The following is a 57,671-nucleotide window of genomic DNA, read 5'->3' on the forward strand; positions in this document are numbered from 1 at the left end:
CCGAAGGGAGTCAATAGAAGCAGTCTAATTATAAAACTTTCTCAAGTGAAAGAGAGACGCGTGAGTTTGAGGGAAGCCAAGGTGATTTTTAATAGCAGTGACATAAGGGTTGGTAATCTAATAAGGTGAAGAGGCAGCTGGAATTAGAATGGGGGGTGGGGTTGGTAGGGTAGGGGTTGTGTGAAGAGGGTTATACATGGGTATGGTTAATTCCCATTATGGTCATAGTAAATGCAAACTGGGGTCAGAGATAGAAAAACTGTTATAGCGAAATTAGGTGTAATAGGTTAGTGCGATTTGTTTCACACAGTGGTTGGTGTTGGCCTGTAACTCTCTCGACTCTATCCCTGCTGGACTCGTGTAATAACAAACTAGGTACTTGTCATTTTCTGCTCCTTGTACCTGAACTACACTCTGTACTACCTTTGAGTAAGATTCTACCTGATTGATGATCTCTCCTAACTCTATACGGTATCCTCGAATTTTAACCTGCGTGTCTTTTCTGCCTATAAATTCTATTGTACCATCTGACAACCATCTCGCTAAATCTCCGGTACGATACATCGTTTCCCCTGCTCTGAACGGGTTCTTTATAAAACGTTCAGCAGTTAGCTCTGGCCTGTTTAAATATCCTTTAGCAACCCCTAAGCCCCCTATATAAAGTTCTCCTATTGAACCTTTAGGTACTAAATTCCCACTAGTATCTAATATGTAAATATGGGTATTGGATAAGGGGTACCCAATTGGAACATTACTTTTTTGATTTAAATTATAGTCATTTAAAAGTAAGCACGTAGAATCTATCGTTGCCTCCGTAACTCCATAACTATTATAAATCTTAATTTTATTTCCATACTTTTCTTGCAGACCTTTTGCATCATTCAAGCTTAAAATATCAGAACCAATAATTACCGTCTCTAAGCTTGAAATGTTTAATTTGTTTCTATCAGCAAACTCTAAAAAGGGAACTAAAACCCCTGGTGTAAACTCTACAATATTGATGTTAAACTTCTTAATTTGTTCATTAAGTCGTTCTGGTATAAAATCTTCCACTTTGCACAATACCATTTGTCCTCCAAAAAGTAATGCTCTACAAAAATCTCCTATGAATACATCAAATGAGAAATTTGCCATTTGTAACAGCTTTGTATTTTCATCTACTTTATACAACTCCTTCCACATATATGCTTTTTCACAAAGTGCTCCATGAGTTACTTTTACTCCTTTCGATTTTCCTGTAGTCCCGGACGTATAAATGATATATGCTAAATCATCTTTGGCAACTTCTTCTAGTCTTTCTGTTACTTCAAGTTTCTTGTTAACATGTTTCTCAAAGTCCTCATCAATGACAAATGCTTGAAAACTTTCTGGTAGTTGATTTACACAGTCTTTAGTCGACAATACCCAAGGCGCTTTTAACTCCTCTAAAATCGCTTCTATTCTTTCACTTGGAAGCATTTTATTAATAGGAGCAAAAACTCCACCTGCTTTCAATATTCCAAGCATATATATCAACGCTTGAGGGCTTTTCTCTACATAAACGGGTAAAATAGTTCCTTTTTCTACACCTTTCTGTTTAAGGTATAATGCTAAAACACTAGATTTCCTCCCTAATTCTTTATAACTTAAAACCTCTTCTTCACAGATTACAGCTATGTTATCTGGGTGTTGCTTTTCTTGTTTTTTAAATAATTCTAATACGGAAGCTTCTTCATACACAATAGTACTAACTCCTTCTCCCAAGTCTTTTATTAACTCGTTCTTTTCCTCTTTTGTAACAATATTTAACTCCCCTATTGACTTATTAGGGGCTGATAAAATTGATTTTGTTAGTTCTTTAAAATGTTCTCCAAACCTTATAATAGTTGCTTTATCAAACAAGTCGGTTGAAAAAGTAATATTAAACAAGAGTCCTTTATCCCATTTTAATGCTGTTAAATCTAAATCATACAAAAGAGAAGCAAATTGGTTGTTATAACCAAGCACCTTATCGCTTTCCATACCTACTTCACTCTCAAAATCACTTTCTTCTTCTTCTTGAAGTGTTAACATAACTTGAAACAATGAAGTACGACTTTGATCTCTTTCTTTTTCTACACGCTGAACTACTTTTTCAAAAGGTACATCTTGGTACTTAAACGATGTAAGAACTTGACTTGTTAGTTTTTTTAGGTAATCTTCATATGTAGTGTTTTCATCAATATCACTTTTTAAAGCAATACTATTTACAAAAAAGCCTATTAAATCTGCTATTTCTTCTTGAGAACGATTGGCAACCGGAGTACCTACACATATACTTTTTTGTCCTGTATAACGATGCAATAATATTTTATAGATTGATAATAAAATAATGAAAAGTGTTCCTCCATGCTGTTTAGACAATGCTACTAGCTTTTCAGTAGTTTCCTTATCTAATTGAAATTTATGATGATCTCCTCTCGTACTTTGTATTAAGGGTCTTGGAAAATCGGTAGGAAGCGATAATGGTTCTAAGTTAGACAAGCTTCTTTCCCAAAACTTTAATCTTTCCTCCAATATATCATCTTTCAAATAATTTCTCTGCCAAATAGCATAGTCTGCATATTGAATAGGAAGCTCTTTAAACTTAAAAGAAACACCTTCTGTATACTCTTTATAAAAAGCTTGCATTTCATTAGCTAGTACTACCATTGACCAACCATCAGATGCTATATGGTGCATGATTAAAACCAACATGTAGTCTTTTTGATCAATGTGAAGGACATTGGCTCTTAACATGTAGTCTGAATCTAGTTGAAATGGCTTTTTCATCAAGTCTTTAATCAAACTTTCAAGCTGAACTTCTTGAGTACTTACATATGAAATCTCAAAATCATCTGCTCCCATTACTTCCTGATAACCAACACCTTCTTCTTCTTTAAGAACTGTTCTCAATATTTCATGTCTATTTATCAGTTTTTTGAAAGCATACTCAATACCTTCTACATTTATTTCTTCTTTAAAACGTAGAATGATAGGCATATGATAATTCAATGTTCCTTGGAGCTTATCAATAAACCAAAGTCGTTCTTGAGAAAAAGATAATGGAATTTTGCTAGGACGAGTTCCTACTTTTATGGCATGATTCTGATCTTGTTTTATTTCAGAGATATCATCCATAAAAAATTGAATAATATTTTCTTTATTAGACCGTATATCATTCAATATTGATGCAGGGATTGTTGTATCTTTCTTTTTACGAAACTTTAATTCTCCATTATCTACAAAGAGTTTTATTCCATTCTCTTTAGCTTTATGAATAATATCAAGAACTATATTGCTTTCCATAGTGATAATTAGTGTTAATAGTTAAATACACTCTTATTTAGAATAAGAGTGTATTCTATTCAATTGTTTGAAGGTCTTACAGTACTCCTTCTTCAAAATTTTCAGTTAGAGAGAAATCTTCCATATCATCCTCATTGTCTTTTTCTTCTATGGCTAGATTTAAAACTTTAGCAAGCTCATTTATTGTTCCATATTTAAAGACTGTATTAAAAGGAACATCTAAATCTAAAACTCTACGAATTCTTGCTATAAATTTCATTATACGAAGTGAGTTAGCTCCTAGTTTAAAAACATCATCATGAATACCTATCTTTTCAACACCAAGTATTTCTTCCCAAATTTGAACAAGTTCTTTTTCTAAATCTGTTTGAGGTGGTGAATATGTATTAGTTAATTGAGCATTTGGTTCTGGCAGAGATTTTTTATCAATTTTACCACTAACTGTTATTGGAAATTCTTCTAAAACTACAAATGATTCTGGAATCATATAATCAGGAAGCTTCATTGTAAGGTTATTTTTAACCTTATCAACATCTATTAAATTTCCTTTTATATAAGCTATCAATTGTTCATCTCCGTTTTGTTTCTTAACCAAAACTAATGATTGTCTTACTTCAGGAAAAGTATTTAACGTTGCTTCAATTTCTCCCAGCTCTACTCTATTCCCTCGTATCTTAACCTGATCATCAATTCTTCCTAGAAACTTTATATTTCCATCTTGTTGCCATAAAACAAGATCGCCTGTTTTATACATTTGCCCTCCATTTATAAAAGGGTTTTCTACAAAACGTTCTTTCGTTAAATCTTTTCTATTTAGGTATCCTAAGGCCAATCCTTTTCCTGAAATACAAAGCTCTCCAGGGGTACCTATTGGTTGAATAGCATTTTGTTTATCTAATACATAAACATTTACATTAAACAATGGGGTTCCTATAGACACGGAGGTACTTCCTTCTTTCATATCTGCAGTAGAATACCACGTACTATATATGGTTCCTTCAGTTGGACCATATATGTTTTCTAAAGCTATCTCAGTGTTCAAACTATTAAACCTTTCTACTAAATTTACGGGAAGAGCCTCTCCTGCTAAGAAAATATATTTAAGACTTTTAATATTTTCTATTCCTATATTTTCTACCTCATCTAAGAATACCGAAAACAATGAAGGTCCAAAGTTTATGTGAGTAACTTTATGTTCGGCTATAATTTTAATAATTTTTGCTGGTTCTTTACTCTCTGCCCTTGGAAGTATTGTTAATGAACCTCCTTCTTTATACCATCCAAATATTTCCGAAATAGATACATCAAAAGAATAATTCGTTTGTAATAAATAAGAATCTTCCTCTGTAATTGGATACTTATGGTTCATTGCCGAAAGTAAATTCACCACAGATTGATGGGATATCATTACTCCCTTTGGTTTTCCTGTTGACCCGGATGTATAAATAATATAAGACATCCCTTCTGGAACAGACTGATCCTCAAAGCTATTGTCTTGCTCATAAATCGTTTGTAAATCCTTCTCTAAGCTTACCATATTTATGCTAGGTTCACTTATGTCTTTTACATACTCATTTCTTGTAATGATAAGGTTAAGTCCTGAATCTTCAATAATAGAAACTATTCGTTCATTAGGGTGTTTTATATCTAGCGGTAAATAAGCTGCCCCAGTTTTTAATATCCCATAAAGTATTGGAATTAAATCTAATTCTCTATCAAGATATATCCCTATTACATCTCCTCTTTTTACTCCTTTCTCTTGAGTTAAATATACCGCTACTTGATTAGCTTTTTGATTTAATTCTTTATAAGTAAGCGTTTCTTCTTTATAACGAATTGCTTCTTTATTAGGCGTTTTTAATACTTGATCTTCAAATAAAGACATTAATGTTGCTTCATTATCAATCGCAAGTTTTGTATCATTAAACGCAGTAAGTAATTGTTCTTTTTCTTTTTTACAAACAATACTATTATTAGACATTGGAGCATTAATATTACTTATAAACATTTGTAATACATTCGTAAAATGTGTTCGTAATTGCTCTAATAAATAGGTATCTACAATACTCGTTGAATAGGTCAACACCAATTTAAACCCTTGATTATGAGCAAACATAGAGAAATTCAACAATGTATTCTCATTCATATAGTTATCAAAACCTAATTCTACATCTTCTTTTCCTTTGCTTTCTTCATCTTCAATCATATCATTAAAGACTCTAAAATCAATATAGTTGAATGATGTATCATATATAGAATTGTTTTCTTGACTATGCTCACCAATTGTATCCAAAATCTTATAAAAAGGCATACGTTCATGGTGCTTTAACACTCTTAATTTTTGTTCAATAAAGTTGATATAGTCTTTCCAAGTCATTTCTTCTTTGAACTGTGCTCTGAAAGGAACCGTATTTAAAAAACACCCTAATAATTCTTCACCATCAGGAACAAGAGGTCTATTATTTGTTATAATTCCTACAGTAATATCGTTGCTATAACTCAACATTTTCATTGTGTAAACATAAGCGGCAAAACACAAATGTTTAAAACTTGTATTGTGTTCTTTTGCTACTTCTTCCAATTGTTGTCTTAGAGCAACTCCCATATCATACTTGTTATGCTTGTATTCATGAGGTAATCCTGTAGGTTCAAATTGTAAGCGAGTATAATCTTCAAGTTCTTCTTTCCAATAGTGCTGACTAGCTGTACTCTCTATTGCTACCATTTCTCCTAAAATTTGATCTTTGTATGTACTTTTTAAATTTTCAGGAACAAATGTTGGGTCTTTTAACAATTGAAAATATGTATTGTTAAGCTCAGTCATGAAGGAAGATAAACTCCATCCATCAAATAAAGAATGGTGCAAATCAAAAAGTAAGAATTGGAAATCATCTTTTATCTTTATGATATTCATTCTCCACAAAACAGAAAAAGATAATTTTGTTGCTTTTACTCTTTCTTCCTGCATCTTATTATGAATATAATTTTCCTGTTCTTCTGTTGATAGCTCTCTAATATCTACAAAATTAACCTCAGGAGTAATCTCTTTCTTCACAATATGAGCAAAGTACTCTAAATCAAATACTTTTCTTAGAGTATCATGCTTTTTTATTAAAAGATTAAGTGCTTGTTTAAAAACTTCAAAGTTGAAGTCTTTGAAAGGAAAAGGATAAATATTTTGTTCATGATAAAGAATTTCATGAATATCGTCAGAGTTTCGCTTTAGAGAATGAAACACCATTCCTTTTTCTATTCCATTCATTGGATACACCTCTTCATACGATTCTAAAAATGTATTACGAGATTTATAATCTTCTTGAAACGAATCTAATTCTTCTATTGCTAATTTCAATGCTTCTTCTTGTTCTTTATGGTCTACTTCTAATACCGCTTTTGATAATTCTAAAACCGTTTGATGAGTATATAAATCAGCAATATTTAAAGAAGACTGTAATAACTTATTAATTTCAAAAATTAATCCTATTGCTTTTAAAGAATCACCACCTAGACTAAAGTAATTATCATTAACCCCTACTTTTTCCACAGCTAATATTTGCTGCCAAACTTCTACAATTATTCTTTCAACATTATTAGAAGGAGCTTTATAACTAGCTTGTAATGAAATCTTTGGTTCTGGCAATTTTCTTACATCTATTTTATTATTATGTGTTTGTGGAATCTCATCAATCTGCATAAAATAAGAAGGCACCATGTATCCAGGAACTCGTTGGTTAAGGTATTGTCTGAGCTTCTCTACATCTATTTGTTTTTTTGCAAGAAAGTAAGCACATAAAAACGTATCTCCTTGTGTTTCTTTCATAATTACAAATGCATCTGTTATTTCCTCATGTTCTGTCAATTGATACTCTATTTCACTGAGCTCAATTCTATGTCCTTTTAACTGTACTTGATGGTCTGTTCTTCCGATATATGATAACTCTCCATTTTCCTCTAATCGTGCCAAATCACCAGAACGATATAATGTATCATTAGCTTTATAAGGATTTTTTATAAAACGCTCATTGGTCAATTCTTTTTTATTCATATAACCTCTAGCAACTCCTAAACCTCCCACATAAATTTCACCTGTTACCCCTTGAGGTACCAAGTTTTGATCACTATCAAACAAGTACATGAGTGTTGTTGGTATGGATTGTCCTATATTACTTGTTCTTTTAAGCATCTCAGCCTCTTTAATTTCTTTGAATGATGCATGAACAGTAACTTCTGTTATACCATACATGTTAATAAGTCTTGTAGCTGGATGTGTTGTATTCCAAGAACTCAATTTTGAAGGAGTTAATGCTTCTCCTCCAAAAACAACATAACGAAGGCTTAATGCCACTTTTTTTGACGATTCACAAGCTTTTATAAAACTATAAAAAGCAGTAGGTGTTTGACTTAAAACGGTTACTTTATGCGCTAAAACTTTTTCCAAACAAATAGTCGGATCCTTTGTTTCTTGTGAAGAAAGTACGATTAGTTTTCCTCCGTACAATAATGCTCCATACATTTCCCAAACACTAAAATCAAAACAGTGATTATGAAACATAGTCCATACATCTTCCTTGCTAAACTCGAACTGTAACTTATTATTTATCAACAGCCTTATTACATTTTTATGCTCTAACATTACTCCTTTAGGTTTTCCTGTAGTACCCGATGTATAAAGGGTGTAACAAAGATCATCTGGAGAATTAACATGCTTAGGATTAGCAACTGGCTCACTAAAATTTATTATGGTATCCCATACAACAACGTCACACTTTTCTGCAATTACCGAGGCATGTTCTAATTTTGTAACTACTAAGTTTAGTTCGCTATCCTCTAAAATATAGCTAGTACGATTTAAAGGGTAATTTACATCTATAGGTATATAACAGCCTCCTGCTTTTAAAATTCCTAATATTGTAATGATTGCATGATGGCTTTTCTCCATATATAAACCAACCTTATCACCTCTCACAACTCCTTTTTCTAATAATGAATATGCTACTTTATTAGCTAACATATTTACCTCTTCGTATGACAGAGCTTCATCTTCAAAAACTATGGCTGTATTTTTTGGATGTAAAGAAACTTGCTCTTCAAAAATAGACACAAGTGTCTTTTCCTTAGGGTATTCAATATCACTATCTACATAATCATTAACAGATAATAAGTATTCTTTTTCTTCTTTAGGTAGAATCGTATTTTTATCAATTAGGTCATCTGCATGAGAAATAAATTGGTGCAATATGTTTTTATAATATAAAAATAAGCGTTCTGAAAGAAGTTCATCTAGTACTGTTGTAGAGTAACAAATAGTTAATAGAAACCCTTTTGATTCTGCATTAATATTAAAATCGAAAAGCGTATTATTATTCATAAAACTTTCGAAAACATACCCTAATTTTTCAGTATGTTCTACTTCATCATCATTCATTAACCCTTCTAAAACTCTAAAATCTGTGAAGTTAAATGATGTATCAAAAATAGGATTACTTTCTTGACTTTCTTCCCCAACAGCTTCTAAAACCTTATAAAAAGGCATTTTCTCATGATATTTTAATTCTCTTAGCTTTTGTTCTACAAGCATTATATATTCACTCCAAGTACAGTTTGAAGGCACTTTAGCTCGAAAAGGAATTGTATTTACAAAACATCCTAGTAACTGCTCTCCATCTATGGTTAAAGGACGGTTATTAGTAACAATACCTACAGTAATATCATTAGCGTAGGTTAGCATACGCATTGTATAAATATAAGCGGCAAACGTGAGATGTTTGAAACTTGTTCCATATTTAACGGCTATGCGTTCTAATGAACTCCTCATTTCTGTACCCAAATCGAATTGATTCATTTTGTATTCATGTTTCAATCCTGTACTTGGAAATTCTAAACGTTGGTAACCCGCTAGTTCTTGCTTCCAGTAAGATACACTCGATGCTTTACTTACAGCAGAAAGTTCTTCTATAATATGATCTTTGTAGCTACTTTGTAATTTTCTAGGAATGTAGTTTTTATCTTCAACCAAACTAAAATACACACTATAAAGCTCTGATATGAAAGATGATAAACTCCACCCATCAAACAAAGAGTGATGGGAATTAAACATAAGTAAATGAAAACCTTCTTTTACTTTTATAATGTTTATACGCCATAGAAGTGACATGGAAAGAACAATTTCCTTGTAACGCTCTTCATACATCTTCTCTTCTACAATCTTGTACTTTTCCTTGTAAGATAATTTCTCGTTTGAAATATCCATATAGTTTATTTCTGGAGATACTTCTTTTAAAACAATATGGGCAAAATTTTTAAGGTCGTAAATTTTACGTAGTGCATCGTGCTTTTCTAAAACCAGTTTTACCGTTTTTTTAAAAGTATTTAAATCAAAATTCTCATACGGTATAGGATATACTTTTTGAATGTGATAGACGTGTCTATCAACATCTTTCATTGAATAAAAAACCATTCCCTTTTCTACCCCATTCATAGGAAATACTTCCTCATAGTTGTCTAAAAAACGGTTGTGCTGTTTGTATTCTTGCTGAAAAGTTGATAGTTCTAATTCTGCTTGTGCTAGAAACTTTCTGTTCTTTTCATCCTCTTTCTTGTCTAAAAGTAAACTTAGCTCTTTAATTGTTTGATGAGAATGCAAATCTGCAACTGTTAGCGAACACTTAAATTTTTTATTAATTTTTGAAATAATTCCTATTGCTCGTATAGAATCTCCTCCCAACCCAAAAAAATTATCATTCGTTCCTATTTTGGATTGTGATAATACATCTGACCAAATATTTACCATAATTTCCTCTTGATAATTTTCTGGAGCCATATAACTTTCTCCGATCATTTTTATCGGGTCAGGAAGCTTACCATAATCAACCTTATCATTTGAAGTTAAAGGAATAGCATCTACTTGAACAAAAAGAGTTGGCACCATATATCTTGGTAGCTTCTCTGATAAAAATTCTCTTAACTCTTCTGCTGATATTTGAGTTTTTGCAACATAATAAGCACATAAATTTTGATCAGTTTCTTTATTACTTCCTCTAACCATAAGAGCAACTTGGTCTATAAAGTTATGCTCCATTATTTGGAATTCTATTTCTCCTAATTCTATTCTAAAACCTCTAATTTTTACCTGATCATCAATACGTCCTTTAAATATCATTTCTCCATCTCTTGACCACATTGCTAAGTCTCCTGATTTATACATGTAAGTTCCTTCTGAAACGGTACTTGGAATAAACCTTTGTGCAGAAAGTTCCTTTTTATTTAAATATCCGAGTCCTACTCCTTTTCCCGATATGTAAAGTTCACCAACAACTCCTTTAGGAACAGGTTTCAAATTGCTATCCAACACATAAGTACTCATGTTAGCAATAGCTTTACCTATAGGAACTGAAACAGATTTTTTATCTGCATTAAACTCATAAACCATACAGCCAACAGTTGTCTCAGTTGGTCCATATTCATTATAAATTTTCACACTACCTCCAAATTTACTATCGATATCTTTTGCCAATTGATATGTAAGTTCCTCTCCTCCAACAATAAGTCTTTTTATGTTACTGGTTGCTAAGCTTTTTGATAGTTTATCACTTATATTTATAATTTTTAAATGAGACGGTGTTAACTTGATAGTATCAACTTTATTATCAAGAATAATTGACTCTATGGTTGCCTCCTCTTCGACATCTTTATAAATTAACACCTTTCCTCCTGTAACAAGAGGAATAAAAATTGACGTTACAGTAAGATCGAAAGAAAAAGAAGTATATAGAGGGAATGTTGTAGGTTCTCCATGTACATAATGTTCAGATGCCCATCCAATATAATTTAATAATGAGCTATGGTTAATCATTACTCCCTTTGGTTTTCCTGTTGAACCAGATGTATAAATCACATAACAAAGGTCAGATAACGCTTCTTCTCTTTTAGGTAACTCTTTAGACCAATCACTTTCTTTGAATTCGTCTATGAATAAAACTGTTTTAGGTTGCGCTATCTCAGTAGTATTGGTACTAGTGGTTATTACTACTTTTATATTACTGTCTTTTATAATATATTTTATTCTATCCTCTGGATAATCTACATCTATTGGTAAGTAAGCTCCTCCTGCCTTTAATACTGCCAAAAGACTTATAACAGCCTCTATACTTTTATCTAGTAAAAGTCCTACTAAAACACCTTTACCTACTCCTAATGCTTGTAGTTTATGTGCTAATTGATTAGAACGTTCATTTAACTCTTTGTAGGTTAAAGTTTCCGTACCTGATGCCAAAGCTGTAGCTTCTGGAAATTTTAAAGCTTGGTTTTCAAATAGTGAGATAATTGTTTTTTCATCAAAAAAATGTTTCGATTCTCCAGTACTTTCTTTTATAAGTTCAATACTTTCTGTCCCTGATAGTAAGGCTACCTCAGATACTTTAATTGAAGTATTAGTCGTTACTTGATTAATGATCTTTTTAAAGTACTGAGAAAATTCTTTTATTGTTTGCTCTGTAAATAAATCTAAAGCATATTCAAATTTAAATAATAGTCCTTCATCTCCTTCAAAAGCAAATAAACTAAGATCTACTTTTGAGGTATTATAATGCTTGTGCTCATATAATTTTATTTGTAATGAATCTATTTCCGAAGTGTCTTTTTCTATATTCTGAAGAATAAATAATGTATCAAATAACGGGTTATGGGCAGGGTTTCTTTCTAACCCTAAATCATCAACCAAACGTTCATAAGGATAAGACTGGTTATCAAAACAACGTATTGTTTTGTTAGATACTTCACTAAGATAATCTTTAAAGCTTTTTTCTTGTTGAGGAAACAAACGTAATGCTAAGGTATTAACAAACACACCTATTATTTTTTGCAAATCTGCATGTGTTCTTCCAGCAACTGGAGTTCCTATAATAATATCTTCTTGATTACTCAATTTAGATAATAAGATACTATAAGCTGATAATAGCACTGAAAATAATGAAGTATTATACTGCTTGGCAAGCCCTTTTAATGAGGCTGCTTCTTCTTTTGATATTTTAAAATAATAGGTTCCTCCTCTATACGTCTTTTCTGTTGGTCTAGTAAGATCTGTAGGAAGGTTAAGCAAGGGCAGAGTACCTGAAAAATCATTTCTCCAAAAATCTCGTTGAGAGGCTATTGACTGTTGATTCTCTTCACTTAAATACCAATTGAGGTAATCTCTGTATCTGATAGCTACCTTTGGAAGATTATCCCCTTTATATAACTGTATGAAATCATGAATTAGAACCTCTTGCGAAGTACCATCTGAAATAATATGATGTAAGTCTACCAACAATATATGTAGGTTTGAATTAATTGTAATTAAACCTACACGCAATAGGGGTCCTTCTGAAAGGTCAAAAGATCTTACAAATTTTTCTATTATACCTCCTACTTCTGCTAAAGAAGCTTCGTAATATTCTACCTCAAAATTAACTGTTTCTAAAATTTCTTGCTGAGGGTTGTGTGCTGAATCTAAACTAAAAACAGTTCTTAAACTTTCATGGCGATTAATTAAGTTTTTAAATGCTGTTGATAACTTCAATTTATCGAACTCTCCATGAATTTCATAAGCTTGTGGTAAATTATATACCAATGAATCTCCAGTTAGATCATCTGAAATAAACATACGCATTTGAGCAGAAGTAAGGTTAAATATCTTTTCTTCTGTACCCTTGGGAATACTAAATACCTCTGCTTTTTTCTCTTGAATACTATTTACATAGGCCATTAACTCAGCTTTATTAGCCTTTATTTCTTCTATTAAAGAATTATTAGAAAAAGTTTTCGGTACACTTATTTTTAAGTTATCGTTAACAACACGTATATCTATGTTTTCTTGTTTTAGTTTTAAAATCAGTTCTTCCATAATAATTAGGTAAAGTGTTTATTTGGTATTTTAATAGGTAGTTTAATTGGAGTAAAAAGCTATATATCAATTTCAAGTTTTGACTCTTCTGACATAGTTGATGAGCTTTCTTTAAGCCATTGTTTAGCCTCTATAAATTTTGCTTGTTGTTGTATAGTTGCCTGTTGAAATATTTCAACCAACGTAATTGGTACTTCAAAGTTTTTTTTGATATTATTGGCTATTTGTATTGCCATTAGAGAATGGCCTCCTAAAGTAAGAAAGGAAGCATCTGTACTAATTTTTTCTTTCTCTAGACTTAGAATTTCTGACCAGATAGTTAGCAACTTCTCTTCTGTCTTATTTTCTGGAAGCTTATGCTCTTCAGTTACATTTATCTCTGGGTCTGGAAGTATTTTTTTATTTAATTTACCACTGGTTGTCAATGGCAATTCTTTCAATTCAACATAATAAGAAGGAATCATATACTCTGGTAACTTGTTTGATAAAAAATCTCTTATATTACGCATATTATTATTTTCCTTTAAAACATAATACGCTACCAAACAAGGTTCGTTTTTATATTCTCTAAGATCAACAACTACTTCTTTTACCGCATGAAAACTTAAAATGCTATTTTCTATATCCCCAAACTCTATTCTATAACCTCTAAGTTTTATTTGATTATCCTTTCTTCCTACGAATTTAAGATTACCATTTGGTAACCACATACCTAGATCTCCTGTTTTATATACTTTTTCTTCTCCTCTAATCCAATTTTTTCTAAACTTTTCTCCCGTAAGTTTTTCTTCTTTGAGATATCCATGTGCTACACCATCTCCGGCAATTATAAGCTCTCCTATAATTCCAATTGGCATTAAATTTCCATATGTATCAGTAACATATACGCGTTCATTAGGTAATGGTTTTCCTATAGGAATAAATGATTGTTTTTCTATATCTTTTTTAGTTAATGGATAATACGTAGAATCAACACAAGTTTCTGTTGGACCGTACATATTAAAAATTTGCATTTCTCCATTTACTTTTTTGAAAAAGTGTGCTATTACTTTTTTAGGAAGCTCTTCTCCTGCTAATATCCAAACTTTAAAATCTTTGAATTGATAGCCTTCCTCTAATTCTCTAACTAATAACCTAAAGTGTGTTGGAGTTCCGTCGGAAAGTTGAATTTTATTTTTCTCGTAAAAGTTTAATAAGTTATTCCCCGCAGAACACTCTTCTTGGCTTGCTATATATAAACTATGCCCTTGTAATAATGCTCCAAATATTTGCTGAATAGATGCATCAAAAACATGAGAAGCTAGCATTGCAACTCTTAAGTGGTTTGTTAAATTATGATATACTTTTTCTTTAAGTCCATTAACTAGGTTAATAACGCTCTTATGAGATACCATTACCCCTTTAGGAGTTCCTGTAGACCCTGAAGTAAAAATACAATACGCTATCTCTTCTACCGATGCATTCGAATCTATATTATTTAGTGACTCCTTTGTTATTTCTGGCGTATTTATATCCAATACTTTTCCACGAAAACTAAACGAAGTTTTTAAAAGCTCTTGATGAGTTAATAATATTTTAACTCCTGCTTTCTGTAGTATATAATCAACTCTTTCTTTTGGAAACTGGGGAGACATTGGAAGATATGTACCTCCTGCTTTTAAAATTCCTAATAGTCCTATCATTGTCTCTATAGACCGATCTAAGTATACCCCTACCATTTCATTGGTGCGAAGTCCTTGTTTTAATAAGTAATTTGCTAATTGATTTGCCTTAACATTTAATTCTTCATAGGTTAACTCACTTTCCTTATATTTTATCGCTAAAGCCTCAGGCGACTTGGAAACCTGTTCTTCAAATAATTTATTTAATTTTTTGGTATAGGTTTGCTCTTCAGGCTGCTCATTAAACAATTTTAATTCTTGTAACTCCTCCTCTGTGGTAAGCAAACAATCTTTTAATTGTTTATCCTTTTCTACTAATATTGTCTTTAATAATATAAAATAACGCTTGGCTATTTCTCTTATATAATTAAAATTATAATAATCAGAATTACACTTAATTTCTAAAGAGAGTTTGTTGTCTGCACTAAAAATAAATTGCAAATCTGGATAATTCGATTGACTAAAATTATCCACTTGTATTTGCTTTAAGTACATACCGATTTTTGTAGCATTCAACTTTTTATTCCAAACATCATCTGTTAAAGAGTTTTCATTCTCAAAATCGGCCTTTAAACAACTTGTTAGTTGTATTAGCAAATCTTTCAATGTTAATTTGTTTGTGTTTGAAATTCTAACTGGAATAGTTTTCTTAAATACCATACTTTCTTCCTTTAAAGAAAAGAAAGGAGTACAAATAAGAGCTTCATTTTTACTTGTTATTTTTTGAATAAGTACTCCCAGAACTGATAGTAAAACCATGTATTTTGCTTTATCAGAAGGAGCTATATCATCTAGTAATTTTAACAGTTCTTCTGCTGCAAAAATCTTATCTTCTTTATACGTTATTGCTTCTGAAAATTCTTCCTTGTTTTCTTCATTGAAATACGCTTCCAACTCAAAACCTTTTAATCGTTTCTCCCAGTAATTATTTGTATTCATTGTAGTAATTATTCCTTAAAGGTTTTAGAAATAAAATATAGTTTTCTACGCTAACAATGAAAATTCATTGTTAGCGTACTTTTATTTTACTTAAATATTTTGTTTTTAAAAGTTGAACGAGATTTCGTCCATTATTTGACTTAACTCAAGCTCTTTCTTTGTATAAGTATGGATTTCTCCATTTGGATTGTTTCCTAATTGTAGCAGTATAGATTTAAATTCTTTTACCAATGCTAAAGCATCTTTTTTATCTAAATAGCTCTTTGCATACTTGAATTTAAAGCTTAAAGTTTCAGGCATTTCAAAGACTTTTATTTCTAAAGGGTAGTTAGAAATTTTTGTATTTATTTCATAAAAATTTATAGGATATTCTTCAGAAGATGTGTTAACTTTTGTCATATCTTGATAATTAAATAAAACATCAAACATTCTATTATTATGTACTTGTTTTTGTTTATTTAATTCTGCCTTGATATCAATTAAACTATATTGTTGTTTACTAGTTGCTTCTATAAAAAACTCTTTTAATTTCAAAGCATAATTTATAAAAGGAGAATCCTCTAAAACGAAATGTCTAATAGGTAGCATATTTACAAAAGTCCCCACTATATTTTCAGTTTCTTCTTGAACCCTTCCTGAGGAAGTTATTCCTATTACCATGTCTTTTTGACCTGTAGCTTTTAATAATAATAATTGTAACGCTCCGAATATCCCTGTAAAAATTGTGATATTTTCATTAAACAACGCTTCTATAAAACGTTGAATTGCTTTCTTATCAATATTGAATTCTATATGCTCTCCTGCTTTGTCAGCTTCTTTCTCTGGTACTAAAGTTGAAAATAGATTTAACTTAGGAACTTCATCCTCAAATTTATGTAACCAAAAATCTTTTAATGCTTCAAAATCTTTTTGACTTCTAAATTCGTTTTCCCATTCAGCGTAGTCTTTATATGTATAATTTAATGGTGCTAGCTCTCCATTCATATATAAAGTCATAAACTCTTTGTGAAGTACCTGTTGAGAAACCCCATCTGAGGCAATATGATGCAGGTCTACAATAAGGTAAAAACTATCTTCTGTTTTAAACAAACCTGCTCGTAACAATGGTGGGTTACTAAGGTTAAATGGCTTAATAAAAGCCTCAATTTCTTTATCTAGGTTTGCCTTTTTAATTTCCTTCTGTTCTAAATGAAAAGCTATTTCTTCATGTATTTTTTGCCCAAATGTATGTCCATTTATTGCGAATGAAGTTCGCAAACTTTCATGTCTTAAAATTATCTTCTGTATGGTTTCTTCTACTTTCTTTGCCTCAATATCCCACAGTATTTCCCAAACCATAGGCATATTGTAATCAATTCCTTGTTTGTTCAATTCATAGTTATAATAAATTGTTTTCTGCGAAGAAGATAAGTTATAGTAATCTTTATGTTCTGCTTTATTTATTGAGTAAACACTTTCTGTACCTTTACTTAGGGTAGAAATTAAAAGAGCTTGCTTTTGAATAGTTAAATTTTTAAATAAGTCTTTTAATGTAATACGAACACCAAATTCAGAATATAATTTCCCTATAAGTCGCATTAAAGTTAATGAACTTCCTCCTGCACTTTGAAAGTTTTCATCTACAGAAATAGTTTTATCTCCTAAAATGGTTTTCCAAACCTTCAGTATTCTTAATTCATAGTCATTTTTAGGGGCGACAGTCACTTTCTCTTCTTCATTCAAAATCAATGTTTTAAAATCTATTTTTCCATTAGGAAGTAACGGAAACTCATTAACTTCAATAAGTGATGAAGGAATCATATAATTTGGCAGGTGATTTTTCACATAGTCATAAATCTCATCTTTAACATCTTTTTCTTTAAAAAGCTTTTCCTTAATATAATATGCTATCAATTGCTCATCGTTTGCTGTATCTTTTGTTACCACAACATTTTCTACCAGTGGACTTTCAACTAAGACATTTTCTATTTCATCAATTTCAATACGAATTCCTCGTATTTTAATTTGTCTATCCGTTCTACCTAATAGTTCTATTGTGTTATTTATAAGCCTTCTTGCGAGATCTCCTGTTTTAAATGCTATTTTTTCTGCTAATGTTCCTTCATTTAAAACAATAAATTTTTCTTTATTAAGTACTTCGTCTTTCAAATACCCTTTAGTGATATAAGGTGAACTAATATAAAGATGCCCTGATACTAAAGAACCACAAGGCATAAGGTTATTATCTAAAATTAACACTTCAGTATCATCTATAGGACTTCCAATAGGTACTTTTCCTTTAGACACATCTGAAGGCTGTATCTCATAACAACAACGAATCATGGTTGTTTCGGTTGTTCCATAAAGGTTTACTAATTTAATTCTATCTTCAAATACCTCATACCATTTGTTCAACTCGTATGGAATGATCTTTTCACCAGACATAAGTACATATCTGAGTTTTGCATAATTTTCAGAAGAAAGATTATTAGAATTAAATATCCTATAAATACTAGGTACACAATGTATAATTGAAATTTCTTGTGAATCTATCCATTTTACCATTTTTTCTGTAGTGAAAAAATCTTCTTCTTTAGGAGGTACACAAATCGTTGCTCCATTCAATAAAGGAGTAAAAGCATCTCTTAAAAAAGCATCGAAATATGGACTTATAAATTGACTAAATCTATCAGATTTTTTTATTGTGAATTTTTTTGTTTCCCATCGTAGGAATTGAAGTAAACTTTTATTCTTACCTATAATTCCTTTAGGCTCCCCAGTAGAACCTGAAGTAAAATAAACATACAATGCGTCTTCTGCATCGTATTGAGGTGTTGTTATCTCATACGTTTTTGTATAAACTGTATTAAAGTCTATTTTAGGAACTGTTTCGTATACCCTTGATAGGGTCGTTATATCATTTGTTACTAGATAAGACAATTCTAATTTTGATACCATGCCTGCCAATCGTTTCTCTGGTAATTCTGCATTCATAGGTACAAATACACAGCGAGCATTCATTATTCCTAGCATTGCACTAACCATATTGGTTACTGTTGTTGCTTGAATTCCGATATAGGCACCTTCTGGTACATTTTTATGTTGTAAATATCCAGTAATTTTATTGGCCTTATCTAATAATTCAGCATAAGTAATGGTACTTCTATTTTCTTCAATAGCTATTTGTTGGCTATTCGTTAATAAGCTCTTACACAGTGCTTCTTGAATAATCATAAGTTATAGTTTAGGTTGTTATAGTTTAGGTTGAAAAGAATTCTAATTCTCAATAAAATTATCGAGAAACATTCCAAAAGTGGTAACGATAAGAAGTAAGTCCATTTCAAAAGGCACATTAACAGTAAAACCTTTTTGACTATATATTTTTTTCAATCGTTCAATTTCATCAGGATTAAAAAACCCTTGTCTTTTAATTCTATCATAAGAAAGAATATCTGATACATACTCTTTGTTGTGTTGTAGCAAATAGGGGCTTCCTGGGGCTACAAAACCAAACTTCTCTCTTTCACACACAGCTTTTGGAACAAATTTAGCTGCCATTTTTTTGAGAATATATTTCTCAATAAAATCTTCACTCAATTTTAAAGTATCAGGGACCTTAGTTGAAAACTCAACGATGTTCTTATCTAAAAAAGGAAATCGAACTTCTATAGAGTTTGCCATTGCCATCCTATCTCCATGATCAGATATTAAATGATCCGTTAATCGTAGTTTGTAATCTATATAAGCCCTTTTATTTAGAAGGCTTCTATTTGCAATGCGATCTGGGTTAATTATAGGATGATTTAAACAGTTTACTTCTTCATAAGCTATATTTAGTGAGGATGAGTAAAGTTGTTTTTTAACTTCATTATGCTTCATAAAATCCAACTCATAATAAAATGATTCATCTCCCCATAATTTTTTTCGTATTGCTTTTTCTTCTCTACTAGTATCATTTACCAGCATACTCATTTCTCGCATTTTATCAAACCTAAACCCTACATAACCTGCAAAAAACTCATCTGCTCCTTCTCCTGAAAGAATTACTTTAATTTTCTCATCACGTACTTTGCCAGATAAATATAGGGAGGCTGTATTATACGTTTCTTTAACAGGACATTCGCTATGGTAAACAGATTTTTTCAATCTACTAGCAATATCATTAAAGTAAAACGTTTTTTTATTTAAGTTAGAATTTCCTGCATTGGCAACTATGTTTTGGTAAAATGATTCTGAAATTTTGGCATCAGGAAAATCAATAGAAAATGCTTCTTTTCGAATATTTGGAAATAATTGATTTATTTTCATTCCTATCATTGAAGAGTCCAATCCTCCACTTAAATAATACCCCGTAGGTACATCTGACCGTAAACGTAAGCCTACCGCTGTTTCAAACAATTCTTCTAACTCTTCTAGGTATGAAGCTTCTGAACGCCCATTCATTTTTACTTCTCCTTCAGGATAAATAAGATCCCAATATTCTATATTTTTAATCTGCCCATCTTTGGTAACTTCTAAATAATGACCATTCTCTAAGCTTTTAATTCCCTTAAACATTGTTCTTGGACTTATAAGTCCAGCAAAAGTCATTACCTGATCTAACCCAACTGGATCAACTGAAGCTTTTACCTTTGGATACTCTAAAATTGCTTTTACTTCCGATGCAAATACAAATGTATCATCAACAAAAGTGTAGAAAAATGGTAAGATTCCTAAATGGTCTCTTACACAAAACATCGATTCTTTTTTAGTATCATATAAAGCAAAGGCAAATTGCCCATTTAGTTTATCTAACAGCTTCATTCCATACTCTTCATAAAGATGAACTATTACCTCTATATCTGTATTTGTGCTAAAATGATGCCCTTTACTTCTAAGTTCTTCTCGCAACTCTACATAATTAAAAATTTCTCCATTACAAATAAGGATTAAAGATTTATCTTCATTAAATACAGGTTGCATTCCGTTGTCTAACCCAATTATACTTAATCGGTTAAACCCAAAGGCTACATTTTTATAAAGTAATGTATTTTGCGCATCGGGTCCTCGATGAAATATTTTTTTATTCATCCGTTCAGCAACATACTTATCTTCCTGATTTAGCGCTCTCGTAAAGTTTATGAATCCGTTAATTCCACACATAAAAGGTGCTTTAAATTATATTTTATTTTAGGTCTAGGTTAAATTGATGTGGTTGTGACATTGCTGTAAGAATAGTACGCTTTCCATCATAAGGACGCCTACTATGAGCAAACATCATATTGTCTAACAATAAAAAATCATTCTTTTGCCAAGGAAAACTTATGGCATGCTCTTTATAAAAATCTTTGAATTCTTGGATTACCTCATCACTAATTTCGCTTCCATCTCCAAAATAAGTAACAAATGGTAAATCTTTTTCTTCGAAAAACTCCAACACCATTGGATCGTATAAAGATTTATGACCAAAGTACATATGATTAAACCAAACTTCTTCATTAGTTATCGGGTGTTTTTGAATAGCAGGAAGTACCCATTGAATTCTTAAATGATCATCTCCTACCCATTCATATCCTATCCCATTATCATCTAAATACTTATTAACTTGATTTTTATCTTCTGTTTGATAAATTGTTCTCCAATCTAAACCTACTCCTGGAATAGTATTCCTAACATATTTTACACCTTTTTTTCGAAAGGCCTCTAGAGTTTCTTTTTGTAGGTAATTAAATAATTTACGTTCATCTGCAATAGGGGTTTCTCCTTCTACATCTGGTGGTACTAAACAAAAAAATGCAATTAGCCTATTGAATGTTTTTGAATATGAATTCTCTGTATGCATATGAATCTCTTGATCTTTAGGATGACTTGTAGAGGTATATACATTTTCATAAACTTGATCTCTTGGAGATGTTCTATTTTTGTACTCTAAAGGGTCTCCTGCAAATACTTTAAACATTGTATTAAAATCTGCTGCTCCTTCTATAGTAAAACCTCTTAACAATACTGCCCCGTTTTTTAACAGTAGTTCATTAACACTCTCCTTCGTTTTTTTTGCCCACTCAATACCATTTTCATTATTCTTTGCGGTTATTGTAACAGGACAAACTCCTATCTCAGAACTTATTTTCACCTCTGCTCCTAATGCAGTTGATAGGTCTTCTGTTGACATAATGGTTACTTTCTCCATAATATTATTGACTTTTAGTAATTAATTTGTTCTTTAATAAAGTTTTCAGACTGTTCTAGTTTAATATCTTCAATTGCTTGCTGAGGATTGTTTATAATGGTCATTAAAATATTGTAATAGAAATTCATAAAAACTTCCATAGTACTATTACTATATAAATTGGGGTCATAAATAAAAGCGATACCTATGGTTTCCTCTTTTTCTCTTACTTCTATTTTGAATTCATAATCTTTTCGTTCACTTCTTTTACTTTTAAGAGAAAGGTGTTCAAAAGCATTGGTTTTATCAGAAGCTATTAATAAAGTATTCATAAAAGCAAAGTGTACCTTTATCATTGCTCTTCCTCCAATACTCCCATCTTTATGTAGTTCTGAAACTAATTGATCGTATTGATAATCTTGATTATCATAAGCTTCTAATACTACTTTTTTAATTTCAGACAATAAGTTAAGGTAAGAGGCTTCTGGCTGTATTCTAAATCGTAATGGTAAAATATTCACAAATGTTCCAACTATTGTATTGAGTTGATTATGTGCTCTACCTACTATATCTGTTCCAATAATTATATCATGGTTTCCAGAAATTTTAGACAACAAGATGTAGTAAGCAGATATTAACAACATAAACTCAGAAACCTCAAATTCTTTAGCTGCTTTTTTAAACTCTTGGTACTTTTCTACATTAACATAAATTTCTTTTTCTTCTGCTCCAAAAAACGCTTTCTTCTCAGATGAATCAAAATCAGCAGGCAGGTCTAAATATGGTAATTCTCCAGAAAGCTGATTAAACCAATATTTTTTCTGTTGCTCAAGCTCAGTTCCCATATCTTGCATCCAATGTGCGTAGTCTACATAACGTAGTTCTAAATCTTCCAATGTATTTTCTTGATACATATCGATAAAATCATGAACTAGGATATTTACAGAAGTACCATCTGCTACAATGTGATGAATATCTATGAAAAGTAAATCTCCTAAATCGCTACCTTCTAATAGACCTGCTCTAAAAAGAGAGTGACTTGTAAGCTCGAACGGACGGATGAAACTTAAAAATGCTTCTTGGGCATTATCATAATTTTCTAGGTTCAAAATTTCTAGTTTAAATTCCTCTTCTCCATAAATTTTCTGGAAAATCCCTTCTTCTGATAGCACAAAACCTGTTCTTAAACTTTCATGTCGTTTTACTAATTGTCGAAGTGTTTTTTCTAACTTTTCTTTTACAACTTCTCCATTAATTTTAATTGGAATAGAAATATTAAAAGCTACACTTCCTTCATGCAGCATCTGCTGATAAAACATTCTATTTTGAGCAGGAGAAAGTAAGTACAACTCTTTCTCTCCTATGTTCTTAATTCGTTTTGTTTCTTCTTTTGGCTGAGTATTTTTTATTATTTGAGATAACTCAATAATAGTTGTATGCTCAAAAATATCTTTCAATTTTAACTTTACTCCGAATTCTTTCTGAACACCAGACATTAAATGGAAAGCTTTAATTGAGTGTCCTCCCAATTCAAAAAATGAATTTGTAATTCCTATGTCTTCTGTTGGAATTTTTAATATTTCAGACCAAATTTCAATTAGTTTTTCTTGTGTTTCATTTGTTGCTACCTCTACAGTTGTATTAATTAATTTAGGTTCAGGTAACATTTTTATATTCAGTTTTCCATTCACATTTAATGGAATGGTAGTTATAGGAATAAAGAAAGAAGGTACCATATAATTAGGTAGCACATCTATTATAAAAGCTCTTAACTCAGCTACATCTATTTCTTCTTTTTCAATATAATATGCGCTAATGTATTGTTCATTTTTAGTATTTTGCCTAACAATTACTACTGCTTCTGTTATCCCTTTATAATTAAGAATGTTTTGCTTAATATCATCTAACTCAACACGTATTCCTCTAATTTTTACCTGTCGGTCTATTCTTCCTAAAATCTCAATTGCATTTGTTCTGTCTTTTTTTCCAAGATCTCCTGTTTTGTATAAAATATCTTGTTCACCATCTCCATATGGGTTCTTTATAAATACTTTGTTATTTTCTTCTGGAAGATTTAAATATCCTAAACTTCTATAAGGTGTACGAATGTAAATTTCTCCAACAACTCCTGATGGACATACGTTTAAAGATTGATCAAGTATTACAAACTGAGATCCTACTATTGATTTTATTGGAATATATTTCTTTTCTTTATCTTCTGGTTGAATTAAATAGTACCCTTTTGCTAATGTTGTTTCAGTTGGACCATAGATATTTACTAACTGTACTTTATCTTTAAATTTATTGAACCAGTTTTGTAGTTCAAACGGAACAATTTTTTCACCTGCGAGTAGAATATACTTAAGTTTAGTGAATAAGGACTCATCTACGCTTTTCGTATTGAATATCTTAAAGAAACTAGGTACACAGTGTATTAATGAAATTTCATTTTCATCTATCCAAGAGCTCAATACTTCTCCTGTAAGAAGTAAATCTTTTTCTGGAATACATATAGTTGCTCCGGCACATAACGGCACAAACACATCTCTTAAGAACACATCAAATCCTGGGTTTGTAAATTGACTAAATCGGAAAGAATCATTTATACCAAAAGTCTCTATTTCCCATGAGATAAAGTGCTCTAACCCTTTATTTCTTCCTATAACTCCTTTAGGTTTCCCTGTGGATCCTGATGTAAAATAAACATACACAGGGTCATTTAATTCATACGTTCTTTTTTCTACAAGTGTTTTTTCTTCTGTTTCTAAAATGAATGGAATATGCAAATAAGTAGACTTTGTCGTTAGTTGAAGCTTTTCGACTGAACTGATCTTTTGATCTGTTAAAATATATTGGCTTTGTGTTTGCTCTAAAATTGAAGATAGTCGTTCTTGAGGCAATCCAAACTCTAAAGGGACAAACGCTAGTTTAGCCTTTAAAATTCCTATCATTGCGGCAATAAGAAGATGACGATCTTCACATAATATTCCTACATACGTATTTTCAGGAATTTTAGCTTCTATTAAAGAGTTTGCTATTTTAGTAGACTCTTCTTCTAATAAAGCATAACTAATTTCCGCCCCCTTGTATACGATTGCACATTTATTAGGGTTGTTATTAAAACCAATAGATAATGTTTCTTGAATTGTTTTTTCTGTAATTCCTTTGCTAAGGTCTTTACTCAATTCGTCTTTTACTTTTTGTAATTGATTATTTGAAAGTATCTCAAGATTTAATATTGGTTTTTCTTCCTCTTTAATAATTGCTTCTATACTATTTCTAAAGGCACTTATTAACTCTTTTATCAGAATTTCTTCATAAATACTCTCATTATAATCAAACAGTATTTCTGTTGTTTCAAATGGTAATATTTTTATATTCAGGCTATAGTTAATTTGTACTTCACTTTGTATACTTGTTACTTCAAAGCCCGTTTGTTCTTTGGTATTATTATCAACCTGCTTTCCAATAGGGAAATTTTCAAAAATTAAAATATGATCTAAAAGGTCTCTTCCTAATTCACTTAAAGCCTGTATTTCTGATAAAGGATGGTACTGATATTCTTCACTCTCCAGAGCATTTAATTGTACTTTTTTTAATACATCCTCTATGTTTTCTCCTTCTTCAAATCTAATTCTTACAGGAATTGTATTAATAAATAAACCAAGCATATTCTCTATTCCTGCCAATTCTGCAGGACGCCCAGAAACTACTGATCCAAACACAACATCTGTAGTTGTATTATATCTACTAAGTACCATTGCCCAAGCTGTTTGTATTAGTGTATTAAGACTAACTCCGTATTTTCTCGATACATTATGCATTGTTTTGGTTTGTATTTCATCTAATATAAAACCATCACTTGCTTGATTGTACTCTTCTCTTTTAACTTGCTTTTGAGGAAATGTTGTAACTGTATCAAACCCTTCTAAATATTTTTTCCAATAATTAGCAGATACCTCTTTATCTCTTTTTTGTAACCATGAGATATAGTTAACATAAGGAGATACTTCTGGTAACTTTATCGGTTTACCTTTTATGAATTGTTCATAAACTTCTTTGAACTCATTTACAATGATTCCCATACACCATCCATCCATAAGGATATGATGATAACTCCAAATAAACGCAAATGATTTTTCTGTAGTTTTAAGTACTGTTAAGCGCATTAAAGCACCTTTTGTAAGATCAAACTTTCTAGCTTTGTCTTTTGTTTTGTACTTTTCTAATACTTTTTCTTCACTACTATTTGCAACCTCATCAATAACTTTTACATATGTAAAATCTAATTGTTGATGATTCTTCACAAACTGCAATGGTTGGTCTAGACCTTCGTGGTAGAAATTTGTTCGTAAAATATCATGACGTGCTAATAAGTACTCTAAAGTATCGGATACTATTTTGATATTTAAATCCCCCTCTATATTACATGTTACTTGTTCAAAATAATTTTCAGATAAATCATCATATATTGAATGGAAGAACATTCCCTCCTGCATTGGTGAGAGTAGATATGCATCTTTTAAATCATATCGTTTTTGCAGATTTGTCGTTTCGGAAATGCTTAATTTGTTGTATGTAAGATCAGAAGGGGTTACTTCTTTCGTTTCCAAATTCACACAATAAACAATCGTCTCTTCTAAACATTTTTGGTAGGACAGCATAAGAGATTCCATCTCAACATCTTCAAATTGTTTTTCTCCATATGTTAAGCGTATCTCTAATTGTTTTGATGTAACAATTCCTGTAATTTCAACATCGTAAGGTCTGTTACTTTCTAACGCAACATCGTCTCCTGAAAGTCCATCTACTATTTCAAAGCTTTTCCCCTCTATATCAGTATCAAATTGCCCTAGGTAGTTAAAACTAATTTGAGCTTTGTTTTCTTTAACACTATGCTCTTCTTCAAGATGTTTAAGTAAAAGATAGTCCAAACCACCATTTGGAACCCCGCGAAGCGTTTCTTTTGTTTCTTTAATATGAGACTTTAAACTTTTATGAACTTGGAAACTTACTGGATATATAGTCGTAAACCATCCTACTGTTCTATCTATTTTAACATTAGATATACTCTCTTCTCTACCGTGACCTTCTAAATCAATTTTTAATAAATCTATATCGAACTGGTTTGAGAAAGCTTTTGTAAAGCTCGCCAAAAGTATGTCGTTGATTTGTGTATTAAATGGTTTATGAACATCTGTAAGTAATTTTTCGGTCAACTCTTTATTAAGAGAGAAACGAATACTTTGAGCCTTTTTATAAGTATTACAAACAGTATTGTTTTTTGGAATTTTTACAAAAGGTTTTTGCATAACTTCCTTCCAATATCCTTTTTGTTTTTCAAATTCATTAGAGCTCTTATAAGTCTCAAGATTATCTGCCCAAAGCTTAAAAGAATCACTCTTTAATGGTAATATTAACGCTTCCTTATTTTTAATTTGCTGATGAAGCGTTTCCATATCTTCAAATAGAATACGCCAAGAAATACCGTCAATTATTAAATGATGAATAATTACAACTAAATAGGTTCCTTCATCTGTTTCAAAGCATCCCAATTTAAATAATGGTCCTTTTTGAAGAATTATCTCTCTTTGAAGTTTATTACTTTCTGCTAGTATTAACTCTTGGAAATTTTCTTGATCCTTGAAGTTTTTATCTTCTACCTCTAATGTTATTGTTTCTTCAATTACCTGTTTTTTATGCGCTCCATCATTTACAAATTTTGTTCTTAAAACATCGTGATGTTCAACTAACTTTTGAAATACTTGTTTTACTTCAGTTAAAGTTATTCCGTCGTTGAACTTTAAGGCTACAGATTGATTGTAGTGTTGAGAGCTAAAATCAGACTCATTAAAGAACCATTGTTGAATACCTGTTAAAGGCACTTCTCCTACAACTTTTGATTGATCTGCTATAACTTCAATAGATTGAATGGCTCTTGCTTGTTCAATAATTGTAGGTAAAGTCATAATCGTTTTAACTGGCAACTCTTTTCCTAATGCTCTTAGACGAGAACTTATTTGTACCGATTTTATGGAATCCCCTCCTAATGAAAAGAAGTTATCTGTTATTCCTACATTATCTATTCCTAATACAGATTTCCACACATTAACTAATACCTTCTCTTCTGAAGATGTTGCTAAAACATATGCAGATTTTATTGTTTTTGTTGTTTTTAATAAGACCTTTTTATCGAGCTTTCCACTAGTATTTAATGGCATTTCTTCTAGTACAATATATTGACTAGGAACCATATACTCTGGAAGGTTATTTAATAAATATTCTCTAAGCTTTTGTTCATTTACTTCTTCATTTGAAACATAATAGGCCACTAAGCTTTTTTGTTCTCCGTGTTCTTGAACTAGTACAACTCCTTCTTTTATTGGTGAATATTTAACCAAATAATTTTCTATCTCTCCTAGTTCAATTCGATATCCTCTTAGTTTTACCTGATCATCAATTCTTCCTAAAAACTCTATATTCCCACTATCAGACCAGCGCACCAAATCTCCTGTGCGATACATTTTTTTACTGGCGTCAAATGGATTTTTAACAAATTTACTTTCAGTTAAATCAGCTCTATTGAGGTAGCCGAGTGCTAACCCTTCTCCTGCAATACACAACTCACCTGGAACTCCTATTGGTTGTGGATTATTAAAAGTATCTAAAACATAAAGCAACACATTACTGATAGGTTTTCCAATAGGTACATTTACAGAATTTTCATTTCCTGTAGTTGTGTACCAACTACTGTAAATAGTACCTTCTGTAGGACCATAAATATTTTCTAGTGAAATGTTCGTTTTTAAAGCATAAAAACGTTTTATAAGGCTTAATGGAAGTGCTTCTCCTGCTAAGAAAATATGCTTTAAGCTTTTTATTACCTCTAGAGAGTTATTTTCTATTTCCTCAAGGAAAACAGCAAATAATGATGGCACAAAATTAACATGAGTAACTTGATTTTCTTGTATGGCTTTCATCATTTTTAACGGTTCTTTTTCTTCACCTTTTGGTAAAATGATTAATGTACCTCCATCAAGATACCATCCAAATAACTCAGCTACAGACACGTCAAAAACATAATTTGTTTTTAATAAATAACTATCTTTAAATGTTAGCGGATATTTCTCTTGCATAGATTGCACTAAATTCACAACTGAATGATGTGCAACCATAACTCCTTTTGGCATTCCAGTTGATCCTGAGGTATAAATCACATATGCTAAATCACTTGAAGACACCTTCATATCTAACGTAGAAGCCTGATTTAAAACTAAATTCTCTATTGTTTCATAGTATATTTTCTCTGTAGAAACAGTAGCTAACTTCGCTTCAAATTTTTCTAAAGAAAGTAGCAGTCTAACTTCCGAATCTTTAATAATCGTTTGAATTCTTTCTATAGGATTATTTGTATCTAAGGGTAAGTAAGCTGCCCCAGATTTTAAGATTCCATACAGTAAGGGTACAAGAAGTAAATCTCGCTCTAAATACACCCCAATTAAGTCTCCTTGATTTATACCTTTTTCACTAATTAAATAGTTGGCTATTTGATTTGAAAGAGCATCCAACTCACCGTAAGTCATTTCTTTACCCTTATAGTACAATGCTGATTTATTTGGTTTTTTTGCTACTTGCTTAACAAATAGCGACATGATTGTTTCATTTGGAGTGAACTCTAAATGAGTATTGTTAAAACCAGTAGTTAGCTGTAACTTTTCTTCATTAGATAAAATTTCAACTTGCCTTACTTTACTGTTTTTAGAACTCGTTAAAATTTCATGCAATACATTTGTTAAATGCTCACTAATTTTTGTAATAAATTCTTTTGAGAATACAGCACTGTTATATAAAAACTTAAATCGTACATCTTTTCCCGGTACAACTACTAGCGTTAAGTCATAATTGGTTTCTTCAAAAACCTGAGATTCTTCTATAGTAAAAGGAGTTTTCTCATTACCTAGATTATTTGGTAAGTCTTTATTACTTACTGGTAAATTTTCAAAGACTATGATATGATCTAATAAGTTTCTTCCTAATTCACTTATTCCTTGAATTTCTGCCAGAGAATAATGTTGGTATTCATCACTTTCTAATGCTTTCTTCTGTGTATTTGCTAGAAGTTCACTAATTGTAGTGTCTTCGTTATAACTAATTCTAACAGGAATGGTGTTGATAAATAATCCTATCATATTTTCCACACCCTCTATTTCCGAAGGACGTCCAGAAACCACAGTTCCAAATACTACATCTCTTGTGTTGTTATATCTTGATAATACAATACCCCAAGAAGTTTGAATTATATTATTTAACGTAACTCCCTGTTCTCTAGAAAGAGTTTGTAACGATGTTACTACTTCTGAACTTATATAGTGCTCATAAACTGCTTGTTTATTTTTTTCTTGAGGTTCATTACCCTTTTTTGGAATGGTCGCTAATGTATCATAACCAGCTAAGTATGTGCTCCAGTAGTTAGATAATTTAATTTTATCTCTTTTTTCTATCCATGAGATGTAATTTGAATACGGCTTAACAACAGGTAATTCAATACTTGTTTTATTTGTGAAGTGTTTATACACTTGTTCAAATTCTTGTAATAAAATTCCTATACACCATCCGTCCATTAATATATGATGATAACTCCATATAAATTCAAATGATGTGTTACTTATTTGTAATACAGTTAAGCGAATTAACGAGCCTTGTAAAAGATTAAATTTATTATTCCTATCTTTAATTCTATACTCTTCTATTAGCTCTTCTATTTTTTCTCCATCAACACTTTGACGTATATCTATTAAAGAAAAATCGAATTCTTCTTGATCTAAAACTATTTGCAGAGATCTATCAAACTCATCTGAAAACACCGTTCTTAAAACATCGTGACGCTTTAACAAGTAGTTTAGTGTTTTACGCACTACTGGTATATCTAATTCTCCTTCTATTTTACAACTTACCTGCTCGAAATAATGAGATGTTTTTGGGTCTAACAAAGAATGATACATCATCCCTTCTTGCATAGAAGATAAAGGATACACATCTAAGACTTTGAACTTACTTTGTAGATGATTAACATCTGTAATGCTTAACTTACTGTAAGTTAAATCTGACGGAGTTAATTCTCTTCCCTTATAATCACAGCAATAATTAATTACCTTCTCTAAAGAAGCTTGATACTTACTCATTAAACGAGAAATCGTAGCATCGTGAAAATGGTTTGTATTATATAGTAATTGAATTTCTAACTTTCCTGAAACAACCATTCCTAAAATGTCCCAATCATAATCTCTTTCATTATGAAGATGAATATCATCTCCTTTCAAATTAGGTACAATTTCAAAGCTTTTGTTCTCTACATCTGTATCGAACTGTCCTAAATAATTGAAACTCATTTGTGAGGTTCTTCTTCCTTCTACAGTCGTACTTTCTAAATTATTATACAACAAGTAGTCTGCTCCTTTCATAGGAATGCTTCTCAGCGCTTCCTTAACCGATTTAACTAGTGAAGAAATCGTATTATGTGAAGTAGAGAATGTTACAGGGTAGATACTTGTAAACCAACCTACTGTTCTACCAATATTATTATTAATAAAAGACTCTTCTCGTCCATGGCCTTCCATATCCATTCGGATATGGTTTATATCGTACTCAGAGGCTACTGCATTGATAAATGCAGCTAATAATAAATCGTTTACCTGTGTATTAAATGCTAAATGAGCTTTAGTTAATAAACGCTTTGTTGCTACTTCATTTAAATTAAACGCAATCTTCTTAGATGTTAAATAACTATTGTTACCTTCTTCGCGATCTCTTTTTATTTGCGATGTTTCTTTTTTGCCTTCCTTTTCCCAATATTTAACACTATTAGTAAATGCGGCTCCCTGTAGATATTCTTTTACTCTTTTCGCCCAAAGCATAAAAGAATCTGTCTTTAACGGTAACTTAAGTTCTTTATCTGTTTTAACCTGATTATATAGCGTTTCAAAATCTTCTAATAAAATTCTCCAAGAAATTCCGTCAACTATTAAATGGTGGATTGCTATAAACAAATAACTCTCTGACTCTAAATGATAAAGACCTATTTTTAACAAGGGACCATCTGTGAGATTAATTGTACTTTGAAGTTCATTAACTCTATGAATTATTTCTTCCTCATAGTTTATTGATTTCTCAAAGCTATGTTCATCAATAAATATGTCCATCTCTGGAGAAACTATTTCTTGAATCACTTCCTCTTCCAATCTAAATGTTGCTCTTAAGACATCATGATGTGCTATAATTTTAGATAAAATTAATTGTACATCTTCTACACTTAGTGTTGTGTTAAATTTTAACATCACCGACTGGTTGTAGTGTTCTTTGTATGTCTTATTCTTTTTGAAAAACCACTCTTGTATACCAGTTAACGGAATTATTCCTGTAACCTCCGATTGATCAGAATAAATTTCAATAGGTTTTAATGACTTTGCTTGTTCTTTTATTGTAAAAACAGACATTAAAGTACGAACAGGGATATCATATCCTAAATTTCTAAGTCTTGAACTTATTTGAATTGATTTTATAGAGTCTCCTCCAACAGAGAAGAAATTATCATAAATTCCAACAACCTTTATTCCAAGTACCTCACACCAAACTTTTGTTAATAATTTTTCTTCAGGAGTTTCTGGCAACTCTAAACTCATTTCCATATTGCCCTCTGGAATAGGTAATGCTTTTTTATCTAATTTTCCGTTGGGTGTTAACGGTATAACATCTAGTTTATGATAGTAATGAGGAATCATATACCCTAACAGTCTTGTAGATAAAAATTCTCTAAAACGAAGGGTTTCTATATTGTCGTTTGCTATGTAATACCCCACCAAGTGTTCTGTATTACCAACACTTTTAAGAGTAACAACAGCGTCCTTAACTTCAGGAAATTCCATTAAGTTATTTTCTATATCTCCCAACTCTATACGATAGCCTCTTAACTTAATTTGGTCATCTATACGTCCTATAAATTTCAGTGTTCCTTCTTTTGTCCAACAAGCTAAATCTCCAGAACGATACATTTTCTGACCATCTATAAATGGATTAGAAACAAACTTTTTATCTGTAAGCTCTTTTTGATTATAATACCCCTTAGCCAATCCTAAACCTGCTATAAATAATTCTCCTACAACTCCTATTGGCATGGGCTGAAGTGCTTCATTTAGTATATATATTTCTGTATTTATTATTGGTTTTCCAATAGATACCGATACTGCTTTTTCAGCTATAGAAAATTGATGGGTCGTACATCCTACAGTTGTTTCAGTAGGTCCGTATTCATTATAAATAGTAACTTTTCCTTTAAATTTGTCGTATACTTCTTTTGCTAAAGCATATTCAAGAGCTTCTCCTCCTACAATCATTACTTTTAGCCTACTTTTTTCAAAGTAAGAAGTTAACCTACTACTTGCAACAAGTATACGTAAGTGAGAAGGAGTTAGTTTTATACCCTCTACCTTATTATCTATAATAATATCTTCTATTAAAGTATTAGATGCATTCTCTGGGTAAATAATAACACTATCTCCTTTAGTCAAAGGAACAAAAATAGTTACGGTTAAGTCGAAAGAAATTGTTGTATACAAAGGAAAGTTACCTAAGCTTTCTTCAAATGAAGTGATATAATTAGCTAGTGCTTTATGCTGTATTGCTACTCCCTTTGGAATACCAGTTGACCCTGAAGTGTAAATAATATATGCGAGGTCATCTAATTGAACATTCTCTTTAAATTTTGTGGAATAATTGAGTATTGTATTCCAACTTTCTTTAATATTAATAACTATCAATTCTTCCTCTACTTCTTCTATAGACTCACTCGAAAACAAGTATTTTACACCACTGTTTTTTACTATATTTTGTTTCCTTTTTAATGGATAATTGATATCAATTGGTACGTAAGCACACCTCATTTTTAATATAGATAACAAAACAATAACCATTACATCGCTTCTCTCCATTTGAATACCGATTAAGGTTCCTGGTGTAATGCTATGATTCTCTATACAATAGTTAGCTAAAGAATTCGACATTTCATCTAACTCTTTGTATGTTATAGATTTGTTATTAAAAACTAATGCTTTTGCATTTGGGGTTAATGCTACCTGTTTGGCAATAAGATCTAACAACGTTTCATCAATATCTTTTTTTGCGAAACCTGTATTGTTAAAATCTTTTAAGAGAGTATTTATCTCTTTTGTAGATAAATAATTTATTTCACTTATCTGTTGTTGAGAATTTAGAATGGCATTTGTTAAAAATGATTCTAAATGTGTTAACATTCGACTTATAAAAGACTCTTCATAAATATCTGTATTATACTCTAACAGTACAAATAACCTCTCATTTTCCTCCTTAAATGAAAAAGTAATATCAAACTGACTTACATTTCTAAGATGTTTTTCATAAGGTTTTACTGAAATATTTTCTAACTCAATAGCGATGTCTTCCTGATTTTGTAGCACTACCATTACATCAAATAATGCAGCTCTAGAGGTATCTCTATTTAAATTTAACTTTTCAACTAAATCATCAAATGGGTATTCCTGATTCTCGTATGCTTCTAAGAGGGTTCTTTTTTGTATTTCAACTAAATCTTCAAAATTACCCTCTTTATTGAAGGTTGTTCTTATAGCCAAAGTATTTAAAAACAAACCTATCTGGTTCTCTAAATCTGCATGTGTTCTTCCTGCTATTGATGTTCCTAGAATGATATCAGAATTATTAGTATATCTATAAAACAAACCATTAATTCCTGCTAACAAAGTCATAAAAAGAGTTGACTTCTGACGCTCATTAAACAAACCTATGTTTGTATACAACTCTTTACTAAAAACATGCGTTAAAGTATTTCCTTGATATGTTTTTATTAAAGGTCTTGTTTTTTCAGTAGGTAGCTCTAAAACAGGCAAGTTACCCGATAATTTAGAAATCCAATAATCTTCAACTTTGCTAAACTCAGGTTTCTTTTTCTTTTCAATATTCCATAATACGTAATCATGGTATTGAATATTTAGATTTGGAAATTCTATTTTATTACCAGTAACGAATTGATTGTATAAATACATTAATTCTTCTGATAATACTTGCATTGACCAACCATCACCCATAGTATGATGAAGACTCAATACTAGGTAATACGTTTCATCTTCTTGCTTGAGTAATTTTATTTTTAAAAGAGAAGCTCCTGATAAATCTATTTCTTCCTCTAAGAATGTTTTAATTTCTTTATCAAGGTTTTTGTGTTCTACTGCTTGTTTCTCTAATTCAAATTTAAAATTCTTAGCATCTATTACTTGTTGTACTATCTCTCCATTCACATCTAAAAAACTTGTTCTTAAACTACTATGACGTTGAAATATTAATTTAAATGCTTGTTCTAATTTAGGAATATCTAAATTTCCTTTAAGTTCTAAAACTCCTGGTATATTATAAGCTTTACTACCACCTTCAAATTGACTAAGTATCCATAATCTCTTTTGAGCTGAACTCAGAGGGTAGTACTCTTGACTTTCCGATTTAGGAATTGGTTTATAAGTATCTTTATTTATTATTTTAACTAGCTCTTCTATGGTAGGATATTCGAACACTTGTCTTATCTCTACAGTGCTAGATAGTTCTTTATTAATGTTATTAATAAGCTGCGTAACTTTTAAACTATGCCCTCCTAACTCAAAGAAATTATCTGTAATTCCTATATTTTCAATATTTAATACATTTTCCCAAATGCGTACCAGTATAGATTCTACTTCATCTCTAGCTGGCACATATTCATTTCTTATAATATCCTTTTCTGAAAAATTCGAAAGAGCTTCTCTATCTATCTTTCCATTGGGTGTTAATGGCATAGATGACAACTCCTTGAAGTAACTAGGAATCATGTGTTCAGGAAGACGGTTTTTAAGTGCTTCCCTAATATTTTTTGATTTTAATTCAGAATCAGATGTATAATAAGCAACCAAGTATTTATCTCGTTCCGAAGCTATTATTACAACTGCTACTTGATTTATTGAGGGCAGTGAAATTAACGCATTTTCAATTTCTCCTAATTCTATTCGATATCCTCTTAATTTTACTTGTGTATCTTTTCTTCCTATAAACTGAACATTTCCATCTGGTAACCATCGTGCTAAGTCACCCGTTTTGTACATTTTTTCTCCGTTTACAAACGGGTTATTTATAAACTTATCATTTGTTAAATCGGGTCTATTCAAATAACCTTTTGCTAAGCCTGCTCCTCCTAAATATAACTCTCCAATTGCTCCAATAGGTTGAAGATTATGAGTCTCATCTAAAATATACATCGCTGTATTTGGAATAGGTTTTCCTATAGGAATTATTTGGTTTCTAATTCTTTCTTTATTTTCTATTTCATAAATAGAAGAAGTTACACTCGCTTCTGTAGGCCCATATGCATTGTAGTATCTTACATATTTTATAATTTCTGTAACTATCTTATAGCTTGGTGCTTCTCCTCCTGTCATTAATATTTTTGCCTTGGCTAACTTAGACAAGTCTAACTTATCAAGATAGGAAGCAGGTAAAGTCACTATTTCTATATCATTATCAAAAATATACTCTCCAAACTGCTTGGGGTTCTTTCTGCAATCATCACTTAAAATATGCAATGTGCCATTAAATAATAGTGTAGCATATGTTTCCCAAGCAAAAGCATCAAAAGAATATGAGAAAAACTGAATTGACTTTTTCTCTCCAAAAATTTCTTTTTGGAAATAAATAGTGTTGAGAATTGACTGATTTTCAATCATAACTCCCTTTGGATTTCCTGTACTTCCCGAAGTATATACTACATACACTAAGTCTTTAGATGTTGATTTGATATGTACAGGCTTTGATACTAGAGTTGTATTCTTGAAGTCTAGTAAAACCTCTTCATTTATACTTACTTTACACTTTGAATCGGTTTCTAAATACTGAATACGTTCCTCAGGATATGCTATATCAATTGGTACATAAGCAGCTCCTGTTTTTAATATTGCAAAAATCGTTACAATTATCCATTCACTTCGCTCAATCTTTATAGATACCAAATCTCCTTTTTCTACATGATATTTATCTAATAAATAATTAGCTAGCTCGTTAGACTTCTCATCTAATTCTTTAAACGTAATTTCTTTCCCATTAAAAACTACTGCTACTTTAGTAGGGTTTCTTTTTACTTGTTCAATAAACAATTCTACAATTGTTTTTCCTTCAGGGTATTTAACAGGGTGATGATTAAATTTTTCTAATTGAATTTTCTCCTCAGCAGGCAAGAAGCTAAACTCCCTAACCTTTTTATCTAAGCTTTTATGTATCGATGCGAAAATTTGCCTTAAATAAGAACAGATATTATCAATTAATGATCTCTCAAAATGATTCTCATTATATTCAAATTTTATCGCTAGGTTTTTTCCAGGAAATACACCTACTACTAAATCATAATTAGTTTGTTCAAAAGCTTTTATATCTTGAATATTAAACGCTCTTTTTTCATTTAAAGATTCTGACGCTAAGAGTCCTTCGTCTAAAGCATAGTTTTCAAAAGCTATAAAATGATCGAATAAATTATTCCCTAAACTACTTTGAGCTTGAATATCTCCAATTGATTCGTAATGGTAAGCTTCACTTTCTAATGCTTTTTCTTGAATTTCAGTAAATAAGGAAACTAAGGATGCATCTGAATCAAAAGTAACCCTAACTGGAATGATATTCATAAACAAACCTACCATGTCTTCAACTCCATCTAATTCTAGTGAACGACCAGAAACAATAGACCCAAATACTACATCATTCGTATTGTTAAACTTGGCTAAAATTAACCCCCAAATTCCTTGAATTATTGTATTTACAGAGACTCCTAATGAAGTAGAAACCTTCATTATATTCTTCATTTCATCATCTGTAGTTACAAAATATTTAGATTTTAATTTAAAATTATTATTTTCTTTTTGTTTACTAGGAAGTGTGACTATTTCCTCATAGTTCTCTAAATAATTTTTCCAGAAATTTAACCCTTCATTTAATTCTTTTGATTCCAACCATTTAATATAATTTTTAAATGGTTGTATGGTTGGTTTTATTTCAGTAATATTTTTAAGTTTATTTTCATAAATATGAATAAAATCTTTTAACACCAGTCCCAAACTCCAACCATCAAGGAGAATATGATGGTAGCTCCAAATAATATGATACAATTCATCCTCTAGCCTCAGAACAGTTACTCTTATTAAAGTGTCCTTTCCTAAATCAAATTTTTTACTCCTATCTTGCTTTTCATATTTTTCTATGACCTCTTCATACCTTACATTAGCACATTCATTTCTTATATCTAGATACTGAAAATCACCTTTTCTTTCTTTCATTACCAGCTGTAATGTATCGTCATATTTATCATAAATAAATGCTGTTCTCAGAATATCGTATCGTTGCATAAGCTCTTGGATACTTTGTTCCATGATTTCCGTATTTAACCTATCAGTAATTTTATGAGATATTTGGTTAAAGTAATGATCTGAACTTGCATCGCGTAGCGTATGAAATAATATTCCTTCTTGCATTGGAGACAATTTATAAACATCCTGAATAGTTGGATATTCTAATTTCAATGCTTTTAACTCTGAAAGAGATAAGTCTTTAAATGTAAAATCTGAAGGTGTTAATTCTATAGTGTCTTTTGCACTACAAAAAGCAATAATCTGTATCAATGAATTTTCATACAGATTCATGAGTTCAGTTATTGTTTCTTCTTTGTACTGTTTTGGACTATACGTTAGCTTCATTTCTAAACAACCATCGGCTATTAATCCTAAAATTTCCCAATCGTGATGTAATGTTTCTTCTGGAGAAATAACATTTCCAATACCTTCAATAGCAACGTCAAATGATTTATCTTTTACATCTTCATCAAATTGCCCTAGATAATTAAAGAAAACTTGAGCTGATTCATCTTTAAACCCTTTATTACTTTCTGATCTGAAATATTTAGCTATTAAGTAATCAAACCCGTTGTTTGGAATTTTACGGAAACTTTCTTTGGTTTCAATAATGTTTTCAGTAAGGTTTGTACTTTGACTACTTAAGTATAATGGGTAAATACTCGTAAACCACCCTACTGTTCTATTTATATTAACACTTGGTAAAATTTCTTCTCTACCATGTCCCTCTAAATCTATTTTAAGATTGTTAATTGCATACTTCTCTTTTACACTTAGCATTAACGCAGTTAGTAAAACGTCATTGATTTGAGTATTAAAAGGTTGATGAACAGAAGTTAAAAGACTATCTGTCAAATCTTTAGACAAATTAAACTTTACTGTTTTTTGTTCTTGAACTTTATGATTTCCTTTTGGAAAATCTTTAGGTATTTTCGAATAAGAACAGGTTACTTTATCTTCCCAATAAGTTTTCGCTTTTGCAAAACGACTGCTTTGCATATATTTCTTTATAGCATCTGACCAAGATATAAACGCATCTGTTTTTAATGGTAATGCTAGAACTTGCCCATTACTTAATTGTTTAAATAACGTTTCTATATCTTCAAATAAAATTCGCCATGAAATTCCATCAATTACCAAGTGATGAATAACAATAAGTAATTTACTTGTTTTTGTATTATTAAAAAGTGCCAATTGCATAAGCGGTCCCTCTTCAAGGTTGATGCCTGACTGAATTCCCTCCGCTATTTCTAGTAATTTTGCTTCCTTATTTTCTTCTTCTGTAAGATCAAACTCTTTAAGTCCTAAAGGTAAATCGCCCCCTTTATTCACCGCTTTTAATTGCTCTTCTTTTTTCTTAAAAATTAAACGTAAAGCGTCGTGATGCTCTTGAAGTTTTGTAAAAACTTTAATTATTTCTTCTTTGGAAACCTTTTTAGGGAAATTAAGTAGTACCCCTTGGTTATAATGATGAGGATGAACGGTAGAATGATCGAAAAACCATCTTTGTATAGGAGATAATTCTTGAGCTCCTGTAACAAGTTCCTGTATCGAAGCTGTTTCGGTTTTCTTTAACTTTAAACTTAATTCTTTAATTGTTTGACTTGTAAAAATATCTTTTACCGAAACTTCGTATCCAAGGTTACGCATTCGAGAACTTATTTGGATCGATTTTATTGAGTCTCCTCCTACTGAAAAGAAATTATCCATTACTCCAATAGAATTCACTCCTAAAACTTCCGACCAAACATTGATTAATATTTTTTCTTCTTTTGTAGTAGGTGCAATATAATTTTCACCAGCCTCTACTGTTGGTTCAGGCAGTTTTTTCTTATCAACTTTACCATTAGGAGTTAATGGCATTTTATCTAGAATCTTAAAAAATGTTGGTACCATAAAACTTGGTAACCTATCTGAAAGATATGCTCTGAGTTTAAGAGAATCTGTGTTTTTATGAAGTACACAATATCCTACTAAATGTTTTTCTCCTTCATATTCTTTAGCTACAACCACCGACTCTTTTACGAACTCATTTTCGTTTAATAAGCTTTCTATTTCACCCAACTCAATTCTAAACCCACGAATTTTAACTTGATCATCAACCCTACCTAACAATTCCATTTCTCCATTAGGTAACCATTTCGCTAAATCTCCAGTAAAATATATTTTCTCTTCCGGCTTGAAAGGATTACTAATAAATCTTTCTTTAGTTAATTCCTCACGATTCCAATAACCTTTAGCAACTCCTTTTCCTCCTATGTAAAGATTTCCTATGACTCCTTGAGGCAATAATTTCAAATTATCATCAAGTACATATAATTGGGTATTAGCAATAGGGTTTCCTATGGTAACTTTTGTTAAGTTCTTTTCAAAATGTTTTACACTTGACCAAATTGTTGTTTCCGTAGGTCCGTACATATTGTACACCTCAGCCTCAGTTTTCTGTCTTAAACTATGAATTAATGTAGCCGGTACAGATTCTCCTCCAACCAAAATAGTTTTAAGTGATTTTAAGAATTTTTCTGATTCTTTATCACTTTCCAACAGCTTTAAATATGAAGGTGTAGCCTGAAATGCAGATATCGGTTTTATTAAATTATTCTTTTGTATAGAAAATACATCTTTAAGCTCTTTTAAGTATTCAAGACCTTCAAGTATTTTCTTTTGTTCTACGCCAAAATCTATCAAACACCCTATTTCATCTACGCCAGCTGCCGATAGCTTTTGAACCATGTTTATCGCTGTACTTTTCGTTCCAATTAAAGAGCTTGTTTTATAATAGCGTTTAACAGCATTTTGAAGTATTTTATCTTCAAGTTCTTTGGTTAATTCTCCTTCTATATAGCCAGCTTCCTGATATACAATTTTACTAACCCCAATAGCAGTTCTTAAGTATTCTTTAAAAGGTTTTTCTACAACAGCTTCAACTTCTTCCATAGTTTTTCCTACATAGGTATGTAACATCACTGCTACTTTTCCTTCTCCTTCATATCCAGCCTCCTTTCTTGCTTGTCTGTAAACACGTATTTTTTTACTTAATTCTTCAATGTCTTGTCCTAACAGATGTGTTAATAAGTTAGCCCCCATTTGCCCTGCAGATCTAAAAGAAGCTTCATTTCCTGCTGTTGTTAGCCAAATAGAAAGTTCTTTATTTGTCTTATTCTGGGCTTCTTTACGCTTTCTCCATAATTCTTTTATTTTGTTGATATTCTCATGTGTTATTTTGTGCCTATCTGCATAACTGTATTGAGATAATGAAAAATCATCATGATTCCACCCAGGAGCAAACGACAAGCCTATTCGCCCTCCTGAAATTTGATCTACGGTATCCCATTCCTCTACGATTCTTTCAGGTGAATGAAGAGGTACCACAACACTACCACTTCTTAATTCAACATGTTCTGTAATTGTTGATAACATTGCACTGGTAACGGAAGGATTTGGAAACAATCCTCCAAATTCATGAAAGTGTCTTTCTGGTGTCCAAATTGCATTAAAACCATTCTGATCAGCATAATTAACTGTTTCTAAGAATAAATTATATTTTCCATCTTCAACCCCATGGTTATAACTAGCAAAAAAGAAGAGACCAAAATCCATAGTACTCACCTCGTTTTCTACATAACGATCTAACTCGTTATGAGAAGCATCTGAAGGGTGAATTGTAACTTCAACTCCTCTACATAAGGTCCATAAAAGCTCTAAAATTGAAATATCAAAAGAGATACTGGTCATTGCTAGCATTCTCTCTTCTGTTGATATCGGTAACCTTTCATCCATTCCTATAAAGAAATTGGCTAGGTTTTGATGTGAAATCATCACCCCTTTTGGATTTCCTGTAGAACCAGAAGTATAAATCATATAACACAAATCAAGAACAGTATTTGTGTTGGGTTTTATAAGGTTTTCTGCTCCTTGCCAGTTTTTAGTATTAAGTGCTATTAACGCACCGTTATAATTAAAATCTTGATCCGTAATTAGTAGTTTTGCCTTGCTATCTTTAAGAATATATTCTTTTCTTTCCTGTGGATATGATGGATCTATAGGCAAATACGCACCACCAGCTTTTAAAATTCCTAAAATAGTTATTATGGTAAATTCAGACCTATTAGTCATAAGTCCTACTATATCTCCATTTTTAACCTTATAACTTTCTATTAGATAATTAGCAAAACCATTAGACAACTCATCTACCTCTTTGTATGAAAATTCTCTTCTTTCAAAAACAATCGCTGTTTGATAAGGTGTTTTCTTAGCTTGTGCTGCAAACAATTCTACAATTGTAAGTTCAGGGATTTCTTTTTTAGTGGTATTAAACTCGTTTAACAATTGATTTTTCTCTTGATTTGACAAAACATCAACGTTAAACAACTGAATATCTGGATTGTTTGTTACTTCACTAATTATTCTTTTAAAATAATACGCAAAACGCTTAATCGTTTTTTTCTTAAATAAAGCAGCATCATAATCAAATTGCAATTCAATCTCTCCTTCTACTTGAGCAGCAGTAAGCACTATATCAAATTTTGATGCTTTATGATTAAACGTGTAAGGTTCTAAAATTAAACCAGGGATTTTAAGCTCTTCTGTATCGAAATTTTCAAAGAAAAAAGCAACATCATACAATGGGTTATGACTTGGGTTTCTTTCTATATTTAACTCTTCAATTAATTGTTCATACTGATACTTTTGGTGCTCAAAACATGCTAACAATGTAGATTTTACAGAATTTAAAAATTCTGTAAAAGATGCTTCTTCCTTAATTTTAGAACGAACCGATAGCATATTTAAAAATATTCCTATAATATTTTCAAGTTCTGCATGTGGTCTTCCGGCTGAAGGAGTTCCGATTACAATATCTTTTTGATTACTTAATTTATTAAGTAAAATATTAAATACTGCCATCAATATCATGAACATTGTTACTTCTTCTTCTTCTACAATTTTATTTAGTTTACTAACTTCAGACTCATTAATTTTAAACTTAAGGTTTTCTCCTTGATATGTTTTTACTAAAGGTCTTGTAAAATCAGTAGGTAAATTTAACGCCTCGACTTCTTCTTTAAATTCAGTCATCCAATAGGCTTTATCTTCAGCAATCATTTTTTTATAATCATCATGCTGTTGCCATTCTGCATAATCTTTATATTGTACTTCTAAGTTTGGAAGCACTTCTTCTTTGTATAAAGAAATAAATTCTTTTATAAATATAGCATGAGATAAGCCATCATTTACAATATGATGCATGTCAACCATGAATATAAATTCTTCTGCATCTATTTCAAATAATCCTGCTCGTAATAAAGGGCCTTCGTTTAAGTTAAAAGGCTGTACAAATTCACTACACAAGTATTCTAAGTTATCCTCTACTTTAGTATATTGTAACTCAAAGTTAATTTCATCTGAAATGATTTGTACAACATTTCCTTCTATAATATCAAATTGAGTTCTTAACGTTTCATGTCTATTAATTAACGCTTCAAATGTTTTAGAGAATCGCTCTTTATTTACTTTTCCTTTAATCTTAACCGCATAGGGCATATTATATGCTGTAGAACTCTTATCCATTGTATAGAGAAAATACAAACGTGTTTGTGCAGAAGAAGATACATAATAAGGTTTTGACGATGCCTTAGGTATTGAAATAAATTCTGTCGTTTCTGTATTTGGTATTAGAGATGCCAACTCTTTAACCGTAGGATTGTCGAAAATTTCCTTAATTGTTATCTTAATCTCAAATTCTTTAAATATAATATTGGCAAACTTGATTGCATTTAATGAGTGTCCTCCTAACTCAAAGAAATTTGATTTTAATCCGATTCTTTTTTCATCAACTTTTAATATTGAAGACCAAATAGCAATGATCTTTTGTTCTATTTCAGTTAATGTTTCGTTTATAACAAGCGTATTCGTTTCTATTTCAGGGGTTGGTAATGATCTTTTATCTAGCTTTCCATTGTAAGTTAAAGGAATTCTATCTATATGAATATAGAATGTTGGAATCATATAAGACGGAAGTCTTTCTGCAAGAAAGGAACGAAGTGTTTTTTGATTTATCTTTTCTTCTCCAACATAATACGCCGCTATGTGCTTTTCTTCTTCATAAACAACTTCAACAACTACAACGTCTTTTATTGCTTCAAATGTTGATAGTTGATTTTCAATTTCTCCTAACTCTATTCTATATCCTCTTAATTTTATTTGATCATCAATACGCTCTAAGAATTCTATTGTGCCATCACTCTTCCAACAAGCAAGATCTCCGGTACGATACATTAATTTTCCCTCAGAAAAAGGGTTGGAAATAAATCTTTGATTTGTAAGGTCTTCTCTGTTAAGATATTTTAAAGCTAGCCCTTCTCCTGATATGTATATTTCTCCTTTAGCTCCTTTGGCTACTGGCTTTAAAAATTTATCTAATAAATAAATTTGAGTATTAGCTATGGGGTTTCCTATGGCAACAGATGCAGCGTTTTTTTCTTTTTCTGAAAACTTATGAATCATACAACCTACTGTTGCTTCAGTAGGACCATATTCATTATATATTTCTATTCTTCCCTTATATTTTTCAGAAATAGATTTTGCTAATGAATAATCTAAAGCTTCACCACCTACAATAAACTTCTTTACATTACTATGTATAAACTTTTCTGTTAAAGACTCACTTATATTAATAATTCGTAAATGAGAAGGAGTTAGTTTGATTATATCTACTTTATCATCTAAGAGTACTTGCTCTATTAATAAACTATTATCTGTTTCTTTATATAAAACAACTTCTCCTCCATTTATGAGAGGAACGAAAATAGACGTAATAGTTAAATCAAAAGAAATAGAAGTATATAAGGGGAAGTTCCCTTTTTGGTCATTCAAATAATACTTTGAAGCCCAAGTAATATAATTTAAAAAAGAGCGGTGTCCTATAGCTACACCTTTTGGAACCCCTGTAGAACCTGAAGTAAAAATAACATAGGCTATTTCAGATTGCTTAGTATTAAAAAAATATTCTTTTTCTTCTTCAAGAATAAAACGATATTCTTCACTAAGATCTAGTACACTTTTAGGTAAGGCTATGTCTAATGGCACATATTCTTTTCTTGTTATAACAGTTTCTAAACGAGCACTTTTTATAATTGTGTTAATTCGTTCAGCTGGGTATTTTGGATCAATAGGAACATATCCAGCTCCTAACTTTAACAAACCTAATAATACAGGAATGAATACTGGTTCTCTCTCTAACATCACTCCTACCAAGTCACCTGATGTTACTTCTTTCTTAATAGATAGGTAGTTTGCAATTTGATTTGAAATCATCCCTAACTCATTATATGTCATTAGGAGTTCTCCATCTCTAATTGCAATAGCATTAGGAGTCGCTTTTCTTTGTTTTTCGAAAAGAGATACAACTGTTTCAGTATCTGATAAATCAACTAACGTATTATTAAAATCGACTAATAACTCTTTATAGTTTTCTTCAGACATTAAAGAAACTTCCTCTGAATTTTTAGAGGAATCTGTGATTATTGCATTAAGTAAGCCTTTATAATGTTCTGCAATAGTTTGAATTTGATTTTTGGTTCCATAATGTTCATCATAATCAAATTCAATTTCTAAATTTTCATTAAAAAACACTGTTATCGTTAAAGGAATACTATTGTTCTCATATGTAGACTCTAAGTGTAATGAGAATTGTTTGTTTTTCCCTAAAACATTATGATCTAATGGATAGTTTTCAATTGCAATTACCGAATCAAATAACCCTTCATATGATTTTAGCCCAACTATTTCCTTTATTTCAGAATATGCTGTTCCTTCAAACTGCTTATCATTTTCTATAAGCCCTCTATGTGTATCTTTAACTAATTCTAGCAAAGATGTTGTCCCATTGCTTTTTATACGTATCGGTAAAACATTAATTAAATTACCTATAACATGTTCTATTCCTCTTAACGAAGGAGGACGGTTAGATTGAGATCTTCCAAAGATTACATCTTTAGTTCCTGAATATTTTTGAAGCAATAATCCATAAGCAGCATAAATTACTGCTGCTTTGGTTACTTGGTTTTTATTAGCAAAATCATCAATAGGTGTTAAATCAGCTTTAATTATAAATTTGCTTCTATTGGTTACTTTTCTTTTCTCTTTGATTTTAAACAGCTCACAAATAGTATAGTCTTGTAAATAAGATTTCCAGAAGGTTTTCTTTTCTTCTTTTAACTGCGTTATTTCTGTTTTTTTATATACCTTTTTTAAATCTGGTTTTGCAGCAAAATGGGGTATTTCCCCCTCCTTTAAAGAATTATAGGTTTCAAAAAGTTCTTTTAATATTACTCCTGTACTCCATCCATCGTAAAGAACATGATGATGTGAAATTGTAAGTACATATTCATCTGTACTTTTCTTTATCAAAGCTATTCTCAAGGGAAGCTCCACAAGGTTAAATCCAATCTTACGGTCTTCATTAATAAGTGTATTAAGTTTATTTTCTTTCTCTATTGAATTCACTGAAGAAAGGTTTATAAACCTATAAGGAGAAGTTGTTTCTTTTAAAATAACTTGTATTGGATTACTTATCCCTTCCCAGCGAAAAACAGACCGTAAAGCATCATTATTTAATTGAACTAAATTTGTTGCTTCTTTAAATAAAGGTTCATCAAGGGTGCCTTTGATTGAAAATGAAATTTGAACTGTATATAAATCTTTGGCACCTTTAATCCACTCAATTAATATTCCTTTTTGAGTATTATTAAGCGCTACAATATCTTGAATATTAGCTTTGTTTAGTTTCTGTTCCATTATCGTTTTTTTAAACTTTGGGTTGGGTTATATAGATAATTCATAGTACTTAGATGAAATCGCTATGAATCAATAACTTATTATTTTACTATTAGGAAGAGCTTTTAGATAACTACTTAAACAGGAACAACTGAAAGTTTCTGCTTTACTTTTTTAATGAATTTTTTAAGGGGGTCTATATGAATTGATTCTTTCCAAACCGCTTCTAAGTCTTCTATAATATGAAACTCTTCCATTAGTTCATCTCCTTTGTAGTAACGAACTATTGGATGAATAAAAGCACTGTTTTGAGCATTTTCATAATCGTTTCGATGTACACGATTTACTGAAGTATGTTCGCCTGTTTCAATTTTTTTCCCAAACTCCATAGTTAAAATAAAGTAGTCATCCGTATCTTTTACAAACTTCTCCTTAACATAATCCACAGGTAAACTATTATAATAAAGTAACTTATCATCTTTAATTAAAATTAAATCCCCAAGATATCCGTATTGATTCCATAACGAAGAATTAGAATTGATACGATCTATTATTTCATCTCCAATTACATCAACATTCCATTCAATTTCTGATGATAATAAAGAAGTATCATGATTCTTATGGGCTAGTATCCTAGCTAAACAGGCTGCATTATACCTAAACCCATGCACAAACCCCGAAGCTTGTTTTTTATAATCTCGCATATGTGTAATTGTTCCTGCATAATACAGTCCCTCTATATTGGTAGACTGGTAATCGCTTTCTTGGTTAGGAAAACGATTTTTAATTGTTAATTCAGGTTTACAACTTTCATCAAAAATAGAGTCATCAAACCTAAATCCTGTACAAAGGATAATAGAATCATATACTAACTCTTCTACTTCAGATGCATTATTATTGTAAGTAATGCTTACCTTGTATTGATTTCCTTCTTTTATTATTTTATTAATACTTGCATCTAATACAGCATTTTGAGCTTTTAATTGATAAGTATCTAAGAAATTGTTGTTAACAGCTCTTAAATTACCTACATAATGAGAGTTCCAAGCCATTACCAAACTATTTTCGCTACACACATGGGTAGTAGCAGTCGTTGCTATTAAATCATCTGCTGTTTCAAAAGCAGAATTGCCTTTTCCTATGATTAAAACTTTTTTGTTTTCATACGCTTTCTTGTCTAGAGACATGGTCATATAGTGTTCTCCATGATTTATCCCTGGAATCTCTGGAATGTATGGTTTTACCCACCCTGTAGCGACGACTAAATGATTACATGTGTACACCTCTCCTGTTGATGTAGTTAAGGTAAATACCTCCTCTTTTTTAATATTTTGAATCTCTACTCCATAATCAATTGGTAATGCATATGCTTTCGCAAAATCGTTGAGATAATCGACAAATAAATTTGCATTTGGAAAATACTCTTTACTATACTCTTTGAATAATAATTCATCTTTATCACATAGTAACGAGTTCCAATCAAATCTTAAGTCCAAATTTTTATCTTCAAAACCTGTATGAACTTTGTTTATAGAAATTAATGTTCTATGTCTAGGGTAATCTTTAAAATAAGACCCTGCAACGTTATTTTTTTCTACTATTAAAAAATCTAGGTTATATTTTTGAAAAAAATACCCTAATTGCAACCCTGCCGGACCTGCACCAATGATTATATAATCTTTGTGTTTAGTTTTCATATTAATTTGCTTTATAGATTATAAAAAAGTTTTACGCACAGTAAGCTATTATAAGGTGAGTAGCCCCTATCAATTATGCTCGTGCCAACTTATGAGTGTTTACTTTTTTTTTAAAAAAGAGAGTAGTTCTAATGTTTTATTAGGAGAGACTTCTGGAGATAGTATTCCTACAATTTCATTTACGCCAATCAAGCTTATTTGTTTAAGAAAATCTGAGCTAGACTTCTTTGTTCCCACTAGTGAATTTACATATGTTAAATATTTTTTTTCTTTTTCTAAATCAATATTACAAACTGTTTTATAAAAAGATTTAACATAATCTAAGTATGTTATTAATTCTGCGTTCTTAGTAGCTTTTAATTTTTCTTCTTTAGCAATTAAATAAGCTGGTAATATTAATGAAACTATGCCCTGAGTGTGATCTTGATTCCCATAAGCTTTTCTATAGGTATTTATTTTTTCTGCTAAGCCTTGTAAGGTTTCTTCTAAACAATAAACAAGTATATTGGCTTTCATAGCTCCAGCCATTTTATACATTACTTCATTATTTTCTTTTATAGAAATCCACAATGGTAATTCTTTTTGAATTGGTTTAGGAAATGTTTTTAGCTCTACATCTATTTCTGCTCCATTTTTCCGAACAACACTCCCTCCTTGCCACAGCGTACGAATAGCTTTAATCTTTTCTTCTATTCTTTTTTCTGCTTCATCAATAGTACATGAATCAATAGATAAACCAACTCTTCCTTTTGAAGTATTATCGATTACTGACCACTCTTCTGTAATTCTTAAAGGGTCTTGATTCCCTATAATAGAACTTTCTCCTCTCAAACCTATTTTAGAAGTAATCATAGATAATGCTGAATTTATAACAGACGGATTACCATTAGAAGAGTTCATCGCATCTGTTTCAATATCTACTGTCCAAAAAAAATCTAATTCATTGCTGTCTGCTTTCTGTACAGTTTTAATTACATTATCATACCCATTAACATCAGTGTAATTCTTTAATAATGGATAAAAAGTTCCTATTCTAGAGCTCATCATTTTTTCTCGTTTTTATATTATGGTTAGGAATTAATTACAATGTGTATAATGTTCTTACTTCATTATTTTTTGTATTAACAACGGAAGCTTCTTGTACTAAAGCTCTCGCCAATGACATTGTTGAATCTATAACTTTAATTTCTGAGGGATTTTCAGAAAACACTAGAGATAATTCAGTACAACCAAGAATAATTGCCTCAACATTATTTTTATAAAAAAAATCTAATGTTTTGTTTTTTAATTGTTTTACTTCCTTTGTTCTGATATTAGGGCTAGCCTTTATTCCAAAATCTGCGTCATATATCATTTTATGAATGACATCATTTTGGAATTCAAAATTTGGTAGAATAACTTCGTAGCCTCTTTCTTTTAAAGTACTTTCATAAATCTTTGATTTATAAGTTCCGTTTGTTGAAATTACACCTACTCTTTTAACTTTAGGATATGTTTTACCTAAAATATCACAAGTAATCTGTGGCATGTGTAATAGCTTTAATGTACTTCCTCTTTTCTTTAAATCTTTTTTAATTTCATTGAATATTATACTCGAATGAGCTGTATTACATGCTATACCGATAATTGTAGCCCCTGCGCTTTCTAGTTTTTTAATAACTTTAGATATCTGAAATGCTGGATTTATCCTTGTTTTCCCATCTAGAAAAGCTGTTCTATCAACTATGTGTTTTGGGAATGACATCAATACCATAGAAAGATGTTCTTGATCTTTCGTTACTGGAGTCAAGCTATTAATATAGTTACATAACATTATACCAGATTCTGGTCCCATTCCTCCAACAATCCCAATTACTTGTTCCTCAATCATTATTTAGTTAACCAGCGTGAATACAAAAAATCAAGATTAGGGTCTGGATATGTAGTCGTATATTTATCTGCTATATACTTGGCTATTTCATACTCTCTATCTTTTAAATAATATACTAAGTCAATAATATCATTGGAAGTAAATACCTTTTCTTTATCATTAAAAATTTTAGCTAATTTTTTCTTGGTTTCTTTTGCTCCTTTTGTTCTGTACAAACTAAAAATCTCATTTGCTTTATTAGGACTTTGATTTGTATACACTATTCCTTTATAGTACTCAGAAATTTGACTTTTAATAGTTAATTCATTAATTGCTACTCCTAACATTTCCGCTCTATCTGAATTCGCAAAAAAGACAAAACCACAATCTTTATTTAGTGAATAACATGCTAATCCTTTAAACCCATTGTTATTTCCCCCTTGAATTAATAATGTATCGTTACTCGTATATAAAATTTCGAATCCTGGTCCATAAAACAGCTCTCGATCATTTCTCATTCTAGTAGTTGGGCTTAACAAGCGTTCTTTTGTTAAATTTTTTTTCACAAACAACTGACTCATTAACGTTCCATAATCATGAGCATTTGAATGAATTCTTCCTGCTAAATCTGGTTTTTTATTTCTTCCTTTATTTATAACCTCTCCAAATACATTATGCGGCTTTGTATAATTTACATTTCCATCTCCAACTGCGGTTGTATAAGTCCTTTTAAGTCCTAATGGCTTATACACATAGTTTTTCATGAGATCTTCTATTGACTCTTCTTCAACAAGTTCTTTAATTACATTTGCTAGAAATGTATATCCTTCTCCTGAGTACACAAATTTTTCACCAGGGTTAGCTACAATTTCTAATACCTCTGGGTCATTTTTTCCTTGATGATTTTCTATTCCTGAATTATGACTTAAAACCATTCTTGCCGTTATCTTTTTATAACGTTCATCATGTTCTAAAGGTTTGTATTTATAATATTCATACAATGGCTTATCTAAAGTTAACAATCCTAAATCAACCATTCTATAGGCTGCATAAACTGTGAAACTCTTAGATAATGAACACGCTTCAAAAATTGTTTCTTTATTTATTTTTTCTCCTTTTTCCTCAAGAGATTTTTCTCCAAACGCATTGTAATAAACTTCTTGTCCTTTATTTATAACTGCTAAAGAAAGTCCTGCTATTCCAACCTCTTTCATTAAACGCTTTATTTCACCCTCTAAAGTATTTATGTTTACTTTTTCATTATCAACAATAAAATAAGGTTTTACTTTTTGAGCTTGAGTAAATACAATAACCAAAAATGTAGCCAATATTGTTAATACAATTCTTTTATTAAAATTTCTCATCTGAATTTCGTTTTTGATTTATCTTAAGTATTTTATTAAACCTATTAGTTACTTTATATTAGTTTAAAAATATCCCTACCTTGTTTTTCATAGCCCTTCTAACATAGTTTTGTGATATGGCAATATCAAATGCAGCCATCCCCATAGGATTAAACATTACTGCTTGGCTTTCTTCTAATGTTAAAAAGATGTTTTCACTTACCAAGTCAAGAATGGATTTTGTATCTTCTTTTAGTAAGCCTTTTTCTAAATGAAAATTTTCAATATCTGTATTCTCTCTACAAATTTCCTCCCAGTTATCTACAATAATTGCTTTTGCAAACCACTCATAAGTTTCCGCTTTATAATCTCTTAATGAAATATTTAAATGCAAAGAACCAGGTTTAGGTTGCTTGTTAATGTAAGTAGCTTTAGACACTGTGCAAGTCATAAAAACATCTGCTTCTAAATATGCTTCTTCCCATGAGTCTACTACCACTACTTTAGCTTTAAGTTCTTCATTATTTATTAGTTCAGTATTAACTCCTTTCAAATCAAAAATTCTAATTTCTTCACACTTATCTTTTAAAAGACTGTAACACATATCTAAATGATATTGCCCAATAGGTCCAAAACCAATAATTCCCACTTTTACACTCTTCGGATTCTTCGCTTCTAAATAATGTTTTGTTATCATTCCACTTACTGAAGCTGTTCTTATTGCTGAAACAGAACCGCTGTTTAAAATTCCTGAAGGCACACCTGTATCTGCGTCGTTTAAAATTACCACACTATGAGCTCTGGGTAATCCATTCTTTATATTTTGTGGAAAACTTGAAATCCATTTTATTCCTGCTTTGTTAATTTCTCCTCCTACAAATGCAGGCATAGCTATTATTCTATTGGTTTTTTCTTTATACCTCAGATAAGGTTTAATAGGTTGAGCATAATCATCATTAATCATACACTCAACAGATTTTTTAATTGTTTCAATATTTTCTTCCCAATTGAATCCTAGTTCTTTTATGTGACCTTCATTTAAATAAACCATTGTTCTTTCTTTTGTTTTATATAAAATTACATTGTTCCTTTTTTCAACTTTTCAAACCATTCATCACTATAAATTGTACTATTATAGCGATCTCCTCGATCTGCCATAATACACATTACATTTACAGGAGAAGTAATATTTTTATTACTGAAATATTTCTTTATTCCGGCATATACAGAGCCTGACGACCCACCAGAATAAATATTATAATTCTCTAAAAGTTCCCTACTGCTTGTTACTGTTTCAACTTCATTAACCCAAACTACTTCATCTATCTTTGCTCTTTTTAAGATTTCTGGCTTCATACTTGACCCAATACCTGGTATATATCTTTTTTGTGGAGGGCTATCAAACACTACTGATCCATAAATATCAACTGCAATAACTTTGGCTTTTGGAAAATGCTTTTTTATCCTAGTTGAAACGCCCGTTATTGTTCCTCCCGAGCTAACCCCCATAAAAAGATAATCAATACCATCAGGAGCTTCTTCACACATTTCTTTTCCCAGAGAATAATAGTAAGCTTCTGCATTGAGTGGATTTCCATATTGATTCACCCAATACATATTTTCTTTCTCTTTTAAAATTTGTTTGATTTTTTTTATTCTATTTAATAAGTATCCTCCATGTGTATCAGGGTTATCTATCTTTATAATCTCTGCTCCATTTAACTCTATTAACATCTCATTAATAGGTAGGGTGTTCTTATCGATTACACAAATAAATTTTAAATTGTGAAATTTCGCATAAGCAGATAAGGCTACACCAAAATTACCTGAAGAAGACTCTATAAGTGTCGTTTCTCTATTAATAATCCCAGTACTTAAAATCTTATCAATAACATATGATGCTGCTCGATCTTTTACACTTCCAGTAGGATTGTAAAATTCTAATTTCATACAAATGTTGATGAGATTATTTGCTTCTAATTCAATGGACATCATAGGGGTTTGACCTACTTTATCCAAGATATTTGTTAGCACCATATAGTGACTTTTTAAGGTTAATGTAGTGGACAGGTATTAGGGCATTCTTAACAAAGAATGTTCTTAATTGTACTTTTCTGCTCTTCTAGCAGTATTTATCTTTTCTTAAACTGTTTTTTTATCTAAAGATTTTTAAAGACTAATCTTTAAAACATTGTTGTTAGGCTACGGTAAGTAGTTACTTTTATAAATCTCTTTAAATAGTTTAATATGCAGTTTTGCTTCCTAAAGCATAGAAGTATTATTCAAAAGTAACTTTTCAATTATTTTTATCTAATACATTTATTAATTTGTACTTATATATTAACCTGTAGTAGATATACTCTAATAAAACTATTAGCTTACAAGTTCTTTAATAGGAATTTTTTTAAGTTACCTCCCATTATCATTTCAATTTCTTTTTCTGTAAAATTTTGTTGTAACATTTCATCTACCAAGTACGAATAACCTGTAACGTCTATCGGAGTTGTTACTGAGCCATCAAAATCAGACCCTAATGAAAGGTATTCTACTCCTATAAGCTCTTTTACATACTTCATTGTTTTTACTATACTTTTTATTTCGGTATCTCCTATTGCTTCAGAAAAAAAAGCTATACCTATTAAAGCTTCCCTTTTTGCTAAAGATTTTAATTGTTCATCAGATAAATTTCTGTATGATTCCTTAACTCCATCAACTCCTGTATGAGAACTTACAATCGGGCCTTTATACAGTTTTAAAATATCACGTATCATTTTATCAGAAGTGTGTGCGATGTCTAAAATCATGTTTCGCTCATCCATTTCTTTTAAAACCTGTTTTCCAAATTCGGTTATTCCTCCTTTTTCAATTCCATGTGCCGAACCGCCTAATTTATTGTCAAAAAAATGAGACACTCCAAACATTCTCACCCCCGAACTATATAATTTCGATACGTTTTCTATCTTTCCTTCGAGACAATGTCCTCCTTCTATACCAATTAAGCCTCCAATGACCTTTTTATCTTTTTTTCTCTTGTTTAATAAATCGACCAAATCTTTTTTTTCTCTAAGAATAATGAAATTTTTATCATATGCATCAGCATAGCTTTTTAGCTTATTGCATTGATAAACTGCCCTATTAAACAAACTAAACCAATTATAAACAGATTTCCCTTGTAAAATAGACAACAATGTTATGTTATCAAAAGTATTACCGTCAGTACTCTCAAAATTATGGCCTTTTGGTGATTTTGTTACAATTGTAAATACTTGAAAAGCAACATTATTTTCGCTCATTCTATGAAAATCTACATGACCTCTTTTACTTTTTTTTGATAAATCTCTATCCCATAATAGAGCATCGCTATGTAAATCTCCAACAAAATCTAGCTTCTCGTACAATTCTTTAGCTTCATTTGACAATTCCGCTACATTCCAAGTTGTCTTATTTTGTGATGTATCTAATAATGGTGGTGCTATTAATACTGTTAAAAAATATACTAACAATAGTATAACTGAAGTTATAATTATTTTTTTTTTCATGTTCCCTTATTGTTTCTATTCAAATAAGACCTTTAAATCTTCATTATCTAAATAAGCCGCTTCAAAATCTGAAGATGTAAAGTGAATATCTTCCTCATTTTTAAGGTAACTAAGTACTTCAAGTATATTTGCTTTGAAACTGTTAACTATTTTTTCCGTTACATACTGTGTTTCTTCATTATGGATATAATGTGCCTGTATTTTTAAAGTATTATTAAGTACCATAAGATTGAACTCTAACAGTGCACTTGTTTCATTTTCTGGATCAGATTCAACACCTAAATATTCATTTACTAATGAGAAGACATCATTTGAAGTTTCATTTGAAAACTCTCCTAAATAATTAAATAAAATATTATTTTTTGTTTTTTCTTTATTCAGTTGATTATTTAAGTATTTTAAAATTCCATAATGTATCCCTCCATCAGGTAAGCTTTTTATAAGGTCTTTAGTATCTTTTATAGATTCTTTTATTGAAGAGTTCCTTTCAAAACACAAGGGAAATAATGAAGTAAACCAACCTATTGTTCTCGAGATATTTACAGCTTCTAACTCTCTTCCATGTCCTTCTAACTCTATCGTTACCTTATTCGTTTTATACTCTTCTGTCAAGGTTTTTGTCAATGCAACAATTAATAGTATCTCAACATTCGTATTGAAAACAGTATTTGCTTCTTTGAGTAAAAAAGAAGTATCCTCTTTTGATAATTCGGTCGTTATTATTTTTTGCTCCTTTACTTTATTTTCAATTATTTCAGTTGGGTAAATAGTAAAGTCATTCTGTTTTATTCCTTTCCAAAAATGAATTTCTTGCTCAGGTAATTGCCTTGACAACTCTTTTATCCCATTCTGATAAGTTATTAATGATGCCGATTTTTTAGGTAGCCTTACTTCAACTCCTTCTTTAACAGATATATATGTTTGATGAATATCATTTAACAAAACTCTCCAAGAGACCCCATCTATTATTAAATGATGAGCTGTTATAAATAAATAATCTACTGCTTCAATTGTTACTATTGCTGCTTTTAGTAAAGTACTGTTTATTTTTATCGAACTTTTAACAGATACCAGTACTTTAGGTAATTCTTCTTTTATTAAGTCTGTAAACTTTCCTTTTAGTTCGAAATTCTCTAATTCGAAAGGTAAATTTTCATTTTGCTCCCTATAGTAAAGAGTTTGTTCTTTTTCATTACAACTTAGGCGAAGTGTGTCATGATAATTAAATAATTCTATAAATGTTTTTGATATAACCTCTTCTTCTATCTTATCTTCCCATCTTAATAAGACTGATTGAGTATAAAAGTTAGGGTTTTGCAATTTCCTATCAAAAAACCAATGTTGAATAGGGTTCATTTCTAATAACTTTCCTGTTAACTCTTCTTCAGTATCAGACTCTTTTATAACCTCAACATAATTCATCAACTGTTGTATATTAGGATAGGTAAGTATGTCTTTAGCATTAACTTTTATATTCTTTTCATACAACCTAGAGGCTATTTGTATTGCTTTAATAGAATCTCCTCCTTCTTCATAAAAATTATTTGTTATTCCTATTGTAGAATTCCCTAATATTTCTTTCCATGCTTCCACTAATATTTCCGCTACCTTTGAGGTTGGTGCTACCGATTCTTTATTGAAAGCTTGAATTGGATTGGGCAATTGATTATATGCTACCTTACCATTTATAGTAAGAGGAATTTCGTCTATTACTATAATTTGTTTCGGAACCATATAATCTGGAAGCTGTTTTCTAAGTTCTAATTTGATCTCCTCTTGAACTTTTTCTACCTCTTCTTGATTACTTAATGTAAGATAAACCCATAACGGTTTTTCTTTTTTATAAACAGCTACTACATTTTTAACTTTCTTATGTGTGTATACTACCTTTTCTATTTCTTCGAGTTCCACTCGATGACCATTAATTTTAACTTGATCATCTAATCTCCCCAAATACTCAAGGTTACCATCTAACTTTCTTTTTACCAAATCACCTGAACGATACATTAATTGCTCTGGTATAAATGGATTAGGAATAAATTTTTCCTTTGTTAATTCTTCTCTATTTAAGTAGCCTTCTGATACCCCATCTCCA

The 57,671-nt window shown here is 30.8% G+C and carries 15 protein-coding genes (1 of these 15 running past the window's edge); all 15 read right to left on the bottom strand.

From position 1 onward, the window contains the following. Positions 1 to 273: 273 nt before the first annotated feature. Positions 274 to 3,306 carry a non-ribosomal peptide synthetase gene (locus ACKTTR_RS11595; protein WP_408028012.1) on the bottom strand — a complete coding sequence of 1,011 codons (3,033 nt, stop codon included), beginning with the start codon at positions 3,304 to 3,306 and terminating at the stop codon, positions 274 to 276. 76 nt (positions 3,307 to 3,382) lie between these two features. Next, positions 3,383 to 13,186, bottom strand: coding sequence for an amino acid adenylation domain-containing protein (locus ACKTTR_RS11600; RefSeq protein WP_408028013.1), 9,804 nt, complete (start codon positions 13,184 to 13,186; stop codon positions 3,383 to 3,385). Positions 13,187 to 13,245: 59 nt separating this feature from the next. Further along, positions 13,246 to 15,786, bottom strand: a complete 2,541-nt coding sequence (locus ACKTTR_RS11605; RefSeq protein WP_408028014.1) for an amino acid adenylation domain-containing protein — start codon at positions 15,784 to 15,786, stop codon at positions 13,246 to 13,248. 105 nt (positions 15,787 to 15,891) lie between these two features. Further along, positions 15,892 to 18,999 (bottom strand): amino acid adenylation domain-containing protein, encoded by a 3,108-nt coding sequence (locus tag ACKTTR_RS11610; protein ID WP_408028015.1) that lies wholly within the window; start codon positions 18,997 to 18,999, stop codon positions 15,892 to 15,894. 42 nt (positions 19,000 to 19,041) lie between these two features. Beyond that, entirely contained in the window at positions 19,042 to 20,907 is a 1,866-nt protein-coding gene (asnB, locus tag ACKTTR_RS11615) for an asparagine synthase (glutamine-hydrolyzing) (protein WP_408028016.1), read from the bottom strand. Positions 20,908 to 20,929: 22 nt separating this feature from the next. Beyond that, a complete protein-coding gene (locus ACKTTR_RS11620) occupies positions 20,930 to 21,934 on the bottom strand; it encodes a TauD/TfdA family dioxygenase (protein WP_408028017.1) in 1,005 nt (334 codons plus the stop codon). Between the two features lie 14 nt (positions 21,935 to 21,948). Next, positions 21,949 to 47,169, bottom strand: a complete 25,221-nt coding sequence (locus tag ACKTTR_RS11625) for a non-ribosomal peptide synthase/polyketide synthase (protein ID WP_408028018.1) — start codon at positions 47,167 to 47,169, stop codon at positions 21,949 to 21,951. Between the two features lie 116 nt (positions 47,170 to 47,285). After that, positions 47,286 to 48,845: an NAD(P)-binding domain-containing protein gene (locus tag ACKTTR_RS11630; protein ID WP_408028019.1), complete on the bottom strand. Its 1,560-nt coding sequence runs from the start codon at positions 48,843 to 48,845 to the stop codon at positions 47,286 to 47,288. A 99-nt stretch (positions 48,846 to 48,944) separates the two neighbouring features. Beyond that, the gene (locus ACKTTR_RS11635) at positions 48,945 to 49,889 is read right to left on the bottom strand and encodes an LLM class flavin-dependent oxidoreductase (RefSeq protein ID WP_408028020.1); all 945 of its coding nucleotides are present in this window, start codon (positions 49,887 to 49,889) and stop codon (positions 48,945 to 48,947) included. A 37-nt stretch (positions 49,890 to 49,926) separates the two neighbouring features. Next, positions 49,927 to 50,715, bottom strand: a complete 789-nt coding sequence (locus ACKTTR_RS11640) for an aspartate/glutamate racemase family protein (protein WP_408028021.1) — start codon at positions 50,713 to 50,715, stop codon at positions 49,927 to 49,929. Next, positions 50,715 to 52,058, bottom strand: coding sequence for a serine hydrolase domain-containing protein (locus ACKTTR_RS11645; RefSeq protein ID WP_408028022.1), 1,344 nt, complete (start codon positions 52,056 to 52,058; stop codon positions 50,715 to 50,717). Before ACKTTR_RS11645 ends, ACKTTR_RS11640 begins: the two co-directional genes overlap by 1 nt. Positions 52,059 to 52,116: 58 nt before the next feature. After that, complete coding sequence (locus ACKTTR_RS11650; protein ID WP_408028023.1) at positions 52,117 to 53,088, bottom strand: 2,3-diaminopropionate biosynthesis protein SbnB; 972 nt, start codon at positions 53,086 to 53,088, stop codon at positions 52,117 to 52,119. Positions 53,089 to 53,114: 26 nt separating this feature from the next. After that, entirely contained in the window at positions 53,115 to 54,074 is a 960-nt protein-coding gene (gene sbnA, locus ACKTTR_RS11655; protein ID WP_408028024.1) for a 2,3-diaminopropionate biosynthesis protein SbnA, read from the bottom strand. A gap of 341 nt (positions 54,075 to 54,415) precedes the next feature. Next, entirely contained in the window at positions 54,416 to 55,576 is a 1,161-nt protein-coding gene (locus ACKTTR_RS11660; RefSeq protein WP_408028025.1) for a dipeptidase, read from the bottom strand. A 15-nt stretch (positions 55,577 to 55,591) separates the two neighbouring features. Beyond that, on the bottom strand, positions 55,592 to 57,671 hold the final stretch of the coding sequence (locus ACKTTR_RS11665; protein ID WP_408028026.1) for an amino acid adenylation domain-containing protein. Its footprint extends 4,373 nt past the window's final position; only the last 2,080 of its 6,453 coding nucleotides appear in the window; the start codon falls outside the window, past its right edge — the gene reads right to left on this strand; it ends in the stop codon at positions 55,592 to 55,594.

It is taken from the genome of Tenacibaculum litoreum (assembly GCF_964513915.1).
Taxonomy (GTDB): Bacteria; Bacteroidota; Bacteroidia; order Flavobacteriales; family Flavobacteriaceae; genus Polaribacter; species Polaribacter litoreum.

Coding starts and splice junctions, on each gene's coding strand:
- ACKTTR_RS11660 (WP_408028025.1), bottom strand. CDS start 55,576: ATGAAAAAAAAAATAATTATAACTTCAGTTATACTATTGTTAGTATAT.
- ACKTTR_RS11600 (WP_408028013.1), bottom strand. CDS start 13,186: ATGGAAGAACTGATTTTAAAACTAAAACAAGAAAACATAGATATACGT.
- ACKTTR_RS11630 (WP_408028019.1), bottom strand. CDS start 48,845: ATGAAAACTAAACACAAAGATTATATAATCATTGGTGCAGGTCCGGCA.
- ACKTTR_RS11595 (WP_408028012.1), bottom strand. CDS start 3,306: ATGGAAAGCAATATAGTTCTTGATATTATTCATAAAGCTAAAGAGAAT.
- ACKTTR_RS11645 (WP_408028022.1), bottom strand. CDS start 52,058: ATGAGAAATTTTAATAAAAGAATTGTATTAACAATATTGGCTACATTT.
- sbnA (WP_408028024.1), bottom strand. CDS start 54,074: ATGGTGCTAACAAATATCTTGGATAAAGTAGGTCAAACCCCTATGATG.
- ACKTTR_RS11635 (WP_408028020.1), bottom strand. CDS start 49,889: ATGAGCTCTAGAATAGGAACTTTTTATCCATTATTAAAGAATTACACT.
- ACKTTR_RS11650 (WP_408028023.1), bottom strand. CDS start 53,088: ATGGTTTATTTAAATGAAGGTCACATAAAAGAACTAGGATTCAATTGG.
- ACKTTR_RS11605 (WP_408028014.1), bottom strand. CDS start 15,786: ATGAATACAAATAATTACTGGGAGAAACGATTAAAAGGTTTTGAGTTG.
- ACKTTR_RS11625 (WP_408028018.1), bottom strand. CDS start 47,169: ATGGAACAGAAACTAAACAAAGCTAATATTCAAGATATTGTAGCGCTT.
- ACKTTR_RS11610 (WP_408028015.1), bottom strand. CDS start 18,999: ATGATTATTCAAGAAGCACTGTGTAAGAGCTTATTAACGAATAGCCAA.
- asnB (WP_408028016.1), bottom strand. CDS start 20,907: ATGTGTGGAATTAACGGATTCATAAACTTTACGAGAGCGCTAAATCAG.
- ACKTTR_RS11640 (WP_408028021.1), bottom strand. CDS start 50,715: ATGATTGAGGAACAAGTAATTGGGATTGTTGGAGGAATGGGACCAGAA.
- ACKTTR_RS11620 (WP_408028017.1), bottom strand. CDS start 21,934: ATGGAGAAAGTAACCATTATGTCAACAGAAGACCTATCAACTGCATTA.